The organism is Actinoplanes solisilvae (assembly GCF_003999975.1).
Classification (GTDB): Bacteria; Actinomycetota; Actinomycetes; order Mycobacteriales; family Micromonosporaceae; genus Actinoplanes; species Actinoplanes solisilvae.
Map to the genome: position 1 here is coordinate 56,960 of NZ_RJAC01000015.1, position 55,162 is coordinate 112,121.

The following is a 55,162-nucleotide window of genomic DNA, read 5'->3' on the forward strand; positions in this document are numbered from 1 at the left end:
ACCACCGCGATGTAGGCGCTGTTGAAGTACTGCTGGGCGAACGGCTGCATCTCGAAGACCTGGCGCCAGGGCTCGACGCTCCAGGAGGACGGCCACAGCGACGGGGAGAAGATCTCGGCGTTCGGCTTGAACGAGCTGGTGATCATCCACCAGGTCGGGAAGACAAACGGCACGCAGAGGACGAGCAGGGCCCCGTACAGGAAGAGCTTGACCTTAATGCTCATGGAAGACCCACCTCTTGCGCATTTGCCACTGCAGGACGGTCAGGGCCAGCACGATCAGGAAGAGCAGCACCGACAGGGTGGCGCCGTAGCCGAACGCGTGGAACTGGAACGCCTGCTGGTACAGGTAGTAGACGAGGACGGTGGTGGAGGTGCCGGGGCCGCCCTGGGTGAGGACGCTGATCTGGGCGAAGACCTGCAGCGAGCCGACCACCGTGATGATCGACGTGAGCAGGATGGTGGGGCTGATCAGCGGCAGCGTGATGCGGCGGAAGATGGTCCACGGGCCGGCGCCGTCGGTGCGGGCGGCCTCGTAGAGCTCCTGCGGTACGCCTTGGAGGGCGGCCAGGAAGAGCACCATGTTGAGGCCGACGTTCTTGAAGACCTGCACGACGACCACCGAGACGAGGGCGGTGCTGCCCGAGCGCAGCCAGTTCGGGCCGAAGCTGAGGATCCCGTTGTCGCGCAGCAGGAAGCCCCACACGATCGTCCAGGCCAGCAGTGACACCACGACCGGTGAGAAGAACAGCACGCGGAAGAACGTGGTGCCGCGCAGCTTCTGGTTGAGCAGGACGGCGAGCAGCAGGGCCAGCGCCAGGTTGAACACGACCAGGCCGACGGAGAAGAACGCGGTCGCCCGCAGCACCGACGGCATGTTCGGGTCGTCGAGCAGGCGCTGGTAGTTGTCGGCGCCGACGAAGTCGAACGTGTCGGCCAGGACGTTCCACTCGTGCAGGCTGTACCAGACGACCAGCACGAGCGGCAGGAAGACGAAGGCGGCCGCGCCGAGCAGGGCCGGGGTGATGAAGACGTACGCGGTGAGCTGGTCACGCCGGCGCAGGGTCCAGAACGAGCGGGCGGAACGAGCGGCCTCCGGGGCCGCCCGTTCCATCACGGCGGTCATTTCGCGAGCAGCGGGCTGATGGACGTGCACACGCCCTTCAGCACGGTCGCGACATCGGCGCCCGGCTTCCACAGGGGGTCGAGAGCGGAGCGTACGGCCTGGTTGATCTCGGCGCTGCCGGTGTGCGACGGCTTGACCACGCCGTTCTCGATCCCGTCGATCACGACGTCCTGCAGCTGGGCGGGCTTGAGCAGCGGGTTCGCCTTGGCCAGCGTCGCGGCGTTCAGCTGGGACCGGCGGGGCGGCGGGAAGAACTGGGCCAGCTTCTCCGAGTTGGCGGGGCTGGTGAAGAACTTGACGAAGTCCTGCGCCGCCGCGGCGTGCTTGCCCTTCTTGAGCACGCCGAGACCGCCCTGGCCGATGACGGAGTAGTCCCCGGCCGGCCCGGCCGGCAGCGGAACGAGGGCCCAGCCGAAACCGCCCTCCTTGAGCAGGGACGCGCGCGAGATCTGGGCGATCGTCATCGCCGACTCGCCGGCGAAGAAGTCGGCCGACACCCCGGGTGCGGGCAGCGCCTTCTTCGTGAAGGTCGCCTGGTGCAGGAAGGTCATCGCGTCGACCATCGGCTGCTGGTCGAAGCCGCAGGTCTTGCCGTCGGCCGTCCATGCCTCGGCGCTCCAGCCGCGGAAGACGGTGGCGAGGTTGGTCCACTCCTTGTAGTCGAAGTCGCGCACCACGAGGCCCTGCTTGCCGGTCTTGGCCGCGGTGGCCGACGCGACCGCGACGGCGTTGTCCCACGTCCATTCGGCGCCCGTGGGGAGCGTCTGCCCGGCCTTCTTCAGCAGGTCGGTGTTGACGAAGACACCGAAAGGCGAGGTCGAGAACGGGTACGCCATGAGCTTGCCGTCCTGCTTCCACAGGGCGGTCGCCGTGGTGGCCAGGTCAGCCGTGTTCTCGATGGTGTCGTCGAGTGGTGTGAGCGCGCCGGAGGTCACGAAATCGGGGGCGGCGCCCTCGAGGATCCACGCCATGTCGGGCGCTTTCCCGCCGGCGATCTGCGTGGTGACCGTGGTCGTGTAGTTCTCCAGCGGCAACGCCTCGAAGCTGACCGTGACGTCGGGGTGGGTCTGCTTGTAGCCGGCGGCGATCGAGTTGAACAGTTCCACGTGGGCCGGGTTGGCCGACCACGTGGTCATCCGCAGGGTGATCGGGCCGTCGGCCTCGGCCTCTCCCCCGCCGCACGCGGTGAGGGCGCCGAGCAGGGTGAGGGTGGCGGCTATGGATGCGGTCTTTCTCATGTCGGGGGTCCTCTCTCAGTAACCGCTGATGTCGGGCCAGCGCAGCTCGACGCCGTCGGCGCTCAGGTGGCTCTGGAACTCGCTGAGGAGCGTGGGGGTGTTGCGCACGGCCCGGGGCGTGACCGAGCGGTCGAGGCAGAACGCGGCGAGGGCGCCGGCCACCTCCCCGGCGTTCCACTCGACCGGGTGCAGCCGGTAGGAGCCGTTGGTGATGTGGGTGGTGCCGATGTTCTTGCCGGCCGGCAGCAGGTTCTCGACGCGCCGCGGGATCAACGCTCCGAGGGGGATCTCGAAGGGGCACGAGGCGACGTCGATGTAGTTGTCGCCGCCGGTCGACGGGTGCAGGTCGATGCGGTACATGCCGACCCCGATCGAGTCGTCGTAGGGGACAGCGCCCTTGTCGCCGCGTACCAGCAGCGACAGATCCTGCTCGACGACCGTGTATTCGGCCCGGATGCGACGGCTCTCCCGGACGTACGGGGCCATCGCGAGGCCGTCGGCGCTGCCGGTGACGTCGCCGCGCAGTCGCAGCCCCGGCCAGCCGGTGCCACCGTCCGGGCGCGGTGCCTCGGTCTGCAGCCAATAGAGCACCGAGTACGACAGTTCGCGCGCGGCGCGCTCGACCGCGGCCGGGTCGGGCACGTCGACGTACGGCTCCTCGAAGTAGTCGATCATCGGCCAGTTCACCAGGCAGATGTCGCTCGGGTAGAAGCCGTCGGCGAAGTTGCGGCGGGCCGCGATGCGCCGGAACGTCCACAGGTTGCCGTCGCCGGGGTTGACGCGCTGGTCGGCGTCGACGAGCCACGGGTCGTCGTCCGGGTTGGGCGTGAACGAGCGGGTGGAGATCTCCAGCGTCCGGGGGTTCGGGGTCTGCCACGACAGCATCGGCGCGCCCCAGAACGCGGGCTGGTAGGAGCGCCAGAAGCCGTACGCCGAAGGCCGGTCGATGGTGTGGTCGCCGTCGATGTGGTCGATCGCGAAGCACACCGACAGGGCCTGCATGTTCGCCGGGTCGCCGACCTCGGGGGCGCTCGGCTCGCCGGTCTCCGCGCTCGACTCGGCCCCGGTCACATGTTCCGTGCCGGTCATCGGCAGCAGCTCGCCGGTCTCGGTGGCGTCCAGGACGTAGGGCGCGGTGAGCACGACGTCGTCGCCGAGGTGTCGGACGGTGACCGAGGTGACCCGGTCACCGTCGGTCTCGGCGCCGACCGGCACGGCCGGCTGCAGCACGGTCAGCCGGCCCGACCCGCGGTAGGGGGCCAGCATCGACTCGATCACGGCGACGGCGACGCGGGGCTCGTGGCAGAGCCGGCTGACGTGCCCGGCGCCCGGGTTGAGGTCGCGGGTGCGGCGGGCCCGGTCGGTCAGCGGGAAGTTCGACCGGTAGTAGTCACGGATGCCGTCGCGCAACGCGCGGTAGCTGGCCGTAACGCCGAACCGTTCGACCCAGCTGTGCTCGTCGGGCGGGACGGCCTGGCTGGTCAGCTGACCGCCCAGCCAGGCGTACTCCTCGGTCAGCATCACTGTCCTGCCTGCTCGCAGCGCCGCGAGGGCGGCCGCCACCCCGCCCAGGCCGCCGCCGACCACCACGACATCGGCGTGCAGCTCACGCATGCGGCACCGCCAGCGTCGCCCCGGCCACCGGCTCGCACGGCAGCAGCCGCTGCAGGTCGCCGCCGCTGCCGTCGAGGATCGCCGAGAGCACCTCGACCGCCTGCCAGCCCATCTCCCGGCGCGGGATCCGATAGCCGGTGAAGTCGAGGTCGGTACTCGCGGGCCGGGTCGGGTCACCCAGGGCCACGAAAGACAGATCATCCGGTACGCGCAGACCCCGCCGGGCGGCCTCATCGGCCACCACCGCACCGTCCGCGAACTCTTCCACGAAAATTGCCGTACACCCCTGTTCTTGAATCTCGTCGAGAACCACGCCGGCCCGCCTGTCGGCGAAGCGCACGTGGATCCCGCTGATGCCGGTCTCGGCGACCGCCGTCGTGAAGCCGTGCAGGCGGTCGGCGTGCGACTCGGCGCCACCGCCCTCCCCCACGTACGCGATGCGGCGGTGACCCAATTCGGCGGCCCTGCGCACCTGGGCGGCGGTCGCCGCCGGATAGTCGGCGCCGACGTAGGGCACCGCCCCGCCGGCGTCGTCGCGGCGGCCGACGCTGACGAACGGCGATCCTTCGGCGAGCAGCCGTGCGAGCTCCCGCGGATCGAGCCAGCGGCCGAGCAGGATGCAGCCGTCGGCCAGGCGCAGCCGGTTGTCCTGGTGGAAGATGCGGCGGCGGCCGTCGACGACCGGTGCGCTGGTGAACAGCAGCAGGTCACAGCCGATGCTCTCGGCGCACTCCTCGATCCCGACCAGGAACGGGTGGTAGAAGTCGCCCTGCCCGGCCGGGAACACCGGCTCGTAGGTGAAGACGCCGAGGAACCGGTTGCGTTGCGCGGCCAGGCGACGGGCGATCGGGTCGGCCACGTAGCCGGTGCGACGGATCGCCTGCAGCACGCGTTCCCGGGTCTCGGGTGCGATGCGGACGGCGGCGTCGTCGCGCTCGTTGAGCACGATCGAGACGGTCGTCTGGCTGACGCCGGTCATCCGGGCGATGTCCTGCTGCGTCACCCGCCTGTTGCTGGACGGCACGTCGTAAGTCCCCTCTGTTACGCCGCTAATACGCATTAACAAACGTGAACCGATCGTGGGGCACCCTCGGCGCGGGCGTCAAGCAAAGTGCCTGTACTAATAGGTATTAGCACCTTGACCGCAGCGGTTAACCATGACGAAACTTCGGCTCATGAATCGACGAACGTTGCTTGGTGCGGCTCTGGCCGGCGCGACGGCCGGGCTCGGTGCTCAGGGGGTCGCACGTGCGGCCGGACCTGGGGGAATGCCCACCTACACCTATCTGCGCGACGCGCTCACGCTGCCGCTGCGCTACAACCCGACCGGCGAGTTCATCTTCCCGTGCATCCGCGGCGTCTACGACAAGATCAGCGGGGCGCGGGGGCGCTACTACCTCTACTACGCGCCTCATGAGAAGCCCGGCGGGATCTGCGTGGCCTGGGCCAACTCGCTGGCCGGGCCGTTCACCGAGGGGCCGGCCAACCCGGTGATCGACAATGTCCTGCCGGGCGGCGGCACCGTGTCGCACGTGTCGTCGCCGCACGTCACCTGGGACTACACAACCAGGCAGTTCTTCCTCTACTACCACGGGGAGAACACCACGACCCGGGTGGCGCGATCGAAGGACGGGCTGACCTTCACCGACGAAACGCCGATCCTGAGCACACGGCTCGTGCCGGGGCTGACCGAGACGTCGTACGCCCGGGTCTTCGAGCATGCTCTGCCGGGACGGGGCAATCGATTCACGATGGTCTACATGGGAGTGCTGGCGGGCCGACGGCGCATCTATCACGGCTGGTCGCCCAACGGGTGGGACCAGTGGCAGTTCAGCCAGACCCCGCTGGTCAACCCCGAGCCGGACGGACTGACCGACATCTCGGGGCCCTCACTGGTGTCGCGCGACGGGACGACGTACGTGGCCTATCACGGCAACGACGGGAAGATGCGGATCACCGAGGTGGGCAACGGGTTCGACCGGGAGAACCACCTGGGGGTCTTCCACTCCCCCGTGGCGAGCGACAACGGGCGGACAGCGGCGCCCTCGTTCGGCACCGACGGCGGGGTGCCGTACATGTTCTACGAGGCCGGGCCGCGGCTGAACGCGCGGATCTGCGTCGCCCGAGGCGCCTGACCTCGTTGCCCGCCGGCGTTACGGTCGAGGTATGGCTCCCTATGTGCGTGCCGTCGCTGTTGCCGCCCTGAACGCGACGCTCAGCGGCGTGTGGATCGCAGCCGGCGAGTTGACTCCGGCCCGGCGACGGCTCGTACGCGCCGGCGCGCTCGCGGTGTCGGGGGTGGTCGTTCTCGATGCCTACCGGCGAGCGGAGCAGACCCGCCCAGCGACGGTGGTGGGCGTCGGTGAGAATCCCCGGTTGGTGTCCGAGGGCATCCCGAGGCCGCCACTCGACAAGCGCCAGGCAGCCAAGGCCGCGGGCCTGGCGGGTTTCGCGCTTGCGGTGACCGTCGGCCGCAGCCGGCTTCGGAAACGGTGGCTGGCCCAGCTCACCCGCGACGGCCATCCGCACCCGACCCGGGTCCTCGCGATGCGGATGGCGGCGTTCGAGTTCGTGGTCCAGTTGCGCGGCCAGGTCGCCGGCGTGCGCCGGGACGCCCGCGCACGATGAGGACGCTGACCCGCAACGTCCTGGAGAACTGGGGTGAGCGCGGTGAGCGGTGGCTCGCGTCGCTGCCCTCGCTGGTCGAGGAGATCGCCGCCGCGTGGGGTCTGCGGGTTCTGACGACGTACCCGATGACGTTCCACTGGGTCGCCGAGGTGGAACGGGCCGACGGGTCGACGGCGGTGCTCAAGCTCGGGGTGGCCGACGGGCATCTCGACGCCGAGGTGGAAGCCCTGCGGGTCTTCGACGGGCGGGGAGCCGTACGGCTGCTGGCTTCTGACCCGGAGCAAGGGGCCTTCCTCGTCGAGCGGGCCGACCCGGGAACGCCGTTGACGGTCACCGATGAGGACGTCCTGGTGGATGTCGGTCGCCGTTTGCATCGCGCGGATCCCACCGCCGCACTTCCGCATTTGCGCAGCCTGCGCGGGGGTTTCGAGCGGTATCAGGGCGGGCCGATCCCCCGGCGGATGGTCGATCGGGCGGCCGAACTGTTCGACGACCTGTGCGACAGCGCGCCGCGGGAGACAGTCCTGCACGGCGACCTGCACCACGGAAATGTGCTGCGGGCGACCCGCTCCGAATGGCTCGCGATCGACCCCCACGGGCTGGTCGGCGATCCGGGATACGACGGCGGGGCGATGCTCTACAACCCCGATCCGGAGCGGCGGGATCCGTCGCTGCTCGCGCTCGTCCCCGGCCGGATCGAGCGGCTGGCCGAGCACGAGCCGATCGACCGCGTCGTGGCCTGGGGATTCGTGATGGGCGTGCTCTCCGAGCTGTGGACGGTCGAGGCGTCGGGCGAGGCACGCACGCGGGCGCTCGACGTGGCGCGCCTGCTCGAACCGAGACTTGGTTAGCGGCCCAGCACCGTCGCACCCAGCGTCATCATCACCATCAGTCCGATGATCACCGTGAACGACACCGTCAGCGACGACACATGCGCGATGCCGCCGACGATCCCCGGAGCGACAAGACCGCTTCCGTACGCGATGCCGGCCACTCCGGCAATGGCACGTCCCGGATGTTCGCTGCTGCGCCCGGCCGCCGCGAAGACCAGCGGGACGACCACCGCGACCCCGACACCGAGCAGGCCGAACCCGGCGATGACCAGCGCGATCGGCTCCAACAGCACGACCGTCAACGCGCCGAGAGTGGCCAGCGCCCCGCCGATGCGTACGGTGGTCACCGGACCGAGCTTCCCTACGACCCAGTCGCCGGCGAAGCGGGTCACGGCCAAGCAGACCGAGAAGATCGCGACGGTCGCGGCGGCCGTGGCGGCGGGATGACCGAGCAGGTCGCGCACATAGACGGCGGCCCAGTCGAGGCTGGCCCCCTCGGCGAAGACCGCGCACAGTCCGATCAGGCCGATCGGCAGTACCGCCTTCGAGGGCAGCGCGAACGCGGGCGGCTCCTCCAGCGTCGGTTCGGGCCGGTGCGGCACGATCCCGGCCGCCGCGCTGAGGACGACGGCGGCCAGCACGACGACCGTGATCGCGAAGTGGGCCGGCGCGCCCAGGCCCTGGTTCGCGGCGAACGCGGCCACGGCCGAGCCGCCCAGCCCGCCGACGCTCCACCATCCGTGGAAGCCGGACATGACCGAACGACCGTAGCGTTCCTCGACCAGCACCGCGTGCGCGTTCATGGCCACGTCGGCCAGCCCCGCCGTCGCGCCGTAGACGACGAGCGTCAGGCAGAGCAGCCACAGCGAGGTGGGCAGCGCGGGCAGCAGCAACGCCCCGACCCAGCCCAGCATCAGGACCCGTACGAGATGGCGCAGGTCGAACCGGTGCACGAGCCGCCCGGACACCGGCATCGCCAGCAACGCCCCCACGCCCGGCATGAGCAACGCCACCCCGAGCCCACCCGGCCCGACCCCGACATGATCGGCCACCCACGGCACCCGCGCGGCGAACGTCCCCGTCACCGCCCCGTGAGCCGCGAAGATCGCCGAGGTGGCGACCCGCGCCCGCCGCAGGTTGAACACATCGGTACTGATCACATTCATGACCGTGATCGACGACTCTCCGCTGTTTGCCGTGGGTGGGATTCGTCCATATAGTCGGGCCGGTGGCAGATGGACACGATGGTCCGAAAGAAGCCTGTGGCGTCTTCGGCGTTCGAGACCCGCGGCAGCCCGCGGCTCACCTGACCTATCTAGGCCTGTTCGCGTTGCAGCATCGCGGGCAGGAATCGGCCGGCATCGCGGCCGGCGACGGCACCAAAATCATGGTCGACAAGGACATGGGGCTGGTCTCCACGATCTTCGACGAGCATCGGTTGCGGGCGTTGCCGGGCGGGCTGGCGATCGGGCACACCCGCTATGCGACGACCGGGGCCAGCGCCTGGCACAACGCGCAGCCCGTCGCCCGGCACGCGGGTGATCTCTTCTTCGCCCTCGGGCACAACGGCAACCTGGTCAACACGACCGAGTTGGCCGGCGCATCCGACCTTGACGCCGATCTCGGCAGCGACAGTGACGTCATCGCCGCGCTGGTCGCCCGAGCGGTGACCGGCGGCGCCGACCTGATCGGCGCGATCACCGACGTGCTGCCGCGCCTGCGGGGTGCGTACTCGCTGGTCTTCATGGACGAGGACCGGCTGATCGGCGCGCGTGACCCGAACGGGTTCCGGCCTCTGTTCCTGGGCCGCACCGACACCGGCGGCTGGGTGCTCGCCTCCGAGACCCCGGCTCTCGACGTGGTCGGCGCCGAAGTCATCCGCGAGATCGACCCGGGCGAGCTGGTGGTGATCGACGACGAGGGCGTGCACAGCTCACAGTTCGCCCCGCCGCAGCGCAAGGCCCTCTGCTCCTTCGAGTTCGTCTACATCGCCCGGCCCGACGGCAAGCTCGGCGGCATCGGGGTGCACGCCGCCCGCCGCCGGATGGGTGCGGCCCTCGCCCGGCAGGCGCCCGTGGACGCCGACATGGTCATGCCGATCCCCGACTCGTCGGTGCCCGGCGCTCAGGGGTACGCGGCCGAGTCGGGCATCGAATACGGCGACGGGCTCATCAAGAACCGCTACATCGGCCGTACGTTCATCGCCCCGACGCAACAGCTGCGCGACAACGCCGTACGCATCAAATTCAACGCGATCGAGGACAACGTCGCCGGAAAGCGGCTCGTCGTCGTCGAAGACTCGATCGTGCGCGCGACCACGCTCCGCAGCACGATGAAGCTGCTGCGCAACGCCGGCGCGGCCGAGATCCACCTGCGTGTGCTGTCGGCGCCGTACCGCTGGTCCTGCTTCTACGGCCTGGACACCTCGGACCGCAGCAAGCTCGTCGCCGCCACCATGACGATCGAGCAGATCCGCGACCACCTCGGCGCCGACTCGCTGGCCTACCTCGACCTCGACAACATGCTGACCGCGATCACCCCCGAGCCGGGCGGTTTCTGCACAGCTTGCATGACCGGCGACTATCCCGTGCCGATTCCCGGCCTGGAGTGACCCGATGCCGCTGCGCAGGCACAAACGATGGTGGGGCGTCACGCTGGACGCGCCCGACGGTCCTGAGCTGGGGCGTTTCTATGCACGGCTGCTCGACTGGCAGTTCTTCCCCGCCGACAACGGCCTCGGCGGGGCGGTCGCGCCGTCCGAGGACGCGGGCTACAACCTCGGATTTCAGACCGAGCCCCAATACGTACGCCCCGTGTGGCCGGCCGAGCCTGGTCAGCCTCAGATGTCGATGCACCTGGAGATCGAGGTCGACGATCTCGACGAGGCGGTGGCCCACGCGGTGGGTGTCGGCGCGACGATCGCCGACTTTCAACCCCAGCCCACCGTACGGGTTCTGCTCGACCCCGCCGGGCATCCGTTCTGCCTATACGTCGACGAAGCGGAACAGCCGGACCCCTGAGGCGTACGGGTCGGGTTCGCGGCTCAGCCGGTGCACCCCGACCCGGAAGCGCGCGTCGGCCGGGGCCACGAAAGCGAGCTCGTCGAAACCGTTCAGGCCGAACAGCTCCCGTACGTCGGAGTCGCCGGCCCTCGTCCAGATCACCGTGCCGCCGGGGGCCAGCAGGCTCGGCAGCGACGCGATCGTCCGGCGCGTGTCCTCGTACGGGATGTTGCCGAAAACGCCGCAGGCGAGCAGAACCTCGGCGGGCGCCACCGCAGCGTAGGGGTCGGTTGTGCCCGCGTCGCCGGTCAGCACCGTGACGCCGTCGCCGGCCGCGTCCCGAGCGCGCTGGGCCAGCACCGGGTCGGCCTCGACCAGCACGGCCCGCGACCCGTCAGGCAGCAGCGGCAGCACGTCACGCCCGTCGCCCGCGCACATGCTGATCACCCGGCGGGGACGGTCGAGCAGCGGGCGCAGGTGACCTCGCACCACCTCCAGCCGTCGGGCCAGGGACGAGCCCGGCACCTCGTACTCGTCGTGCCATCGGAGCCAGTCACGAGTCACCGGGGCATCTAAGCAAAGACGCCGCGCCCTGGCGGGGGCGCGGCGCCTTTCCTGGACCCGGGAGCGGGTCAGGTCGAGGACGGACGGTCGGTCGCGACCGCCACGTCCTTGTCGATTCTCGGGTCACCCTCGTCGGCGAAGTAGTCGTCCTGGGTGGTGCCGTCGACGCCCTCCGGTGTCTTCAGCGCCCGCAGGATCAGGGTTACCACCGCCGCGACCAGCAGGTTCACGATCACGGTGATGAAGCCGACGTAGATCGTGCGGGACGTGTCGAAGCCGAACTCGGAGAGCGGGAACGCCGAACCACCGAAGTGGGCCTTGCCCGTAGCCGCGTTCGGGATCTGCCACAGCATCCACATCGACAGGCTCATCCCGACGACCCAGCCGACGATCAGCCCGTCGCGGTGCAGCCAGCGGGTGAACAGGCCGAGCGCCACCGCGGGCGCCGTCTGCAGGATGATGATGCCGCCGATGAGCTGCAGGTCGATCGAGAACTGCGGATCGAGGAAGACGATGCAGGCGACCGCGCCGACCTTCACGACCAGCGACGTCACCTTGGAGACCTTGGCCTCCTGGGCCGGCGACGCGTCCTTGCGCAGATACTCCTTGTAGATGTTGCGGGTGAACAGGTTGGCCGCGGCGATCGACATGATCGCGGCCGGGACGAGCGCCCCGATGCCGATCGCGGCGAAGGCGACGCCCGCGAACCACGCCGGGAACTGCATGTCGAAGAGCAGCGGTACGACCGTGTTGCTGTCGACGGTGCCCTCACGAGCACCCGGCAGCGGCTTCACGCCCGACGCGATGGCCGCGTACCCGAGCAGCGCCAGCAGACCGAGCAGGAAACTGTAGGCCGGCAGGGCCGACATGTTCCGCTTGATCACATTGCGGTTCTTGCTGGCCAGTACGCCGGTGATGCTGTGCGGGTAGAGGAACAGCGCGAGCGCCGAGCCCAGCGCGAGGGTGATGTATTGGATCTGGTTGTTGGCGTTGAGCGTGATGCCGTCGTTCGGGTTCGGTGACGCGTTGAACTTCGCCTCGGCCGCGTCGAAGATGCTGCCCCAGCCGCCCAGCTTGTAGGGCAGGTAGATGACGGCCACCAGGATCACGATGTAGATCAGCGTGTCCTTGACGAAGGCGATCAGCGCGGGCGCCCGCAGACCCGATTGATAGGTGTACGCGGCGAGGATCGCGAACGCGATGATGATCGGCGCGTGACGCGCGAGCACGCTCTCGCCGGTCACCCCCATCGTCTTGAGCACCGCTTCGATGCCGATGAGCTGCAGGGCGATGTACGGCATGGTCGCGACGATGCCGGTGATGGCGATCAGCAGCGCCAGCGTGGGCGAGTCGAACCGGGAACGGACGAAGTCGGCCGGTGTCACAAATCCGTGCCGGTGTGACACCGACCAGAGCCGGATCAGGATCAGGAAGAAGAGCGGATAGATGACGATCGTGTACGGCACGGCGAAGAACCCGGCCGCGCCGGCGCCGAAGATCAGCGCGGGTACGGCGACGAACGTGTACGCCGTGTAGAGGTCACCGCCGACGAGGAACCAGGTGATCCACCCGCCGAAGCTGCGGCCACCCAGGCCCCACTCGTCGAGGTGCTCCATGTCCTTGGGCGCCCGCCACCGCGCGGCGACGAATCCCATGCCGCTGACCAGCAGGAACAGCAGCGTGAAGACCACGATCTCGGTGATGTGTTCACTCATGCCGTCACCGCTTTCTCGTCATGCGAAAGACGATCGTGGTGGTCACCACGCCGACGAGAATGAACAGGAACTGCAGCCAGTAGAACGCGGGGAAACCCCACAACCGCGGCGAGTCGTGATTGAACAGGGGCGTCAGCACCGGCAGGACGATGGGGATCAGAAGCAGCCAGTTCCACGGGCTGCGATCGCTGCGGGCTACGGGCACTGCTTTCGGCGATTCGGGGTCCGCCATCAGCCGCACCTCCTGGTAACTGTGGAGACGGTCACAGTCACGCTAACGAGCGATCAGCCCTCCAAGCGATCATCGTGCGCCGAACGGGCGACACGCTGCGCCGAACGGCGCCCATCGATGGCTCCTCGCAAACAGCCAGGCAGGCCCTGGGTGGCGCGCCGCCGGCGGCGGTCCGGACGGCGCGTCGCCCTCGGCGATCAGGGTGTCCAGAGGCCGGTCGCGACGGCCTTGGTCAGGGAGGCGTTGGCGTCGTCGCCGTCGAGGGACCACATCATGGCTCCGCCGAGGCCCTTCGAGCGGATCCACAACGACTTCTGCAGAAGCACGGCCGGGTCGTCGTAGGTCCAGAACGTCGTGCCGTCGAAGAGCCACGCGTGGCCGGACTTCAGATCGCGGTGGACCTTGAAGCCGGGCAGGTTCTTCACCGTCTTGTAGTCCTCGGTGCCGGCGGCGAACTTGCCCGGCGCCGGGCCGGTGGCGGTGGCGAAGAGGCCGTTGCCGCCGCTGGTGATGCCGGTCCAGCCCTGGCTGTAGTAGGGCATGCCTAGCACCAGCTTCTGCCGCGGAGCCCCGACCGACAACCACTTGTTGATCGCGACCTCGGAGGAGAAGTCGGGGTTGTCGGGGGCGCCGGCCGGCACGCGCAGGGCCGACTGCTGGTTGGCCCGGTTCTCCCACGAGCCGTGGAAGTCGTAGCCCTGGACCGTGGCGAAGTCCAGGTAGCGGAAGATCTTGCCTTCGAAGCCGGCGTCGACCTTCGCGGGCGCGGCGGGCAGGAACGCCGTCAGGTCGTACCGCTTCTTGGTGGTGCGGGAGAGCTTGTCGAGCTGGGCCCGGAACTCGGCCGTCAGCAGCGTGAAGTTCCGCTTGTCCTCGGGCCGGATGATGTTGCCGACCTCGCCGGACGAGCCGGGCCACTCCCAGTCGAGGTCGATGCCGTCCAGCACGCCGGCGGCGACGCCCGCGGGCAGGCCGGGCAGGTTGCCCTTGATCCACAGGTCGACGCAGGACGCGACGAGCTTCTTGCGGGAGGCGTCGGTCAGGGCCGCGTCGGAGAAGTATTTCGAGCCGGTCCAGCCACCCAGCGAGATGAGCACGCGCAGACGAGGGTTCTTGGCTTTGAGCTCGGCGATCTGGTTGAGGTTGCCGCTGATCGGCTGGCCGGCCACGTCGGCGACGCCGTCGACGCTGAGCTCGGCCGAGAAGGGGGTCTGCCAGTCGGCCCACGGGTCGGCCGAGGCGCAGACGCCGTCGGCGGTGACCGGGCCGAACGCGTAGTTGATGTGGGTGAGCCGGGACGCGGCACCCGACTGCTGCACTTTGGCCAGCTGGAAGTCGCGGCCGTAGATGCCCCACTGCGTGAAATATCCGACCTTGACGTATTTCTTGGCACCGGCCTGAGCGGGCGAGGAAGGTATCGCGGTGACGGTCAGCGCGACCACGGCGGTAGCGGCCGCGGCGACGAGACGTCGGGTCCGAACGCGCATGAGCCCTCCAGGGGCGAAACGTTGAAGAAAGTTTCCTAATTGAGGAAGCTAAACGTCTCGCCCCGGCAAGGCAACCAGGAGAATGAGGATTATTCAGGCTAGCTCGTCGATAAGGTCAAGTCCTCGCTCCACCGAAGCCTGAATAACCCTCAATCGATGCGACTAGCGTAAATGGGCCGTTTCGTTCACCGAACGCACCGCCAGATTTCCGTCCGGCCACACGTCCATCGTGGAGATTCCCGCCGCGTCGAGGAACAGGCGGTGCAGGAACGCGTCGGAGGCGGCCAGCGCGTCACGCAGGATCAACTTGATCGGCGACACGTGCGAGACCACGACAACGACCCCACCCGCGTACGACTGGAGGATCGTCGCCATCGCGCCGCGTACCCGCTTCGAGGCCGCCTGGAACGACTCGCCCCCCGGAGGCGCGACGCTGGTCGAGTCGAGCCACGCCTGCATCTCGCGCGGCCAGCCCTCCTGCACCTCGGCGAAGGTCAGCCCCTCCCACACCCCGAAGTCGACCTCGATCAGGTCGTCGACGACCGTCACCGGCACGCCGCCCACCTCGGCCGAGATCAACTCAGCCGTACGCACGCAGCGGCTCAACGGTGAGCTGACGATGGCTGTCACGTCGCGCGCGATCCCGGCCACCCGGCCGCCCGCGGCCATCGCCTGCGCCTGGCCCTGGTCGGAGAGCGCGACGTCGCCGCGGCCCGAGTAACGGCCCTGCTGGGTGAAGATCGTCTCACCGTGGCGCACGAGGATGAGCCGGGTCGCGTCGTCGAGCGACGGCGGCGCCCACGAGCGCGGCGCCGAGGCGGCGGAGAAGGCCGACCCGGAAGAAGCCGGCGCCGCGGTGACCTCGGGCTCGATGCGATCGGCCACCGGTTTGCCCGCGGCCTCGTCCATCGCCCGGTTGGCCAGCGCGTCGGCCGCCTTGTTGCGCTCGCGCGGGATCCACTCGAAGGTCACCTTGCCGACCCGGGCGACCAGCTGGGCGGCCTCGGCGGCGAGCGGACGCAGCCCCGCGTTCTTGATCTGCCAGCGGCCCGACATCTGCTCGACCACGAGCTTGGAGTCCATGCGCACACCGACCTCGGTGGCGCCGAGCTCGATCGCGGCCTTGAGCCCCTCGATCAGCCCCGTGTATTCGGCGACGTTGTTGGTGGTCACGCCGAGGGAGCCGTACCGCTCAAGCAGGATCTCGCCGTCGGCGTCGCGCACCACCGAGCCGTACCCGGCCGGTCCGGGGTTGCCCCGGGACCCGCCGTCGGCCTCGACGAGAACTCTCACAGGCCCGATTCTTTCGTACGGACCATGATGCGGCGGCACTCCTCGCAGCGAACCACCTCGTCGGGGGCGGCCGACCGCACCCGGTTGAGGTCGGCGCCGTAGAGCTCGATGCGGCAGCCGCCGCAGCGCCCGGACTGGAACAGCGCGGCGCCCAGCCCCGAGTCGAGCCGGATCTTGTCGTAGAGGGTGACGAGATCGGCCGGCAGGTCGGCCGAGAGCGGACCCCGGGAGGAGGTCTTGAACTCCTGCTCCTTGGCGATGTCGGCCAGCGCCTCGTCGCGCCGCCGCTCGGCCGCCTCGCGCCGTTCGGTGGCCGCGGCCATCCGGCCCTGCACCTCGGTCAGGGCGGCCTCGGCCGACTCCTTCTGCTCCATCAGTTCGAGCTCGGCGTCCTCGAGCTCGGACTGCCGCCGGTTGAGGGTGGCCAGCTCGTGCTGCAGGCCTTCGATCTCGCGCAGGGCGCCGCCGGCGTCGAGCCTCTTCTGGTCACGGTCCTTGCGGACCCGTACCTGCTCGATGTCTTTCTCGAAACGGGTGATGTCGCGGTCGAGGTCGTCCACCGCGACCTGCGCCCGGACCCGCTCGTCCTCGAGCCCGGAGATCTCCCGCGCGACGGCGTCGATCTCGGCGAGCTCGGGCAGCGATTTACGCCGGTGCGCGAGCTGCGCCAGGGCGGTGTCGACGGCTTGCAGGTCGAGCAAGCGGCGCTGGGCTTCCGGCGAGGCCTTCACAGCAGGGGCTCCTTCTTTTCGGGTACGTCCCTGGCGTGCACGGTCCAGGGGTCGGTGTCCACATCAGACACGATGGTTTCGGCGCCGAACGTCTCGCGCAGCCAGGCGGCGACGTCGTCGAGCCACGGGCGCTCGGTCGCCCAGTGCGCGACGTCGACCAGCGCGGGTCCGTTCTCGGCGAGGTGCTCGCTCGCGGGGTGGTGGCGAAGATCGGCACAAAGGTACGCGTCGACACCCGCCCGGGTCGCGTCGGCGAGGAAGCTGTCGCCCGCGCCGCCGCAGACGGCGATCGTACGCAAGATCTTGGCGGGGTCGCCGGCCGCCCGCACCCCGGCCGAGGTGGTGGGCAGCAGGGTGGCCGCGTAGCCGGTGAACTCGGCCAGGTTCATCGGCTCGTCGAGCTCGCCGACGCGGCCCAGGCCTCGGCCCTCGCCCGCGGCGGCACCCACGGCCGGCACCAGGGGCCGCAGGTCGCGCAGGCGCAGGCGGGCGGCGAGCGCGTCGGACACGCCGGGGTTCGCCACGTCGGCATTTGTGTGCGCGACGTAGAGGGCGACGTCACTCCGGATCAACCGGTGCACGATGCGGCCCTTGAAGGTGTCGGGCGCGATCGACGAGACCGGCTTGAGCAGCAGCGGGTGGTGGGCCACGATCAGGTCGGCCCGCACCTCGAGCGCCTGGTCGACCGTCTCGGGCACGCAGTCGACGACGCAGAGGATGCGGCGGACCGAGTGCTCGAAGTCGCCGAGCACCAGCCCGACCCGGTCCCACGACTCCGCCCAGTCGCGCGGATAGCGCCGGTCGAGGGCGCTCACCACGTCGAGGACGGTCGGTGCTGCGGCAGAGTCGGTCACGGCCGCCAACTCTATCGGGCCGGAGCCCTCGAATCGCCAGGACAGGGGCCTACGCGGGTTCCACCCGGCTGCCGCTGCTCATCGTCACCGGGTTGGTGACGGCCTGCAGGGCACGCCGCCACGGGAACTGGCTGCGAAACCGGTCGGTCTGTCCCGGATTGCCGAGCCGGCAGACGTCCTCGCCGTAGAGAACGTGCACGCCCCAGTCCTTTAGCTTCGCGAGGCTGTCGTGCAGCGCGGGGTGCAGAGCCATGACCTTGTTCGTGTACGGCACGACGGCCGTGGGCACGCCGTAGCCGTAGCCCTCGACCAGCAGGCCGAGAACCAGGGTGTCGGTGATGCCAGCGGCCCACTTGTTGACGGTGTTGACCGTGGCCGGCGCGACGATCATCGCGTCGGCGCCGGGCAGCACGTCGGGGTCGCCCGGGCCCTTGTAATAGGTGCGAACCGGGTGGCCGGTCTGCTGCTGGAGGGCGGCCACGTCGACGAACTTGCGCCCGTCGGGCGTCGTGATCACGCAGACGTCCCAGCCCTCCTGCTGGGCGAGACCGACCAGGATGCCGACGTCGCGCGCCATGGGTGAACCGCAGACCAGGACGTACAGCACGCCGGGAGCGGAGTTACCGGTCGTCACGCGCTACCCTCCCGTCCGCACTCGAGACCGGTTCGAAAACCCGCTCATACACCGACTCCCATCTGCTCGGCCAGTTCCGCTATCGGAGCCGGCGGAGTGCCCCGCGTCCGGCGGAGCACGTCGGAAAGAACCTCGTGCGCGAGCGGGCGGCAACGGATCTCGCTCGGGGCGAGCCGGTCGCCCTCGAGCAGCATCTCGCTGGCCTTCTCGACGTTGCCGATCTGCGTGTAGCCGCGGGCGATGTCCAGGTAGTGGTGCGCCCGGCGCTCGGGCAGCATCGCGTTGAAGCCGACCACGTCGAGGTTCTCGTGCGTCTCGACCGCCATGCGGCCGTCGCCCAGCTCGACCGCGGTCGCGCAGCGGTGCAGCGCCACGTTGGTCGGGCCGAAGCTGGTCCAGTAGTGGTTGAAGTCGCCACCCAGCTCGAGGGACGCCTGTTCGGCGCCGCAGAGCAGGTCTCGTACGGTCGCACTGTCGCCGATGCGGGCCGCGGCCATCGCCCCGTTCAGCAGCAGCATCCCGTAGACCGAGAGGCGCTCCTCCTTGCGTTCGGGGTCGTCCGCGTAACCGGACGCGAGCCGGTTGGCGATGTTGACGTTGACCTCGAGCGAGGGCCGCACCCGGCCGAGTGCCCGCAGCGCGCTGCCCACCCGATAGCTGGCCAGCCCGGCCAGCAGACGGTCACCGGCCCGCTGGGAGACGGCGATCGAGCGGTCGGCCGCCAGCCACGACAGCTCGTGCTCGCCGACCTTACGCAGCGCGGACGACGCGATCTGGTAGACCTGGCCCAGCAGGTGGGCCGCCTCTTTACTCTCGGCGCCGGTGGCATAGGCACTGTCGGCCGCCTGGGCGTCGCGCAGCAGTTTGGGCAGCGTACGGGCGAGCACGCCGTACTTCGCATGCTGGAAGGTCAGCCACGCGTGACTGACCGCCTTGCGCATCTCGGCGATCGGCGGCGAATGCGGCACCGCCTGGAAGAACGCGCTCATCTGGTCGTATCGCTCCAGGGCGGCGCGGATCTCCTCCACCTCGACCTGGTCGATACAGTTCTGTGTCTCGGGCCGGCGCTCCACGTCCTTGCCCAGCAGAAGCTGGACGTCGACCTGCAGTACATCGGCGATCTCGTAGACGACGGAGAACTTGTCGAGCCGGCGGACTCCCCGCTCCACCTTGTCGACCCAGCTCTTGGACTTTCCCAGCCGGTCAGCGAAGACCTGCTGGGACATTTTGCGTCGACCGCGCCAATAGGCGACGCGGCGGCCGATCGGCAGCTCGTCCACGGTGCCTCCCCCAGCTCATCGACGACCCCCGCCGACGAGCTCTTGTGTCATCTGCAGTCTGAACCCAACACGACCGCGCACGTCGCACAGCGTGTGTGATCGCCTGCTCACCGATGCTCGTAGTTTTTCTGGCAACTTGCAAAGGGTGGATCTGCCGGAACCAACGAGGTGTGTCGCGCTTGGATACGGCGTACCGGGCTGATATAGCGCGGGGCCACCCAGATCGGGGGTTATCGAGCCATGCAGTGGACAGTCCATCGACCGTTCGTACCGCCCACGCTCCTCGATCGATCGCGGCTGCGCCGGGCCGCGCTGCGTTACGCCGCGCACGGATGGGCCGTCACGCCGGGTGCGCGCCTGGCCGGTCACCGCTTCGCGTGCGGCCGTCCGGGCTGCCCGATCATGGCGTGCCACCCGGCCCTGGAGGCCTGGGAGGAGACCGCGAGCGCCGACGCCGCCCAGGTGCAGGCGTGGTGGCGGCACACGCCGCACACCGTGCTGCTCGTGACCGGGCGGTGCTTCGACGTCCTCGAGGTGCCGGCCACGCTCGGCCTGCGGGCGCTCGGCACGGCCTGCTCCACACCGGAGTGCTCGGCGTCGAGCAGGCCGACGCCCGCGGCCCGGTCGCGGTGACCGCCACCGGGCGCTGGATGTTCCTGGTCCGGCCGGGCCGGCCGCTGCGGTCCGAGTTGGATCACCGGCTCGACGTGGTGCGGCACGGGCTCGGCTCGTGGATCCCGGCGGCACCCAGTCGTACGCTCGAAGGCCCCGTACGCTGGGCGGTCTCGCCGGAACGGGTGCGGTGGCGGCTGCCCGACGCCGAGGTCGTGCAGGGGTTGCTGACCGACGCGCTCGGCCCGGTTCGCGAGCCTCGGGTCATCGTGCCCCGGCAGTTGTCCACGGCGCGCCGCGGGGCGTGACGAGGGCCCGGCCGCCGAAGGACTGGACGGGTCACGGGCTCGGACCGGCGTACGCATGTCGTGGTCAACCTAGTGCCTATCCAGCGTGACGGTCGAGTCACTCATCGAAATGAACTTTGCGCGGCCGGGCTCGTACGTGGATGCGGGCACCCTGACTGTCGAAGATCGAGAGAAACTCGACGGCCCCGCCCTCGGCACCGCCGAACCAGTGCGGCACCCGGGTGTCGAACTCGGCCGCCTCGCCCGCCGGCAGCACCAGGTCGTGCTCGCCGAGCACCAGCCGCAGCCGGCCGCTCATCACGTAGAGCCACTCGTAGCCCTCGTGCGTCTTCGGGTCCGGCTGCTGCGCCGGCCCGGCCTCGATGATGTGCTTGAACGCCTGCGGGCCGCCGGGGTTGCGGGTCAGCGGCAGGATCGTCTGGCCGTAGCGGTGGATCGGGCGCGCGTAGACCCGGGGGTCCCCGGTCGGCGGCGCGCCCACCAGCTCGTCGAGCGGCACCCGGTAGGCCCGGGCCAGCGGCAGCAGCAGCTCGAGGGTGGCCTTGCGCTGCCCGGACTCGAGCCGCGACAGGGTGCTCACCGAGATGCCGGTCAGCTCGGCCAGCGCCGTCAGGGTGATGCCCGCGTCCCGGCGCAGCGCCCGCAGCCGTGGGCCGACCTGCCGCAATACGTCCTCGTTTGCCAACACAGCAAAGAAGCTACGCACTTTTGGCAGAGTCGCACCACCATGAGTTCATGAACTATGACGTGATGGTGATCGGGGGCGGACCGGCCGGGCTGAGCGGCGCGGTGGCCCTGGGACGGGCGTTGCGCTCGGTACTGGTGATCGACTCCGGCGAGGGCCGCAACGCCCCCGCCGAGGGCATCCACAACTTCCTGACCCGCGACGGGATGAGCCCCTCGGAGTTCCGGGCCGCGGGCCGGGCCGAGGTGGAACGGTACGGCGGGCGGGTGATCGAGGGCGAGGTCGTCTCGGCGGTCCCCGGCTTCGAGGTCACGCTGGCCTCGGGCGAGGTCCATCGGGGGCGGCGCCTGCTCGTCACCACCGGCCTGGCCGACCGGCTGCCCGACGTGCCCGGGCTGGCCGAGCGCTGGGGCCGCACCGTGCTGCACTGCCCCTACTGCCACGGCTACGAGGTGCGCGGCACGGCGATCGGCGTACTCGGCGATCTGGGCGACCCCGCAGCCGCCGACAAGGTGCGGCTCTGGAGCCAGTGGAGCCCCGACGTGCGCCTGCTGCCGCTCGACCAGGTCGCCGCGGTCGAGGCGGACGGCGTACGGATGACCGACGGCACGCTCGTCGCCCGCGACTATCTGGTGGTCACCACCCGGGTCGAGGCTCGCGCCGCGTTTCTCGGCACGCTGGGGCTCAAGGCCGTCGAGCACCCGATGGGGATCGGCACCCACGTGCCCGCGATCGACCCGACCGGGCGCACCGAGGTGCCCGGCGTCTGGGTGGCCGGCAACGTCGCCGACCCGATGGCCCAGGTGATCACCTCGGCGGCCGCCGGGACCATGGCCGGCGCGATGATCAACTTCGACCTGTTGCCGCCGGCTCCCGAAACCCCGTGATCAACTTCGACCTGTTGCCGCCGGCTCTCGGAACCCGGTGATCAACTTTGACCGGTTGCCGCCAGCTCCCGATACGCCGTGATCACCGCGGCCGTACGGTCGGCGAGCTCGGGGCCGGCCTCAACAGCGGGCTCCTCGGTGAGACCGGCCAGCACGATCGCGGCCTGCCGGGCGGTCTCGCCGATCTGGTTCTCGCGCAGGAACGCCTCGCCGGCCAGCGCGGTCCGGTCAAGGCTGCGCAGGATGCGGTTGGCCTGCTCCCCGGTCGCCCGCCACAGCTCGCCGGCGCGCTCGAGCTGGGCGGCCAGGGCCAGCACGGCCGGACTGTCGTCGGGGACGTCCTGACGGCGTACGCCCTCGATCTCGACCCGGAGACGGCGCAGCTCCTGACGCCGGGCCAACAGCGCACCCAGGTCGTCGAGGGCCCGGGTGAGCGAGCGGTCGGCCTCGGCGGGATCGATCATGCCGGGCAGTGCGGGCCAGGTGCGGCGGATGCGGCGCGAGACCCCGACGGCGCGCTTGAAGACGGCACGTTCCTCGGGCGTACGAAGGGTGCGGGCGCCTTCTCCGGTGGGCACCTCGAACGAGGCGGGTCGCGCGGCGCGGGCCTGACGGTGCCAGACGGTGGCCACGGTCGCGGCCGAGACGGCGAAGGGCAGCCACCAGGGCACACCGACGGCGTAGAGAACAGCCGTGGCGAAGATCAACACGAAGCTGAGGCGGGACGCGGTCGCGACGCGGGCCTCGTAGCTGAGTCCGCTCGGCTCGGCGGGGACGACCTCGGTCACGGAGCCGGAACGGTGCCGGGTGGCGCGGCCGGTGCGCAGCCTCAGGGCGTACGGGGCCAGGACGGTCTTCTCGGCGTCCATGCCGATGTGCAATTCCGCCGGCATGTGCGCTCCGACCCGTTTCAGGACGGCCGGCCGTGCGCCGTCGCCTTCGGCAGGGCGGGCCCGATCGCCGGGGGGAATCCGAACGGGGCCCGCCCGCCGGGGGGATCTCCCCGCCGGCACCACAAGGAATCGGTGATCGCGGGGCCGGGTTGAGGAACCTCTCGGTTGCGAACCGGGTGCTCGCATGCCCGGGGGGCGGTCCGCCGACCGGGATCGATGTAGCCTCGCCGCGTGGATGCGGTCGATCTGGTGTTACGCAAGTTCGACGGGCGGCCGCACCGCCAGGTGACGGCGCGCCTGCTCGGCGAGGACGCGTGGGGCACCTGGCTGGCCACCCCGCGCGGCACCCTGGTCACCTACCACTACGGCCGCCGCAACCGGGGCCGCACCAGAGCCGACGCCGTACGTCTCGTGCCCGCCGACAAGTGGTGGATGGCCATGTTCCTGGCCGAGCCCGACGTGCGCGCCGCCTACTGCGACGTCATCAGCCCGCCGCGGTGGACCGGTCCCGCCGAGATCACCGTGGTCGACCTCGACATCGACGTGATCCGCTACCGCGACGGCCGCGTCGAGGTGGACGACGAGGACGAGTTCGCCCAGCACCGCGACGAGTTCGGCTACCCGCCCGGGATCGTCGCCGGGGCGCTCGGCGCGGCCGGCGAACTGCGGACCGCTCTCACCCTCGGCGAGGAGCCGTTCGCCTCGCATTACCGCGACTGGCTCGCCCGGGTCTGACTTTCGTCCCTAGGGTGACCGCATGGACGTGATTCGCGGCGCGATCGCCGAGCAGCGGCGCCGCATCGCCGCCCTGATCGAGTCGCTGACCCCGGCCCAGCTCGCCACCCCGAGCCTCTGCGGCGCCTGGACCGTGCGCCAGGTCGCCGGGCACCTGCTGGCCGCCGTCGACACCCCGGTCGGTGCGACCTTCTCGGCACTGGTCCGCGGCGGGTTCCGCGTCCACCGGGCCAACGCGCTGCTGGCCGCCCGGGTCGCCGAGCGTCCCCCGGCCGAGCTGGCCGAGGGGCTGCGGCGGCACGCCACCGATCCGTTCCGGCCGCCGATCGTCGGCTATCCCGGCCGGCTCACCGACCTGCAGGTGCACGGGCAGGACATGCGCCGCCCGCTCGGGCTGCCGCACGGGCTCGCCCTGGACGACCTGCGGATCTCGCTGAACTTCCTGACCGGCGGGCGAGCGGTCGGCTTCACCCCGCGCCGCCGGGTGGCCGGGCTGCGCTTCGAGGCCACCGATCTCGACTGGGCCCACGGGGACGGCGCGCTGGTCAGCGGCCCGGCCGAGGCGCTGATGATGGCGCTGACCGGGCGGCCCGCCGTGCTCGGCGAGATCGACGGTCCGGGAGTCCGTGAGCTTTCCGCCCGCATCACGTGAGGCCCCGCCCGCCACCGCCGAAAACTGTCGGAGGGCAACCCTAAGGTCACCCCCATGAATGACACCGCCCTCCAGTCATCCCCCATCACCCTCGACCGGCGTCTCGTCCTCGGCGAGATCGACTACCAGGTGACCGCCTTCCCGACCGACGACAACCGCATCGACCTGTGCATCGTGAGCAGCGACGGCGACGGTCACGTGGTGAGCGAGATCAGCGGCGGCCTCTCCCCGGCCGACCTGCCCACGCTGACGAACGTGCTCACAACGACCCTGGCCGGGCTCATCGCGATGACCCAGCCGGCCCCGGCACCGGCGCCCGCCGGCCCGCCGCCCGACCGGCGCGACCGCCACCCCAACCAGGGCGCCCGCTGGACGGCGGGCGACGACGAACGCCTCGTCGAGCGCTACCGGGCCGGCGCTCGCCCGCGCGACCTGATGGCCGAGTTCGGCCGCAGCAACGGCGGCATCCGGGCCCGTCTCGAATACCTCGGCGAGCTTCCACCCGGCGGCCGGTGGCGTCCCGCGGGCGACCCGCCCGCCGGCCCTCCGCCCGCCGGCCCCGTTCCCGCTCCCCCGGCGGCCCCCGAGTCCACCGGCTGACCCCTCGGCCGGGCCGGGCGCGCCCTCGCGCCCGGCCCGCCGTTCTTCCTAGCCGTCCGCCGGCGTGGTGGCGGCGGCCGCGGTGAGCAGCCCCTGCCGCGGCCCGGCCAGGCACGCCTCGACCCGCAGCATCTGCCCATGGGTGAACATGAACATCGCCGAGTCGTCGGTGTAGTCCATGTAATTCATGAACATGTCGCCGTCGGGCCCGTTGTTGCAGGTCACCGACGGGAAGGCGGGCGTGCCGAAGTTCTGCCCGGCCTGGTTGGGCGTGTCCGCCACGAAGTCGGTGCCGCTGCAGCCGGTGCCGTCGTCCCCGCCGATGTGGAAGAGGTTGAGCCAATGCCCGATCTCGTGGGTGGTGGTCCGCCCGAGGTTGAAGGGCGCGGCCGCGGTGCCCGTCGTGCCGAAACCGGTGTCGGTGATGACGACGCCGTCGGTGGCCGCCGGCCCACCGGGAAATTGGGCATAGCCCAGCAGCCCGCCCCCGAGCCGGCAGACCCAGATGTTGAGGTAACGGTCGGCCGGCCACGCGTCGGCGCCGCCCCGGGCCGTGAACTTCACCGCGTCGTCGTCCGAGAAGGACCTGGCGGTCGTCCGCCGACGGGTGACGCCGGTGGTCGGGTTGCCGTCCGGGTCGACGGTCGCCCGGCGGAACTCGATGCGCGCGTCCGCGACCAGCCCCTGCCACACCGGCGGCACGTTCTTGACGTCGGCGTTCAGCGCCCGGAAGTCCTCGTTGAGCACGGCGATCTGGCCGTCGATCTGCTCCTCGGAGACGTCCTGCTCATCCGTGGCGTGCACGACGTGGACGACCACCGGGATGGTCAGCACCTCGGCCCGGCTGGGCTGTTCCTCGCCGGTGGCGAAGGCGAAGGCGAGGTTCTCGATGGCGGCCCGGTTGAGCCGGTAGTTCAGGCTTTCGTTCAACAGACGGCGGTGCACGTCCTCGCTGCCGCAGCCGCGCCGTACCGGCGGGTCAACCATGTCGGCGGTGTCCATCGGTCCTCATCTCCCTCGCCCTATTTGCGGATCCTCAACACCTGGTCGTCGTGCGCGACGATGTGCAGCACGCGCGTCCCCGCCCCGGCCCGCACGCGCACGGCGTCGTCCTCCTCGGCCTCCCAGCTCCCCCGGGTCGGCGTGGCCCGGTCGGCTGCCCCCGCGGCATATTCGACATAGCCGCCGCCCGGCCGGAACTCGAGGCTGGGACGCGATGCGCGGCTCGGCGGAAAGGGGAAGTCGGCAGGGCGGTAGACAGCCTGATCGTCGGTGTCCTCCTCGAAGGAGCGATACCAACGCCGGAAAAGATCCGGGGAGACCTCGGGCATGTCCGTGACCGCCAAAGCGTGGAAGGGCAGCTCCGACCGATCGCCGGAGTTGCTTCAAGACGCCACCCTGTCAGCGTCTGCCCTGGTGAGAGCCAATTCGGTCCGTGATCCGACACGGGAGGGGTCGACCTTTCCCACGAACGCCGGATGGCCCGGCCGCTCCGGCCTGGCCCACCCTGACCACATGAGCTGGAACCGGCGCACGACACACCGGCTCGCCGCGATCGACGCCTACCGCTTCCCCGCCACCGTGCGGCAGCGCTTCGCCACCGAGCACGACACCCTGACCGCCACCGACCTGGACGCGATCGAGTCCGCGGCCCGCCAGTGGTTCCGCCTGGCGGCCCGCCACCCCCGCGCCAGGACTGCGATGCCTTCGCAGGTCACCGACGCGCTCCGGCGCGCGCTGTCGCAGCAGACCGCCGACTATGCCGCGTTCTGCACCGAGGCCTTCGGCCGGCCCTACCTGCCCCCGCCGGTCACCGCGCATCCTTCGGCCGGCCTGGCTGAGACCTTGCGGCTCGCCCGGCAGGACGAGAACTGCGGCCCCGGCGCCCTCCCCCTGCTGTTCCGCGTCGACCAGCAGTTGGCGATCCCCGGCGGCCACCGCTATCTGGCCGACTGCGGCGGCCGGGGCGTCTGCCACGACCTCCCCGGGACTCTCTGCCTGATGCATCTCACCGGAACCGGGCGCCTGGTCCGCAACCGCGGCCGCAAGGAGACGCCCCCACCCACCTCCCCCGACGCGGCCGGCTTCGGAGGCGGGGGTGGTCCCTGAAATCCGCTTGAGGGCGGTGGGACGATCGGTTTCATGAAGAAGATCCCCACGCTGTTCCTGCGGGACCCCGCCGACCGGAAACGCATCCTCTCCGAGGTGCACCCCGACTGCCGGTGGGTCCTCGACGGCGAGGGAGTCGCGACCCGCAAGTACGACGGCACCTGCGTCCTGTTCGACGACGAGGGCGTGTGGTGGGCCCGGCGCGAGGTCCGCCCGAGCCGCACCCGCCCGCCCGGCTACCGCGCGGTGATGACCGACGAGGTCACCGGCAAAACGGTGGGTTGGGAGCCGATCGCCAACTCGGCTTACGCCGGCTACCACGACGAAGCCCTGGCCGCCGACCGTCGCACTTTCGTCCCCGGCACCTACGAACTGATCGGCGTCAAAATCAACGGCAACCCCGAGGCCGTACGGGGCCACGCGCTGGTCGCCCACGCCGAAGCCGAACGGTTCGACGTCCCCCTCGACTTCGCCGGCCTGCGCGACTGGCTGCTGGCCCACCCCCGCTACGAGGGAATCGTCTGGCACCACCCCGACGGCCGCCGCGCGAAACTGAAGCACCGCGACTTCGCGCTGGACCCGACACTGGTGGGGTGACCTTCTCCGCACGCCCACAGTGGTTCCGGACGGCAATCTGGGGCTACCTGGCCGCCACGTTAATGACCAACGGCGCCACCGACCTGACCGACAGCCGCCCGCTGGGCTGGTTCTGGTTCCTCTGCGGCGCCGGAGCCCTGTTCCTGCTGTTCCAGCACCTACGCGAACAGTCCCTACGCGGCCTGCACAAACCCCCCACCGCCTGGTCCCGCTCAGACACGATCAACACCGCGATCCTGGCCCTGCTGACCCTCTACCCCCTGGCAAACGTCCAGTTCAGCGCCCACCTGTCCCCACCCGAACAGGCAACCTCCTACACGCTGGCCGCCCTATACGCAGCCCTACTCCTGGACTTCGCCCTACAACGCCACCAAACGGTAAAATCCCCCACCCCTCACCAGCCAACCCCCACTTAGCCCCACAGCCCCACAAGACCGACCGAGCCCCACAAAGCCCCGTCAACAACCGGCAAGCATGAGCGAACAACGCAAAACACCGCAGCGTGGATCATCCAGTTCGCAGCGACGATTGCTCATGCTCCTCTCCAGGCCACCCTGTCATCGTGCTCCCACAGCAGTTCGACCGATCACGGCGACCGATCACGGCGGCCGGTTGGCTCACCGCCGCGGCTAAATCCAGGAACCAGGCGTTTCCCCAGCCAGATCGTTCCGCCGATCCTTGATGCAGGGGCCTCAATCGCATTCCAGAGGCCTAGTTCCAGAATCTCGGATTGATCATGGCTGAAAGAGTCCCGCCTGCCTGAAGCTGGGACTTGGCGCCCGACTCGACCATGTGCCAGCGCCACAGCCAGCACCGCGCCGCATAACGGCGGCCCACTTGGAAAGCCTCAGCAACCACCCCGACACCGCAACCGGCCACAACTAATTGCCCGACCCGCTCCACCCAACTAAAGACACCCTCGCAAGGCCTGCCAACTCCAAACCGCGCAGCGGCGACGCCGGTCCGCGCAACAACGACCGGACCAAGGCCCGCGCATCACCGACGTGAATCCGCGCAGCGGAGACGGGCCCGCGCAGCAGCACCGAGACGCACAGCACCGACGGGTAGGACCCGCACACCAGCACCGAGACGCACAGCACCGACGGGTAGGACCCGCACACCAGCACCGAGACGCACAGCACCGACGGGTAGGACCCGCACACCAGCACCGAGACGCACAGCACCGACGGGTTGGACCCGCACAGCGGCTCCGAGACGCAAAGCGCCGACGGGTTGGACCCGCACAGCGGCTCCGAGACGCGCAGCGTCGACGGGTTGAAGGCCGGGACGTGGGGAGCGCGAGTCACCGCAACGTGGGGTTTCCGGGGGCTCGGCCCCCGGAGCAGGCATGACGGGCGCCCCGGTCCGCGCACTCCGCGGACAGGGGGTGCCCAAGCCCGTGGGCGCGGTAGGTTTCGAACCTACGACCCCTCGCTTGTAAGGCGAGTGCTCTCCCACTGAGCTACGCGCCCGGCATTCACCGGAGTGGTCATCGTACCCGGCGTCAGGCGGCCAGGTCGGTGAGGGCGGCCCGCCAGGCGTTTTGGTCGCGGGTGACGCCGGGGCCGGCTTCTTCGGCGAAGCGGATGGTGCCGCCGCGGTCGATGAGGAAGGTGCCTCGGTTGGCTGTGCCGCCGCCGGCGTTGAAGACTTCGTAGGCTTGGGCGATTTCGCCGTGGGGCCAGAAGTCGGCCAGGAGCGGGAAGTCGAATTTCTGCTGGTTGGCCCAGACTTTGTGGCTGTAGACGGAGTCGACGCTGACGGCCAGGACCTGGACGTGCGAGTTCTGGAAGTCGGCTAGCCCGTCTTGGATGCCGCTCATTTCGCCCTGGCACGTGCCGGTGAACGTGAGGGGGTAGAAGACCAGCAGCACGGCTTTGCGACCGTGGAAGTCGGTCAGCCGTACGACTTGGTTGTTCTGGTCTTTGAGGGCGAAGCCGGGCGCTTGCGCGCCGATCGGGAGCGGCATGGGCACAACCCTAACCAGGTCGGCGTCCGCGGGGGACGCCGACCAGGCGACGGATGGCAGCGAGCTATTTCTTCTTGCTACCCCTGGGGGATACCAGCCGGGCCCCGGTCCAGTCCTTGCCCGCGTTGACCGTGGAGGTCTGCTGAAGGCCGGCTGTGGGGGCATTTTCGCTGATCTCGCTCGGCTCCACGTGGTTGTCGCGGCCGGCCTTGGGGGTCAGCAGCCACACCACGCCGTTGTCGGCGAGAGGGCCCAGGGCGTCGGTGAGGATCTCGAAGAGATCACCGTCACCGTCGCGGTACCACAAAAGCACCGCGTCGACGACTTCATCGGTGTCTTCGTCGACCAACTCGCCGACGCGTTCGGTCAGGGCGTCACGGAGGTCTTCGTCGACATCGTCGTCGTAGCCCATCTCCATGACCACCATGTTCGGCTCGAAGCCGAACCGGTCCGCCAGGCTGCGTACGCCGTCGGCCTGACCAGCGGTCGCGCTCACTGTCTAAGTCCTCCTAGCCGTCAAAATCAAGGTAAACCTGGGGGTAGTCCACACACTTGCGGGCCCCAGCGCAAGTGGCGCACCGGGTGTGTGGCAATTTACCGCGCCAGCAGGGCGTGGGCACCCTGTGTGATGGCATCCTCCCCTACGAGCACATGCTGTGCTGCCGGACCCAGCGGAATCAGCGCATCGGCCGAGGCGATTCGCCTGGCCGCGCCCACGAAACCGCCGTCTACCAGGGCCGCGAGCACGCCTTCGCCGACGCCGCCCGAGCGGCGGGTCTCGTCGACGATCAGGACCCGGCCTGTGGCGCCCGCCTCACGTACGAGGTCGTTCACGGGCAGGGGGTTCAGCCAGCGCAGGTCCACCACGCGGGATCCGTACCCCTGTTCGGCGAGCTGGGCCGCCACGCGCAGCGACATGCGCAGCCCGTTGCCGTACGTGATGATGGTCAGATCGGTGGCGTTGCCGATCGGGTAGGTGCGGGCGCGGCCGATCGGCACGTGTTCGGTGGTCCACGCGCCGGGGCCGGCGTAGGGGGCGAGCCATTCGTTGTCGCCCTGCCGGTAGAGGTCGCGGGTGTGGTAGAGCGCGATCGGCTCGAGGAAGACGCAGACGGTGCCGTCGGCGGCCGCCGAGGCCAGGCAGGAGCGCAGCATGGGGGCCGCGTCGGCGGGCCGGCTGGGCACGGCCAGCACCAGGCCGGGGATGTCGCGCAGCACGGCGATCGAGTTGTCGTTGTGGAAGTGACCGCCGAAGCTTTGCTGGTAGGCGAGCCCGGCGACCCGTACGACCATGGGGTTGCGGTAGGCCCCGGACGAGAAGAACGACATCGTGGCCGCCTCGCCGCGGAGCTGGTCTTCGGCGTTGTGCAGGTAGGCCAGGTATTGGATCTCGGGGATGGGCAGCCGGCCGTCGAGCCCGGCGCCCAGGGCGAGCCCGAGGATCGTCGTCTCGTCGAGCAGGGTGTCGAAGACCCGTTCGTCGCCGAAGCGCTCCTGCAGGTGCTTGGTGACGCCGTAGACGCCGCCTTTGCGCCCCACGTCCTCGCCGAAGACCAGCACGCCGGGGTGGTAGGCCAGTGCGTCGGTCAGCGTCGCGTTGATGGTCTGGGCCAGGGTGAGCGGCCCGGACTGCTCGGGCAGCTTGCCGCCGAACGCGCGGGACCGGGCTGCCGCGCCGGGGCCGAGCGCGCGGGAGGCCACGTCGGTGATCTCGTGGGAGGCGCGCAGTGGGCGGCGCGGGGCCAGCGGCGCGACGATCTCGGCGACGTTGGCCAGCTTGGGCTCGCCGAGCACTTCTTCGGCGACCTTGCGCACCTGCCAGCCGACCTCGTCGTAGCGGGTGATCACCTCGTCGGCGCTCAGCAGTCCGGCCTCGACGAGCAGGCGGGCGGTGCTGATCAGGGGGTCGCGGGCCAGGTCGGCGTTGATCTCGTCGGTGCCGCGGTAGGCGACCTCGGCGTCGGCGCCCGCGTGCCCCATCAGGCGCACCGTCGACAGGTGGAGCACGGCCGGCCGGCGTTCCCGGCGCACGTAGCCGACGGCCTCGATGGCCGCGTCGTAGGTGGCGGCGAGGTCGCAGCCGTCGGCGGCCGAGTAGCGCAGGCCGGGCCGCGAGCCGAGCATGGCCGCGAGCCACCCCTCGGGCGTGGGCACGCTGATGCCCAGCCCGTTGTCCTCACAGATCAGGAGCAACGGCAGCGGTACGCCGGAGTGTTCGAACCAGCCGGCCGAGTTGAGTGCGGCGGTGGCCGTGGCGTGGTTGGCCGAGGCGTCCCCGAAGGACGCGACGGCGATCGCGTCGGGCACCCAGCGGCTGTCGAGGCGCGGCTGGGCCAGGGTGCGGGCCAGGCCGACGGCCCGGGGCAGGTGGGACGCCACGGTGGAGGTGGTCGGGATGATGTTGAGGTCGGCGCTGCCGAAGACCTTGTGGCGGCCGCCGGCGATCGGTTCGCGGGCCGAGGCGACCACGCCGCGCAGCACGTCGCGGGCGGCGTCGGGCAGGCTCTTGGCGCGGGCGCAGAAGAACGCCGCCGACCGGTAGTGCAGCAGGGCGGGGTCGGTGGGCAGCAGCGCGGCGGCGACGGCCGCGTTGCCCTCGTGGCCGGACGATCCGATGGTGTAGAAGCCCTCGTTGAAGCTGCGCAGCCAGCGCGCGGCGAGGTCGAGGTGACGGCTGGCGAGCTGGGCGTCGAACAGCTCGAGGGCACGGGCGCCGGTGAGCGTGGTGCCCTCGCGGACGGCGTCCCCCGCGGCGCGACGGTCGTCTGGGGAGCCCAGTGCCGACACCGCATCGCGGAAGCGCTCATCGAGGTTCTGCGGGGTGGTCACCAGACCAGCATTGCCCACGCGGGCCACCCCCGCCATGCCGGAAAAGCGGCGGAGGCGGTGGGACCTGCAAAGGCGCAGGAAGGGGCCTGGCAGACTCTTTTCATGCGTACCGAGGTGATCACGGTTCGGACCGGGTCGCGTCCCGTGGTGCGGGACATCACCCGTGAGGCCGAGCGGTTCGTCGAGTCCGAAGGGGACGGGCTGCTGCACGTCTTCGTGCCGCACGCGACGGCCGGCCTGGCGATCATCGAGACCGGCGCCGGGTCGGACGACGACCTGCTCGCCGCGATCGATGAACTCCTGCCCGCCGAGGACCGCTGGCGGCACCGGCACGGCTCGGCCGGTCACGGCCGTGACCACGTACTCCCGGCCTGGATTCCGCCCTATGCGTCGCTCCCGGTGATCGGCGGCCGCATGGCGCTGGGCACCTGGCAGTCCATCTGCCTGGTGGACACCAACGGCGACAACCCGGAGCGCCAAGTAAGGTTCAGCTTCCTGCCCGGCTGAGTCACTATCTCGTTACTCAGCGGTAACCAATGTGTCAAGCATCGCCGTGCGCACGGTAGGCGTGACGATGCCCACGACAAAGGGGCAGGATGGAGTAACACCCGCACGACTCACACAATGGGCCGGGCGGTCCCGACACCCGACCAAGAGGAATGCCTGTGGCCACGGAGCGCAAGCGCCCGGTGATCAGTGACGGCCTGCCGAGCCAGCTTCCGGACATCGACCCCGAAGAAACCAATGAGTGGGTCGAGTCGCTCGACGGAGTCATCGACGAACGAGGCGCCAAGAGAGCCCGTTACGTTATGTTGCGCCTGCTCGAGCGGGCCCGGGAGCGACAGGTCGGCGTCCCGCCCCTGACCTCCACGGATTTCATCAACACGATTCCGCCGGAGCAGGAACCCTGGTTCCCCGGGGACGAGTTCGTCGAACGCCGCATCCGGGCCTACATCCGGTGGAACGCGGCCATGCTGGTGCACCGCGCCCAGCGTCCCGAGATCGGCGTGGGTGGCCACATCTCGACGTACGCGTCGAGCGCCAGCCTCTACGAGGTCGGCATGAACCACTTCTTCCGGGGCAAGGACCACCCCGGCGGCGGCGACCACATCTTCTACCAGGGCCACGCCTCCCCGGGCATGTACGCGCGGGCGTTCCTCGAGGGCCGGCTCAGCGAGAACGACCTCGACGGCTTCCGCCAGGAGCTCTCGCACCCGGGTGGCGGTCTGCCGTCCTACCCGCACCCGCGCCTGATGCCCAACTTCTGGGAATTCCCGACGGTCAGCATGGGCCTCGGCCCGCTGAACGCGATCTACCAGGCGCGCTACAACCGCTACCTGCAGAACCGCGGCATCAAGGACACCAGCCAGCAGCGCGTCTGGGCGTTCCTGGGCGACGGCGAGATGGACGAGGTCGAGTCGCTCGGCGCGATCGGCCTGGCCGCCCGCGAGGAGCTCGACAACCTCACCTTCGTCATCAACTGCAACCTGCAGCGGCTCGACGGCCCGGTGCGCGGCAACGGCAAGGTCATCCAGGAGCTCGAGTCGTTCTTCCGCGGTGCCGGCTGGAACGTGATCAAGGTCGTCTGGGGCCGCGAGTGGGACGACCTGCTGGCCAAGGACACCGACGGCGCCCTGGTCAACCTGATGAACGTCACCCCCGACGGTGACTTCCAGACCTACAAGGGCGAGTCCGGGGCGTACGTCCGCGAGAACTTCTTCGGCCGGGACCCGCGCACCCGCAAGCTGGTCGAGGGCATGTCGGACGACGAGGTCTGGAACCTCAAGCGCGGCGGCCACGACTACCGCAAGCTCTACGCGGCGTACAAGGCGGCCACCGAGCACACCGGCCAGCCGACCGTGATCCTCGCGCACACCATCAAGGGCTGGACGCTGGGCTCGCACTTCGAGGCGCGCAACGCGACCCACCAGATGAAGAAGCTGACGCTGGACGACCTCAAGGGCTTCCGCGACACGCTCTACCTCGACATCAGCGACAAGCAGCTCGAGGAGAACCCGTACCTCCCGCCGTACTTCCACCCCGGTGAGAAGTCCGACGAGATGCAGTACATGCTCGAGCGGCGGCGTGAGCTGGGCGGCGGCATCCCGTCGCGGCGCACGAAGGCCAAGGTGCTGCAGATCCCCGACTCCAAGGAGTTCGGGTACGTCAAAAAGGGCAGCGGGAAGCAGAAGATCGCCACCACGATGGCGTTCGTCCGGCTGCTCAAGGACCTCATGAAGGACAAGGACTTCGGTGCCCGATGGGTGCCGATCATCCCCGACGAGGCCCGCACCTTCGGCATGGACTCGCTCTTCCCGACCAAGAAGATCTACTCGCCGTTCGGCCAGACCTACACGTCGGTCGACCGCGATCTCTTCCTGTCGTACAAGGAGGCGACCAACGGCCAGATCCTGCACGAGGGGATCAACGAGGCCGGGTCGACCGCGAGCTTCATCGCCGCCGGCACGTCGTACGCCACGCACGACGAGCCGATGATCCCGCTCTACATCTTCTACTCGATGTTCGGGTTCCAGCGCACGGCCGACGAGCTGTGGGCGGCGGCCGACCAGATGACCCGCGGCTTCCTGCTCGGGGCCACCGCGGGGCGCACCACGCTCAACGGTGAGGGCCTGCAGCACGAGGACGGGCACTCGCTGCTGATCGCGGCGACGAACCCGGCCGTCGTGTCGTACGACCCGGCGTTCGCGTTCGAGATCGCGCACATCGTCGAGGACGGCCTGCACCGCATGTACGGCGAGAAGCAGGAGAACATCTTCTACTACCTCACCGTCTACAACGAGCCGGCCATCCAGCCCGCAGAGCCGGCCAACATCGACCGGGAGGGCCTGCTCAAGGGCATCTACCGGTACTCGCCGGCGCCTGAGACCACCGGCCCGAAGGCGCAGCTGCTGGCCTCCGGCACCGGCATGGCCTGGGCGCTCAAGGCGCAGACGCTGCTCGCCCAGGACTGGGGGGTCGGCGCCGACGTCTGGTCGGTCACGTCGTGGACCGAGCTGCGCCGCGACGCGGTCGAGACCGAGGAGCACAACCTGCTCAACCCGGGCGACCAGCCCCGCAAGCCGTACATCCAGACCAAGCTGGACGGCACCGAGGGCCCGGTCGTGGCGGTCAGCGACTTCATGCGGGCGGTGCCCGACCTGATCTCGCGCTGGGTGCCGAACGACTACACGTCGCTGGGCACCGACGGCTTCGGCATGAGCGACACCCGGCACGCGCTGCGGCGTCACTTCCACGTCGACGCCGAGTCGATCGTGGTGGCCACGCTGCGTCAGCTCGCGCTGCGCGGCAAGGTTCCGGCCCACGTGCCGGCCGAGGCGGCCAAGAAGTACGCCATCGACGACGTGAACGCGGCGCCGGTCGGCGAAACGGGCGGCGACAGCTAGCCCGAGAGGCACAAAAGAGCCGGATCCCCCCGTACGGGGTGGGTCCGGCTTCTTTTTATGCCGGGGGCTCGAGCAGCGTTCGCAGGTGGGCGTCGAGGCGGTCGAACCGGTGCTCCCAGAACACGCGGTATTGACCCATCCACTCACTGGCGGCCCGCAGCGGCTCGGCCTCGAGCGTGCAGGGCCGCCACTGCGCCTGCCGCCCTCGCGAGATGAGCCCGGCCCGCTCGAGCACCTTGAGGTGCTTGGAGATCGCGGGGAGCGTCATCTCGAAGGGCTCGGCGATCTCGTTGACCGTCGCCGGGCCCTCGGCCAGCCGGGCCAGGATGGCGCGGCGTGTCGGATCAGCGAGCGCCGCGAACACGACACTCAGCGGATCCGTGGCCACGGCGCTCATTCTGGCACCCCCGTAGCTCAGGCCGGGACGTACGTGACGACGTCCACCCCGGTCTTGGTCTGCCAGGTCCCGGTGAGCGTGAGCGCGATCTTCGTGCCCTCGTCCCACAGCTTGCGGCCCTCGCCCTGCACGACGGGGTAGACCATGACGCGGTACTCGTCGATCAGGTTGTGCCGGGTCAGATAGTTGACCAGGTCGGCGCTGCCGTTGATGAGCAGGCTCTGCGGGCCGGCCTTGAGCTCGCGCACCGCGTCGGCCACGTCGCCCTGGAGGAAGGTCGCGTTCCACTCCGGCTGGGTGAGCGTGGTGGTCGCGACGTGCTTGGGCATCGAGTTCATCTTCACGCCGAAGTGGCCGGTCGCCTCCTCCATGCCCGGCCAGACCGCCGCGAAGCCCTCGTACGTCTTCCGCCCCAGCAGCAGTGCGTCGGCCTCTCGAAGATTCGCGTCCTGCCAGCCGCTCAGTTCGTCGTTGAAGTAGGGCTGGCTGAAGGCCGGGTTCTCGAAGACGCCGTCGAGGGTCACGTACTCCACCGCCACGATCTTGCCCATCGGAAGTCCCCTGTCTGCGTGTTTTACCAACTGGTTAATTAGCTGATTGGTAAATTACGGATACCCCGTGCACCTGTCAAGTAACCCAACGGTCTCGATCGAAGGACGTCGAGGCCCTGGACCGCCCGACACCAGTTTTCGTAAGCTCCCGGAGAGGGGCCTTCCCGAGGGGTCAGTGATCCTCTAATCTCCGAGGAAATTTCACCTTTCGAGGGAGGCCGCATGGCCGTCGCTCACGGAGTACCGGTCCTCGCCATCCCCGTCGAGCCGGTCCGCCGGTCCTGGATCGGCCTGCTCTTCGCGGCGAACCTCGGCCTCTGGATGGCCTACTTCACGCCGATCCAGGTGCTGCTGCCCGAACAGGTCGCCGAGATCACCCCGCAGCACAAAGAGCTCTGGCTGGGCGTGGTCACCGGCATCGGCGCGATCGTCGCCATCATCGTCAACCCGCTGGCCGGGGCGCTCTCCGACCGCACCCGGCTCAAGCTCTTCGGCCGCCCCTACGGCCGACGGCACGTCTGGACGCTCGCCGGCTGCACCATCTCGGTGCTCTCGATCGCCGTGCTGGCCGACGCCCCCAACCTGCTCACGGTGACGCTGGCCTGGTGTTTCGTCACCGTCGGCATCAACATCATGCTCGCCTCGCTGACCGCGGCCGTCCCCGACCGCGTCCCGGTGGCGCAGCGCGGCCTGGTCTCCGGCTGGATCGGCATGCCGCAGGCGCTCGGCCTGGTGATCGGGGCCATCCTGGTCACCGCTGTCTTCACCGACATCGCCCCGGGCTACCTGGCGCTGGGTCTGGGCCTGGTCATCCTGACCATCCCGTTCGCCCTGCTCACCCAGGACGACCCACTGCCGTCCGGGCACAAGATCAAAGTCCGCTGGAAGATCGACCTGCGCGGCCACCCCGACTATCTCTGGGCCTGGGGCACCCGGTTCCTGGTGCAGCTCGGCAACGCGCTCGGCACGCTCTACCTGCTCTACTTCCTCACCGACGCGGTCAAGCTGGACGACCCGGACACCGGCCTGCTCTACATGATCCTGCTCTACACCGTAGGCATGATCAGCACGGCGATGATCGGCGGCTGGCTCTCCGACCGGCTCGGCCGCCGAAAGATCTTCGTGATCTGGTCGGGCGTGCTGATCACGATCGCCGCGACCCTGCTGGCCATCTGGCCCACCTGGGCGATCTCGCTCGTGGCGGCGGGCCTGTTCGGCGCCGGCTACGGGGTCTACCTGGCCGTCGACACCGCGTTGATCACCCAGGTGCTGCCCTCGGAGTCCGACCGCGCCCGCGACCTGGGCGTCGTGAACATCGCGAGCGCGGCCCCACAGGCGCTCGGCCCGCTGCTGGCCGCCCCGATCGTGACCCACCTGGGCGGTTATCCGGCCCTGTTCGGCCTCACCGGCGTGGTCACCCTGCTCGGTGCCGTGGCGGTGGTGAAAATCCGTTCAGTGCGCTAGGTAGTCTGGTCGTGTGACTGTTCGCGTACGCTTCGCCCCCTCACCGACCGGCATGTTCCACGTCGGCGGCGCCCGCACGGCGCTGCAGAACTGGATCTACGCCAAGCAGCACGACGGCGTCTTCGTGCTCCGCATCGAGGACACCGACGCCGCCCGCAACCGTCCCGAGTGGACCGAGGGCATCCTCTCGGCGCTCGACTGGATCGGCATCGAACGCGGGTCGTACGAGGGGCCGTACTTCCAGTCCTCCTACGCGCAGGACCAGATCGCCGCGGCCACCCGCCTCTACGGCGAGGGCAAGGCCTACTACTGCGACTGCAAGCGTGAGGACGTCATCGCCCGCACCGGCAACCAGCACACCGGCTACGACGGCTTCTGCCGCGACCGTGGGCTCAAGCCGGGCGAGGGCGCGCTGCGCTTCCGCACGCCCGACGACGGCGAGACCGTGGTGGTCGACCTGGTGCGGGGCAAGCCCACCTTCGAGAACAAGCTGATCGAAGACTTCGTCATCGCGCGCACCGACGGCTCGCCGGTCTTCCTGCTGGCCAACGTCGTCGACGACATGACCATGCAGATCAACCTGGTCATCCGGGCCGAGGAGCACCTGCCCAACACGCCCAAGCAGCAGCTGCTGTGGGAAGCGCTGGGCCACACCCCGCCGACCTGGGCGCACGTGCCGGTCATCGTGAACGAGAAGCGGCAGAAACTCTCCAAGCGCCGCGACAAGGTGGCTCTCGAGAGCTACCGCGACGAGGGCTACCTGGCCGCCGCCATGAAGAACTACCTGATGCTGCTCGGCTGGGCGCCCAGCGGCGACCGCGAGATCGTCCCCTGGCAGGTCATCGAGGACGAGTACCGCCTCGAGGACGTCAACCACGCCTCCGCCTTCTTCGACGTCAAGAAGCTGCGGGCGTTCAACGGCGACTACATCCGCGCCCTCTCGGTCGAGGAGTTCATCCAGCTCTGCACGCCGTGGCTGAGCGGCACCGACACGATCGTGGCCCCGCCGTGGCGTCCCGAGGCGTTCGACGTCGACGTGTTCACGGCCGTGGCGCCGCTGGCCCAGACCCGCATCGCGGTGCTGGCCGAGATCGTGGAATACGTCGACTTCTTCTTCCTCGACGAGCCCGCCTTCGACGAGGCGTCCTGGGCCAAGGCGATGAAGGAGGGGGCGGCCGACATCCTCGACGCCACCGCGACCGCCTTCGAGGCGCTCGAGGAATGGGCCGCCGAGCCGCTCAAGGGCGCGCTCGAGGCGGTCGGCGCGGCCCGCGACCTCAAGCTCGGCAAGACCCAGGCCCCGGTCCGGGTCGCCGTCACCGGCCGGTCGGTCGGTCTGCCCCTCTTCGAATCGATCGAGGTGCTCGGCCGGGAGCGCACGCTCGCCCGTCTGCGCGCCGCGCGGGCCCTTCTCGGCGCCTGACAGGTCGCCTTTATCGCGTCCGGGGTCCGGTTGGCCATAGGCCCACCGCCGTAACGGTGGTGTAATCCGCTGAGCGGGTGACCGGGCCCCCACGCGCTTGCGACGGCTGGGTACTATTCGCCCGCTGATCATCGGCCGCTGTCGTGTGTAAGTCATCCCCCAGATGGCAACAATTCGTCCGGCCTGAGATGCGCCCGGGCGTCCGCTCGGGAAGGCTGAAGGCCTCGGTCGTTCCACGGCGGACTGTCGCGGGGGCGGTCAAGGGTGCGCGAAGCCATGTCCACCACGGGGCGGGGAGGCCGGACGATGGTTCGAGGGGCGATCACACGGTTGGTGTCGACGGCCGGAGTGCTCGCGGTTACCGCGGCAATGGCGATCGGGCTCGCGCCCGCCGCCGCGCAGGCTGAGGAGGCGGCGCCGAAGCCGCCCGCGAAGCCGAACATCATCCACATCGCGGGCAAGAACATCGACAACAAGCTCGTCATCGCGCAGGCCGACAACTCGCGCCTGTTCGCGAGCCTGCTGAGCGAGGTCAGCTGGATGGCGGGGGCCCGGTCGCAGACCGTCCCGCTGACGGCCGCCAAGCTCGGCCCGAAATACATCGTCGTCGTTCTGGCGAACAAGTCGACCCTGCAGACCTACGAGCTGTTCCCGATGGCGGCCGGCGGCCCACGGGCACACCGCCCGGCCAAGTCGCTGGGCAACAAGAAGGTCACCGACGGCTGGTTCTACGGCCGGCTGTCGATGCCCGAGGCGCTGCGGGTCAGCGGCGTCCCGCTCGAGACCAAGCCGGACGTCGTCGCCGGCGGCATCGGTGGCGGCGTCGGCCAGGACATCGACGTGAACGCCAAGCCGGCGGCCGGCGTCGACCAGGTCCTCGGCGAGATGCGTCACCTGTTCCTGCTCAACGGCGCGGTCCTGGTCACGATCCTGCTCGGCCTGGCCGGAATCGCGTTCCTCATCCGCCGGAGGGTGTAGCAGGGAAAGCTTGGCCTTCAGTCCGTTTCAGGGCTGCGGGTGAGGCGGTCAGAGACGGGTGTCCCGAATTCGGGGCACCCGTCGTTGCAATTCTCGGGCTTGCGGAAGGCGTCGAAGATCCGCTCGTCGGTCGCGACCTGCTCGACTTGGGCACCGGTCAGCGCCGGCTTCCGCCGTGCCGTCCCCGAGGCCATGACGGCCACCACGCGGTTGTCGTCCAGGCGGCGGGCGATGGTCTGGCGCACCTGCCGGTCCGGGTCGCTCACGTCGTCGTAGCGGACGGACTCCACACCCTCCGTGCTGTCGGCGCGGGCGCACGCGTCCGGGTCGGCCGCCACGGGGAAACACCACTTCTTGCGTACGTCGAAAATACCGACCTCGATCGAGCCGCGTGCCCGCCCGTCCGAGCCGGCGATCCCGTACCGCCGCCAGCCGTCGCCCCGTTCCGCCGAGCCGGGTACGACCGTCAGCCCGCGCCCTTCGACCAGAGGCTCGATCACAGCGAGCACACTGTCGGCGCGCGACGGTGTGGGCAGCGGCCGCATGCTGGGCGTAGGCGGCGGCGTGACGGCGACGACCTCCGCGCCCGGGGCCGCGGTGGCGACCGGACCGGCCGGGGGCGAGGGCAGCAGCGTGGTGGTCAGCACGTAGCCGAGGCTGACGATCAGCCCCGCGGTCGCCACGCCCGCGGCCAGCACCAGATGACCGCGGCGGCGGCGCAGCCGGTCGGCCCGACGGAAGACCGCGTCCACCTCGTCGCCCAGCGGCGGCTCGCCCTCGAGCACGTGCTCGAGCAGCCGGTTCAGCGGCGTGCTCATCCGGCCAGCGCTTCCTCGGACTCGCCGAGCATCTTCTCCAGGGCCGTGAGCCCGGCGCGCTCGTAGGCGATCACCCGGTCGTCGTCCAGGTCGAGCATCGCGCCGGTGGCGTCCACCTCGAACCCGTCCCAGTAGCGCAGCACCAGCACGGCCCGGCAGCGCGGGGTGAGCTTGTGCAGCACGTCCAGCAGCAGGATCGACTCGGCCTCGACGCCGGCCGCACCGGGCGAGGCCACGAAGACGTGCTCGCGGCGGCGGTTGCGGCGCCGGCACGCCTCCATCAGGTCGGCGTAGACGTAGACGTCCGGGTCCGCGACCGCGTCGCGCCGCCTGTCGGCCACGAGCCGGGCCAGCGTCGCGCGGGTCAGCTCGGTGGCCATCCGCCAGTCGCCGCACATGAGGAACGCCGAACGGCGAAGCTGGGGCAGGCGGGTGGTCACGAACTCGCGCAGGGCCGTGTCGTTCTCACCGGACATAGGCCCTTTATAGGTGCCGAGCCACCCCGTCCGATGCCGAACGGCGATCACGCGACCCGAACGGCGACCTCCACGAGGCGTACGAGATCGGCCAGGTCGGCCTCGAACTCGGCGTGACCGTCCTCGGTGGTCGCCGGGGCCGGGAGACCGCCGGTGACCTCGCCGGTCGCGTAACCGAGCAGGAAAGCCAGGATCATGCGGGACAGTCGCGGGACGTGCTCGCCGGGAACGCCGGCGTCGTGCAGGATCGCGCGCAGAGCGGCGGTGAGCCACGAGGCCGCGGCGCCGGCCGCCGACCGGTTGAGCAGCAGCGGGAAGGCGCCCGGGTGGCGGGTGGCGAGCCCGCGCACGGCCCGGCCGAGGGCCCGCAGGCGGTGCGGCCACTCCGGCTCGACACCCCGCTCCCCGCCGACCTCGGCCCCCAGCTCCAGGTTGAGCAGGTCGACCAGGCCGTCGAGAAGAGCGTCCTTGCCACCGACGTACGGGTAGAGCGCCATCGACGTGAGTCCGACCCGCTCGGCCACGGCCCGCATCGACATCGCGCCGAGCCCGCGTTCGTCGACGAGCGCCAGCGCCTGGTCGAGGATCAGCCGTCTCTTGTCGTCCACCGGTTCACCGTTCCCGGCTCGGGACCACGACCACCGGGACGCGCCCGGCGGGAGCCGTCCGGCTCACCCAGTCGAGTGAGCCGGGACAAGCCTCAGCACCAGCGGCCGGGCGGGCGGCCGCGGCCCGCCGCGCGGCGGCGCGGGCGAACCGCGCCGTGCAGGTGGGCTCCGGCCCAGCCGTGCAGCTCGGTGCGGCAGCCGACCCGGCTCGGGCCCGTCTCGTCCTGGACGATCGGTGGAGCCGCAAGCTCCTCGGTGGCCGGCACGGCGACCGAGGGAAGGGCCGCCGAACCTCCCGCGGGCGTCTCCGCCTTCTCCGCGGAATCGTTCTCCCGTTCCGTCATCTCGCCTCCCCTCAAAGCTGTCGCGGTCTTTCATCGGCAACCACCGCCCGGTTCTTTACCCCGGGCGACAGCAAGTCTGCCGACGCTAGGACGACACCCTGCCAGGTCACCGACCGAAATCACGGCAGGGGCGCACCGCTACACCGGACTTAAAGTGCATTTCTTCACAAAACTCACCCTGGTCTCGCGCGTGGCACGCTATGAACGTGTCAGAGACCGCACGGGCCAGGCCGACCGCCAAGCCCGCTCCCGCCGCCACGCTGCGCCGGATCGAGCGGCACGCCGGCGCGCTCGCGACCTCGGCGGTCGCCCGCATGGACGAGACGCTGCCCTGGTTCCGGGCGCTCCCGGCCGACCAGCGGTCCTGGGTCATGCTCGTGGCCCAGGCGGGCGTGCGGTCACTGGTCGAGTGGCTGCGCTCGGGCGGTGTGGTGGCCGCCACCACCCAGGAGATCTCCGACGAGGTCTTCGCCGCGGCGCCGCGGGCCCTGGCCCGGTCGATCACGCTGACCCAGACCGTGCAGCTCATCAAGGTGACCATCGACGTCGCCGAGACCGAGGTCGCCGCCCTGGCCGCGCCGGGCGAGGAGGAGCCGCTGCTCCAGGCCATCCTGAAGTTCTCGCGCGAGATCGCGTTCTCGGCCGCCCGGGTCTATGCCCGCGCCGCCGAGTCGCGCGGCGCGTGGGACGCCCGCCTGCAGGCCCTGCTGGTCGACGCGCTGCTGCGCGGCGACTCCTCCGACGTGCTGGCCAGCCGGGCCGCCGCACTCGGCTGGGCCGACGCGCCGCCGGTGGCGGTGGTCGTCGGGCGCTCGCCCGGGGGTGACATCACCGCCGTGCTGCACGCCGTCTACCGGGCCGCCCGTCGCGCCCGCATCGAGGTGATCGGCGGCGTGCACGGCGACCGCCTGGTGGTGGTCATGGGCGGCGCCAACGACCCGATGGCCACGGCGGGCGCGCTCGCGGACAGTTTCGGCGAGGGCCCGATCGTGGTCGGCCCGGCCGTGCCGTCGCTCGACCAGGCCACCGAGTCGGCCCGCGCCGCCCTGGCCGGCTTCCGCGCGGCCCCCGCCTGGCCCGGGGCGCCCAACCCGGTGGCGGCCGACGACCTGCTGCCCGAGCGGGCTCTGGCCGGCGACATGGAGGCGCGGCGCACGCTGCGGCACGACGTCTACGGTTCGCTGGCCCGGGCGGGCAGCGGCCTGCTGGAGACGCTGGACGCCTTCTTCGCCGCCGGCGGGGTGCTCGAGAGCGCGGCCCGCGAGCTCTACGTGCACCCGAACACGATCCGCTACCGGCTCAAGCGGGTGACCGAGGTGACCGGCCTGTCCCCTCTGGACGGGCGCGACGCGTTCGCGCTGCGGATCGCGCTGACGGTCGGCCGGCTCGACCCTGCGACATAAGTCACGGTGCCGGATGAGGGCGCGTTCAGGTTTTCAAGGCCCCCTAAAACATGACCTAAGCGGACGAATAGCAGGGCTGTTTGTAGGGTTTCCACAACTGCTGTCGTAGGGTTTGGTGGCCGCCATCAACCCCGCAACCGCGACCGATCCGGAAGAGTCGACACCGTGCTCGCCGTACTCTCCCCCGGCCAGGGCTCCCAGAAGCCCGGCTTCCTGACCCCCTGGCTCGACCTCCCCGGAGCCGACACCAAGCTGCGCTGGTGGTCGGCGCTGGCCGGCGTCGACCTCGTGCACCTCGGCACCCAGGCCGACGCCGACGAGATCAAGGACACCGCCCGCACCCAGCCGCTGCTGGTCGCCGCGTCCCTGCTGGCCGCCGGTGAGCTGCCGATCGACCGCATCGACGTCGTCGCCGGTCACAGCGTCGGCGAGCTGGGCGCCTCGGCCATCGCCGGGGTGCTGCCCGCCGAGGCCGCGATCGCGCTGGCCGGTCTGCGGGGCCGCGAGATGGCCGCCGCCTGCGCGCTCGAGCCCACCGGCATGAGCGCCGTCCTCGGCGGCGACCCCACCGAGGTGCTCGCCGCGATCGAGAAGCACGGCCTGCACCCGGCCAACCGCAACGCCGCGGGCCAGGTCGTCGCGGCCGGCTCGCTCGACGGGCTGGCCAAGCTGGCCGCCGAGCCGCCGGTCAAGGCCCGCATCATCACGCTCCAGGTGGCCGGGGCGTTCCACACGCCGTTCATGGCGCCGGCTGAGGCAGCTCTGGGCACCGTCGCCGGCGGGGTCAGCGTGGCCGACCCGGCGCGCACCCTGCTGTCCAACCTCGACGGCACCGCGGTCACCGACGGCGCCGAGATGGTCGGCCGCCTGGTCCGGCAGGTCACCGCGCCCGTCCGGTGGGACCTCGTGATGCGTACGCTGGCTGGTCTCGGCGTCACCGGCGTGCTCGAACTGCCGCCGGCCGGCACCCTGGCGGGCCTGGTCAAGCGCGAGCTCAAGGGCGAAGGGGCCCCCGAGATCGTCACCCTGAACACGCCCGACGACCTGCCCGCGGCGCGTGACCTGATCGCCCGGCACGGCGGGCACCCGATCGAAGGAGCAACACGATGACCGCGGGTTCCCGCATCCTCGCGATGGGGCACTACCAGCCCTCGCGTGTCGTCACCAACGACGACCTCGCCGCGACGATCGAAACGAACGACGAATGGATCAAGAGCCGGGTCGGGATCGCCGAGCGGCGCGTCGCCGACGGTGAGTCGGTCGCCGACATGGCCGTCTTCGCGGCCGAGAAGGCGCTGGCCTCCTCGGGCCTGACGGCCGCCGACATCGACATGGTCACGGTCGCGACCTGCTCCTCGATCGACCGCTGCCCCAACGTGGCGACCCGGGTCGCGGCCCGCCTCGGCATCAACGCCCCGGCGGCGTTCGACCTGAACACGGCGTGCTCCGGCTTCTCCTACGCGCTCGGCACCGCCGACCACGCGATCCGGGCCGGCGCGACCCGCAACGCCCTGGTGATCGGGGCCGAGAAGCTCTCCGACCTCACCGACTGGACCGACCGTACGACCGCCGTGCTCTTCGGCGACGGCGCGGGTGCCGCGATCGTGACTGGCGTGCCCGACGGCGAGGAGGCCGGCATCGGCCCGGTGCTGTGGGGCTCGGCGCCCGAGAAGGGCGAGGCGCTGCGCATCGAGGGCTGGCAGCCCTACATCGTGCAGGACGGCCAGGCGGTGTTCCGCTGGGCGACCACCGCGCTCGCCCCGTTCGCGCTCGAGGCCTGCGAGAAGGCCGGCATCAAGCCGTCCGAGCTGGCCGCCTTCGTGCCGCACCAGGCCAACACCCGCATCATCGACGGCATCGTGAAGCGCCTGGGCCTGGGCCCCGACGTGATCGTCGCCAAGGACATCGTCCACTCCGGCAACACCTCGGCGGCCAGTGTGCCGCTGGCCCTGTCCAAGCTGATCGAGCGCCGCGAGGTGCCCTCGGGTGCCCCGGTCCTGCTCTTCGGCTTCGGCGGCGGCCTCACCTACGCCGGCCAGGTCGTTCGCTGCCCGTAAGCGTTCTTCCTGGCAGAGCATTTCTAAATCACTGAGAGGAAACACCAGCAATGGCTACTCGCGATGAGATCACCTCCGGCCTCGCCGACATTCTCGAGGAGGTCGCCGGAGTGAACCCGGACGACGTCGCCGAGGGCAAGTCCTTCACCGACGACCTGGACGTCGACTCGCTGTCCATGGTCGAGGTCGTCGTGGCGGCCGAGGAGAAGTTCGGCGTCAAGATCCCGGACAACGAGGTCCAGAACCTCAAGACCGTCGGCGACGCCGTCTCCTACATCGAGGCGAACCACTGACATGAGCAACGTCGACGTCGTCGTCACCGGGCTCGGCGCGACCACCCCGTTGGGCGGGGACGTCGCGTCCACCTGGGACGCTTTGCTCGCGGGCCGCTCCGGGGTGAGCCGACTCACCACGGAGTGGGCCGAGCGGCTCACTGTCAAGATCGCGGCGCAGCTCAAGGTGGACCCGTCCGAGGTCATCGACCGGGTCCGCATGCGCCGCCTCGACCGCTCCGAGGCGATCGCCCTGATCGCCGCCAAGCAGGCCTGGGCCGACTCGGGCCTGGAGGACGCGGGGCTCGACAAGGAACGCCTGGCCGTCAGCTTCGGCAGCGGCATAGGGGGTGCGACCACCCTGCTCAACCAGGACGACATCCTGGAGGAGTCCGGGCAGCGCAAGGTCAGCCCGCACACGGTGCCGATGCTCATGCCCAACGGCCCGGCCGCCTGGGTCGGCATCGACCTGCAGGCGCGGGCCGGCGTGCACGCCATGGCCAGCGCGTGCGCCACCGGCGCCGAGGCCATGTCGCTGGGCCTCGACATCATCCGCTCCGGCCGGGCCGACGTGGTCGTGGCCGGCGGCACCGAGGCGGTCATCCACCCGCTGCCGTTCGCCGGGTTCGCCAACATGCGGGCCATGTCGACGCGCAACGACGAGCCCGAGAAGGCCTCCCGCCCCTGGGACAAGGGCCGCGACGGGTTCGTCTTCGGCGAGGGCTCCGGCGCGATCGTGCTGGAGCGGGCCGACCACGCGAAGGCCCGCGGCGCGCGGATCTACGCGCGGCTGGCCGGCGCCGGCATCACCTCGGACGGTTTCGACATCGTCCAGCCCGACCCGGAGTGCAAGGGCGGCATCCGCGCGATGACCAAGGCGATCCGCGACGCCGGCCTGACCGGCGCCGACATCGCCCACGTCAACGCGCACGCCACCTCGACCCCGGCCGGCGACATGGGTGAGATCATCGGCATCAAGGCCGCGATCGGCACCCACCCGGTGATCACCTCGACCAAGTCGATGTCCGGTCACCTGCTGGGCGCGGCGGGGGCGCTCGAGTCGATCGCCACGATCCTGGCGATCCGCGACAACGTGGTTCCCCCCACGATCAACCTCGACGACCCCGACGACCGGCTCGACCTCGACGTGGCGGCGCACAAGGCCCGCCCGCTCGAGATCAACGCGGCCATGAACAACTCGTTCGGGTTCGGCGGTCACAACGTGGCGCTGGTCTTCACCCGCGTCTGAGTTCGAACGAGGAAGGGCCCGGCCACCACGGCCGGGCCCTTCTTCGCGTGGTCAGCAGGCGGTGCGGGGCAGGCCGGTCACGGCCACCGGCGACCGGCCCGGGGCCTTGGCCTTGCCGGCCAGCACGGCGGCCAGGGCCGCGAGCGACAGCTTGCTCGACGAGTACGTGGCCACGAGCACCGGCGACTTGGCCGAGGCGAGCAGGTGCGGGGTGTCCATCATGACGGTCACGCGCGCCGCGGGATCGAGATCGACGGGCTTGTCCCCGTACCCGACGAGGTGGATCTTGGCGCCGCCGGCCGCCTGCACCGGGAAGCCCTGGGCCTGCAACGCCCGCACCAGGTTGACCCGGGCCACCTCACGGCCGCCCGACGCGGAGACCGTGACGGGCCCGCCGAGCAGCGCGCCCGCGCACGGCCCACGCAGGACGGTGATCGAGGCGGCGTCGAGGGCCGCGACCGCCTGCTCGTGCTTCGGGGAGGCGACCACCGACAGGTCGGGCCGCGGCTTGGCGGCGGTGCGGAACTTCAGCGTGAGGATGCGGGTGACCGCTTCGACCAGCCGCTCCTTCTTGAGCGAGCCGCTCTTGAGCCCGGCCACGATGCCGTCGCGGGCGGCGCCGATGCTCGGCGGCATGAGCAGCATGTCGTTGCCCGCGTTGAGGGCCCGTACGGCGGCCTCCCCGGCCGGCCACTTCATCGCGGGCGGCATGTTCATCGCGTCGGTCACCGCGACGCCGGTGAACTTGAGCCGGCCCCGCAGCACATCCGTCATGATCTTCTTGGAGAACGTGGCCGGCACGCCCTTGTCCAGGGCCTGCAGGTCGAGGTGGCCGGACATCACCATGCCCGCCCCGGCGTCCACCCCGGACCGGAACGGCGGCAGGTCCTGCGTGGTCCAGGCGGCCTGGCTCTGCGCCACGACGGGCAATCCCTCGTGACTGTCGCCGCTGGTGTGGCCGTGGCCCGGGAAGTGCTTGAGGCCGGCCGCCACCCCGGCGCTCTGCAGCCCGCGCACCGCCGCGGCGACCTGAGCGGAGTTCGCCTTGGGGTCGGAGCCGAACGACCGCGACCCGATGACCTTGTTGGCCGGCGGACCGAGCGTGTCGGCGACCGGGGCGAAGTCGACGGTGAAACCCATCGCGGCCAGTTCCTCCCCGGCCGCGCGCCACGCCCCCTCGGTCAGCTTCGGCTGCCCCGCGGCGCCCGCGCCCATCGCCGAGGGCAGCATGGTCACGCCCTCGGTGACCCGCGTGACCACCCCGTACTCCTGGTCGGTGCCGATCATCAGCGGGGCGCCGCCGGGCAGCTTGAGCGCGGCCTCCTGCAGGCCGTCGGTGAGCGCGCGCACCTGCTTCGGGTTCTCGACGTTGGTGGTCGGGTTGGTGGCGCCGGTCGGGTCCTTCGCGGTGAAGCCGACCAGGATCAGGCCGCCGAGGCGGTATTTGGTGATCATCTCGGCCGGCGTGTTCACCCCGGCGAGGCCCTGGTTGCCGGCGGCCGAGCCCTTGTCGACGATCGTCGCGGAACTGCCGTAGGCGTACGGCATGAGCACCTGACCGGCCAGGTCGGTGTCGCTCATCGCGGCGACGGCGGCGGCCGCGCGCGCCGCCGGATCACCCGTCGGGCTCGCGCTCACCGCCGAGGGCACGGTCGCCGGCGGCGGCGGGGCGGAAGTGGCCGTACCGGGCCCGGGCTCGTCCTCGGCGCCGCACGCCCCCGCGGCGAGCAGCAGGGGCACGACCAGAGCGACGTACGCAGTCCTCTTCACGCCCGCCATCGAATCAGACGACGGGTGCGAGCCACCGACCGGCGTGGGGACCGCTCCCCCGCCGCCCCAACGTGGATCATGGACGTGACCTGGTCAGCCCACCCGGGTCAGCAGCGTGACCGGGGCGCCGTCGCCGGCGTACCGGTATGGCTCCAGTTCGGCGTCCCAGGCCGTGCCGAGCGCCTTGTCGAGGGCATGCGAAAGAGCCTCCGGCGCTCGCGCGGAGGCCATGATCGCGCGCAGCCTGTCCTCGCCGATCTGGATGTCGCCCGACGCGCCCATGATCCCGTGAAAGAGGCCGCGCCCGGGGACGTGCATGAAACGCTCGCCGTCGACACCCGGACTCGGTTCCTCGGTCACCTCGAAACGGATCATGGGCCACTGCCGGAGGGCAGCAGCCAGCTCGGCGCCGGTACCGGCCCGTCCGGTCCAACTGCACTCGGCACGCCGCACGCCGGGATCGACCGGCTGCGACGTCCAATGCAGGGTGACCGGCGCGGTCAGTACGCGCGCGATCGCCCACTCGACGTGCTGGCACACGGCGAGTGGAGTCGAGTGGACGTATACGACGCCACACGTTGGCACGGTGACCTCCCGGAGACCGAGGTGCGTCTTCCCCTACGACCTCGACCACGGTTGATCGTGTCCCATGATGCCGGTTGGTACGGATGGTGCGCCAGAGAATCGGCAACATCGACATCGGATCGGCCGTAGTGGCACACCCGGAACAACGCCTCAACCTGCTCGGACGGCACGGTCCCCGGAGCATCATGTAGAGTTGCCGAGGCCTTTTTTTCTGCTTTCTTCAAGGAGTGCCGCCGTGGCGAGCAACACCTCAAAGACCGCCCGCGCATCAGTCCGCGCCGGCCAGAGCACCGGTGGCGCCCTGAGCGTGCTCGGTGAGTACAAGTACCTCATCCCGCTCGCCAACGGCCGCTTCGCCTACGTGCGCAACCTGACCAACGGCAAGACGGCGCACCTCAAGACCGACTCCGACGCGTTCGTCGAGGAGATCCGCATCCTCGCCGCGGCCGGCCACGGCGCCAAGATCCGCGCCGAGCTGACCGCTCTCGACGAGGCGAGCCCGTCGGACGGCTGGGGCAGCACCGAGAAGCGCCTGGTCGACGCGGGCGTCTTCGAGGGCTGAGTCCCTTCCCGCGAGCGCTGAAAGGCGCCTGCCGGCCGATGGCCGACAGGCGCCTTTTTGCATGGTCCGGCGATCAGGCCACGGAGATTATCCGGGCATGATCGCGACGTATGGGAAGAATCAGGGCAGAAGGTCGACGAGGCCGGTGTCGAGGTCATAGACGGCACCGACGAGATTGACCCGGCCGCTGGCCACGGCGTCGGCCACCACGTCGACGGTGCTCAGGCGGCGCACGGTGCGGCCCACGTGGGCCCGCATCGCCTTCTCGGCGGCGTCGGTGTCCTCGACGCCGACGGCCCGCACGGCCGGGGCGATCTCGTCGACCAGGAAGCCGATGTCACCGGCCGGGACCTCACCGGCGCGCAGGGCGGCGACGGTCGCGCTGACCGCGCCGCAGCGCTTGTGGCCCAGCACCATGATCAGCGGGACGCCCAGCTCGGCCACCGCGAAACCCACGGAGCCCAGCACGGCCCGGTCGACCACGTGAGCGCCCGAGCGCACCACGCAGATCGACCCGAAGGTCTGGTCGAAGATCGCCTCGAGCGGCACTCGCGAGTCGATGCAGCCCAGAACAACCGCGTGCGGCTGCTGCCGGCCCGACGCCGCGGCCGCGGCCGAGACCTGGTGGCCGTGCTCGGGGCGGCCGCTCACGAACCGCTTGTTGCCGGCGACCAGCTCGGCCAGGGCTTCGTCGGCATTGGTGATCGGCACGGTGGGCCCCGCCGACGGGTCGGTCGTCATACGAGTGATTCTCGCCCAAATCGGCCGCCCGAACAGCGACTGCGAGCCAACTCACCTTCGGCCTGGGACTTTCGGCCCTATTCCCGTACCGGATTGGAAGTGGCAATTCGGCCGAGCGTGAGTGATCCTTGTTACCGAGGGGTAAGCCGGGGTTGCGCGGATCTCGGAGGTGCCGATGTCGGAGCTGGTTCTCCCCGACGGCGTGCGACTGAACGTCGAGGCCCACGGACCGAAGGACGCGCCGGTCACCGTGGTCCTGCTGCACGGCTGGTGCCAGGACCGCCGCACCTGGCAGCACCAGGTCGCCGCGCTGCGCCTGCTCGGCCCCCGCCGGCCCCGGGTGATCGTCTACGACACGCGCGGGCACGGCCGCTCCGGCGCCACCCGCCTCGGCTCGGCGACCCTCGCCCAGCTCGGCGACGACCTCGCCGAGGTGCTGCGCCGCTATGCCCCGACCGGCCCGATCGTGCTCGGCGGCCACTCGATGGGCGGCATGACGATCATGGAGTACGCCGCCACCCGCCCCGACGCCTTCGCCGAGCGCGTGTCCGGGCTGTTCCTCGTCTCGACCACCGCCGAGGGCCACGCCCACACCCGTTACGGCCTGCCGTCACGGCTCGCGGCGCTGCTGCGGGCCGGGGAGACCCTCGGCGCGGGTCTGCTGGCCCGCTCGGGGCCGTGGTGCCCGCACCGGGCGATGCTGCCGGCCCTGCGCCCGGCCGTGCGCTGGCTGCTGTTCGGCGACGAGTGCGACGACGACGCCCTCGAACTGGCCATGCGCTCGCTGGGCCGGGTGTCGCTGCGCTCGATCGGCGGCTTCCGCCCCTCGGTCGGCGCCCAGCAGCGGCTCGACACACTGACCGCCCTCGGCGACCTGCCGGCCGCTGTGCTGGTCGGCGGGCGCGACCGGCTCACCCCACCGGCCTGCTCCGAGTCGATCGCCGGCGCGCTGCCCTTCGCCGAGCTGAACGTCCTGGCCGGCGCCGGGCACATGCTGCCGCTGGAGCGCCCGCGCGAGGTCTCGGCCGCCCTCACCGCGATCGTCGAGCGGGCCGCCCCGGCCCGGCTCCGCCCGGACCGGCCCGGACCGTCCGCCACGGAGCTTTCCGAGGCCGCCTGAGGCCCCCGCGCGGGGACCGTACGGCGGTGGCCACGCCGATGTCCCGCCCGGGTGAGACGCGAGGGGCGTCGGCGGAGTAAGTTCGAGTGCTCCCTTTTGCGAGCACGCTGCCCGAACGCGTGCACCGGGGGCCGGAAAGTGAGATTCACCGTCTTGAGCGACGCCACCGTTCTTCAGCAGGAGATCGAGGTCGAGCAGGAGCACGTCGACCGCGTCTACGCTCGCCTCACCGTTTTGCGCCGCGACGCCTCCCGGGCCGAGAAGGAGGGCTACCAGCTCGCCGGGGTCGGCACCTTCGGCGCGCTGGTCGAGCGGGACGCGATGGTCTTTCACGCCGCCCGCCGCCGCCACGCGCTCGACACCGAGCACGAGGGGCTGGTCTTCGGCCGCCTCGACCTCAACACGGGCGCCACCCACTACGTCGGACGCATGGGCATCCGCGACGACAACTCGCGGCCCCTGGTCGTCGACTGGCGCGCCCCGGCCGCCGCCGCGTTCTATCGCGCCACCCCGGCCGACCCGCTCGGTGTCGTCCGCCGCCGCATGATCCAGTCGAGCGGCGAGCGGGTCACCGGCATCGAGGACGATCTGCTCGACCCCGAGGCCGCACCGGACGACATGCGCATCGTCGGCGACGGCGCGCTGCTGGCCAGCCTGTCCAAGGCCACCGGCCACGGCATGCGCGACATCGTCTCGACCATCCAGCGCGAGCAGGACGACGCGATCCGCTCCCCCGCCTCGGGGGTGACGGTCGTGACCGGCGGCCCGGGCACCGGCAAGACCGCGGTCGCCCTGCACCGCGCGGCCTACCTGCTCTATGCCGACCGTAACCGCTTCGCCGGCGGCGGCATCCTGGTGGTCGGCCCGTCCGGCGTCTTCGTCAACTACATCGCCACCGTGCTGCCCTCGCTGGGTGAGGACACGGCCACGCTGCGCTCGCTGGGCTCGCTGGTGCCCGGCTACGACGCCACCCGGGTCGACCCGACCGACGTGGCCGCGATCAAGGGCTCGCTGCGCATGCGGCGGGTGCTCGAACGGGCCTCGCACGACGCCGTTCCCGACGCCCCTTCCGAGCTGCGCCTGCTCTATCGGGGCACGCTGCTGCGCCTCACCCGGGGCGACCTCGACCGCATCCGCCGCGCGGCGCTGCCCCGCGGTGCCCGGCGCAACGAGGCGCGCGGGTCCGGCTTCGACCGCGTCTTCAACGAGCTCTGGTCGCAGGCCCGGCAGGCCAAGGTCAGCGGCCTGCCCGAGAAGCCCGACTTCGAGGCGGAACTGGCCGACCGCAACGACTTCCGCGAGTTCCTCAAGAGGTGGTGGCCGCGGTTCACGCCGATGCGCGTGCTGCGCTGGCTCGCCGACCCGGCGCGGCTCCGGGCGTACACCCAGGGTCTTCTCTCGAAGGACGAGATCGCGCGTCTGCAGGGGTCGTTCGACGCGCTGGCCGAGCACGGCCCGACGATCGCCGACGTGGCCCTGCTCGACGAGCTCGACGAGCTGATGGGCCGCCCCCGTCAGGCCTCGAAGAAGAGCAAGAACCCGTTCCATGTGCACGACGGGGTCCAGGAGGTCAGCACGTTCGCCGACCGGCAGGCCGCGGCCTACGCCCAGCGGGGTGTCCGCGAGGAGGACTACCGGGAGTACGCGCACGTCGTGGTCGACGAGTCGCAGGACGTGTCGCCGATGCAGTGGCGCATGGTCGGCCGCCGGGGGTCGTACGCCTCCTGGACGATCGTCGGTGACCCGGCGCAGACCGCGTGGTCGGGCGACCTGGAGGAGCTCGATCGGGCCCGGGAACGCGCGCTGGGCTCGCGCAAGCGCAACAGCTACGCGCTGACCACCAACTACCGCAACTCGTCGGAGATCTTCGCGGTGGCCGCCTCGGTGATCCGGGTGATCATGCCCGACCTGCCGCTGCCGACCGCTGTCCGCAGCACCGGGGTCGACCCGGTCGACGTGGTGACCGACGAGGTGCGGCTGCCCGCGCTGGTGCGTGAGCTCGCCGAGAAGCAGCTGGCCGACGTCGACGGGACCATCGGCGTGATCACCCCGGTGCCGCGCCGCGACGAGATGGCGGCCTGGGTGGACGGCCTGCCGGAACGGGTCCAGGTGGTCACCGCGCTGGAGGCCAAGGGCATGGAGTACGACGCGGTGGTGCTGGTCGAGCCGGGATCCCTCACCAAGGATCCGGCCGGCATTCGCACCCTCTACGTCGCGCTCTCCCGGGCCACCCAGCGTCTGACCACCATCGGAACCGATCCGGCGTGGCTGCCCTGAGGCCCTACGGGATGCGGACGGAAACCGCGTTGTAGGGCGTGGTCGGCGTCGGCGTGGTCGTGAAGCGGGCGTTCGGCAGGTAGAACCGCTTGCCGTACTCCGCGATCGTGGTCGGCACGTCGAACGACGAGCTGCCCGTACGCGACACGACCTTGCCCTTGCTCGCCCAGCGGTCCAGCTCGACCTTGGCGATCACGTTGTCGCGGTTCTGTACGACGTAGAGGTCGCGACCGCGCAGCCACAGGCCGTCGCCGTTGACGACGGTCTCACCACCGAGCTTGATCTCGCTGGTGCGGCCGTCGTAGCCGACGCGGAAGAGCTTGCCCGTGTTGGACTGCACGATGATCAGTCCGTGGCCGTCCGGGGTGCGGGCGATGCCGTTGGCGTTGTTGCCGGTCTCGTAGCGGATGTCCCCGGTGAGCGGGACGGCGACCGCGCGGCCGGGCAGGCTGCCCTGGTGGCCCAGCGGCAGCTTCCACAGCACCGCGTTGCGCGAGTCGGTGAACCAGGCGGCGCCGCGCGCGAGGACGACGTCGTTGATGAACCAGGTGGACGTG

58 protein-coding genes, 1 tRNA gene and 1 pseudogene (2 of these 60 cut by a window edge) are annotated in these 55,162 nt (G+C 70.5%); 26 read left to right on the plus strand and 34 right to left on the minus strand.

Annotation, left to right across the window (positions count from 1 at the left end):
* The 5 genes in view from EER30_RS30435 to EER30_RS30455 are tightly spaced (at most 15 nt apart) and all read right to left on the minus strand, a layout consistent with a single transcriptional unit that may run on beyond the window.
* Positions 1 to 224, minus strand: partial view of a carbohydrate ABC transporter permease gene (locus EER30_RS30435; protein ID WP_127504086.1) — the 5' portion only. The gene continues 601 nt to the left of window position 1, outside the view; the window shows 224 of its 825 coding nt (coding positions 1-224); its start codon is at positions 222 to 224; the stop codon falls past the left edge of the window.
* Positions 214 to 1,125, minus strand: a complete 912-nt coding sequence (locus EER30_RS30440; protein WP_127504087.1) for a carbohydrate ABC transporter permease — start codon at positions 1,123 to 1,125, stop codon at positions 214 to 216. The genes EER30_RS30435 and EER30_RS30440 overlap by 11 nt, the downstream gene beginning before the upstream one ends.
* A complete protein-coding gene (locus EER30_RS30445) occupies positions 1,122 to 2,363 on the minus strand; it encodes an ABC transporter substrate-binding protein (protein WP_127504088.1) in 1,242 nt (413 codons plus the stop codon). The genes EER30_RS30440 and EER30_RS30445 overlap by 4 nt, the downstream gene beginning before the upstream one ends.
* 15 nt (positions 2,364 to 2,378) lie before the next feature.
* The gene (locus EER30_RS30450; protein ID WP_205650498.1) at positions 2,379 to 3,977 is read right to left on the minus strand and encodes an FAD-dependent oxidoreductase; all 1,599 of its coding nucleotides are present in this window, start codon (positions 3,975 to 3,977) and stop codon (positions 2,379 to 2,381) included.
* Positions 3,970 to 4,980 (minus strand): LacI family DNA-binding transcriptional regulator, encoded by a 1,011-nt coding sequence (locus EER30_RS30455; protein ID WP_240670397.1) that lies wholly within the window; start codon positions 4,978 to 4,980, stop codon positions 3,970 to 3,972. Before EER30_RS30455 ends, EER30_RS30450 begins: the two co-directional genes overlap by 8 nt.
* A gap of 172 nt (positions 4,981 to 5,152) precedes the next feature.
* Here EER30_RS30455 and EER30_RS30460 point away from each other — a divergent pair, with 172 nt between their 5' ends.
* From EER30_RS30460 to EER30_RS30470, 3 genes are read left to right on the plus strand one after another with little or no spacing between them, the layout of a single operon-like run.
* Complete coding sequence (locus EER30_RS30460; RefSeq protein ID WP_240670398.1) at positions 5,153 to 6,112, plus strand: glycoside hydrolase family protein; 960 nt, start codon at positions 5,153 to 5,155, stop codon at positions 6,110 to 6,112.
* 31 nt (positions 6,113 to 6,143) lie between these two features.
* Entirely contained in the window at positions 6,144 to 6,605 is a 462-nt protein-coding gene (locus EER30_RS30465) for a hypothetical protein (RefSeq protein WP_127504090.1), read from the plus strand.
* Positions 6,602 to 7,456 carry an aminoglycoside phosphotransferase family protein gene (locus tag EER30_RS30470; protein ID WP_127504091.1) on the plus strand — a complete coding sequence of 285 codons (855 nt, stop codon included), beginning with the start codon at positions 6,602 to 6,604 and terminating at the stop codon, positions 7,454 to 7,456. The genes EER30_RS30465 and EER30_RS30470 overlap by 4 nt, the downstream gene beginning before the upstream one ends.
* Here EER30_RS30470 and EER30_RS30475 read toward each other — a convergent pair.
* Complete coding sequence (locus EER30_RS30475; RefSeq protein WP_240670399.1) at positions 7,453 to 8,598, minus strand: MFS transporter; 1,146 nt, start codon at positions 8,596 to 8,598, stop codon at positions 7,453 to 7,455. The two genes, EER30_RS30470 and EER30_RS30475, sit on opposite strands and share 4 nt — an antisense overlap.
* 68 nt (positions 8,599 to 8,666) lie before the next feature.
* Here EER30_RS30475 and purF point away from each other — a divergent pair, with 68 nt between their 5' ends.
* Entirely contained in the window at positions 8,667 to 10,049 is a 1,383-nt protein-coding gene (purF, locus tag EER30_RS30480; protein WP_127504093.1) for an amidophosphoribosyltransferase, read from the plus strand.
* Positions 10,050 to 10,053: 4 nt separating this feature from the next.
* Positions 10,054 to 10,458 (plus strand): VOC family protein, encoded by a 405-nt coding sequence (locus EER30_RS30485; RefSeq protein WP_127504094.1) that lies wholly within the window; start codon positions 10,054 to 10,056, stop codon positions 10,456 to 10,458.
* On the opposite strand, the gene EER30_RS30490 is transcribed toward EER30_RS30485, so the two are convergent.
* From EER30_RS30490 to EER30_RS30530, 9 genes are all read right to left on the minus strand, one after another.
* Positions 10,423 to 11,004: a class I SAM-dependent methyltransferase gene (locus tag EER30_RS30490; RefSeq protein WP_127504095.1), complete on the minus strand. Its 582-nt coding sequence runs from the start codon at positions 11,002 to 11,004 to the stop codon at positions 10,423 to 10,425. The genes EER30_RS30485 and EER30_RS30490 overlap by 36 nt on opposite strands.
* A 68-nt stretch (positions 11,005 to 11,072) precedes the next feature.
* The gene (gene mctP / locus EER30_RS30495; RefSeq protein ID WP_127504096.1) at positions 11,073 to 12,719 is read right to left on the minus strand and encodes a monocarboxylate uptake permease MctP; all 1,647 of its coding nucleotides are present in this window, start codon (positions 12,717 to 12,719) and stop codon (positions 11,073 to 11,075) included.
* Positions 12,720 to 12,723: 4 nt separating this feature from the next.
* The gene (locus tag EER30_RS30500; RefSeq protein ID WP_127504097.1) at positions 12,724 to 12,951 is read right to left on the minus strand and encodes a DUF3311 domain-containing protein; all 228 of its coding nucleotides are present in this window, start codon (positions 12,949 to 12,951) and stop codon (positions 12,724 to 12,726) included.
* Between the two features lie 197 nt (positions 12,952 to 13,148).
* Positions 13,149 to 14,438, minus strand: a complete 1,290-nt coding sequence (locus tag EER30_RS30505; protein ID WP_127504098.1) for a glycoside hydrolase family 18 protein — start codon at positions 14,436 to 14,438, stop codon at positions 13,149 to 13,151.
* Positions 14,439 to 14,600: 162 nt separating this feature from the next.
* A complete protein-coding gene (locus EER30_RS30510; protein WP_127504099.1) occupies positions 14,601 to 15,731 on the minus strand; it encodes a bifunctional RNase H/acid phosphatase in 1,131 nt (376 codons plus the stop codon).
* Entirely contained in the window at positions 15,728 to 16,462 is a 735-nt protein-coding gene (locus tag EER30_RS30515; RefSeq protein ID WP_127504100.1) for a zinc ribbon domain-containing protein, read from the minus strand. Before EER30_RS30515 ends, EER30_RS30510 begins: the two co-directional genes overlap by 4 nt.
* Positions 16,459 to 17,280, minus strand: a complete 822-nt coding sequence (locus EER30_RS30520; protein ID WP_205650510.1) for a Nif3-like dinuclear metal center hexameric protein — start codon at positions 17,278 to 17,280, stop codon at positions 16,459 to 16,461. Before EER30_RS30520 ends, EER30_RS30515 begins: the two co-directional genes overlap by 4 nt.
* An 85-nt stretch (positions 17,281 to 17,365) precedes the next feature.
* A complete protein-coding gene (locus EER30_RS30525; protein ID WP_240670409.1) occupies positions 17,366 to 17,893 on the minus strand; it encodes a flavoprotein in 528 nt (175 codons plus the stop codon).
* 101 nt (positions 17,894 to 17,994) lie between these two features.
* The gene (locus EER30_RS30530) at positions 17,995 to 19,230 is read right to left on the minus strand and encodes a helix-turn-helix domain-containing protein (RefSeq protein ID WP_127504103.1); all 1,236 of its coding nucleotides are present in this window, start codon (positions 19,228 to 19,230) and stop codon (positions 17,995 to 17,997) included.
* Positions 19,231 to 19,470: 240 nt separating this feature from the next.
* Between EER30_RS30530 and EER30_RS30535 the strand changes: the two are divergent.
* Positions 19,471 to 20,150 (plus strand): annotated as a pseudogene (locus EER30_RS30535) (bifunctional DNA primase/polymerase).
* 97 nt (positions 20,151 to 20,247) lie between these two features.
* On the opposite strand, the gene EER30_RS30540 reads toward EER30_RS30535, so the two are convergent.
* Positions 20,248 to 20,838, minus strand: coding sequence for a helix-turn-helix domain-containing protein (locus tag EER30_RS30540; protein WP_205650499.1), 591 nt, complete (start codon positions 20,836 to 20,838; stop codon positions 20,248 to 20,250).
* A gap of 47 nt (positions 20,839 to 20,885) precedes the next feature.
* Here EER30_RS30540 and EER30_RS30545 point away from each other — a divergent pair, with 47 nt between their 5' ends.
* Positions 20,886 to 21,722, plus strand: coding sequence for an NAD(P)/FAD-dependent oxidoreductase (locus EER30_RS30545; protein ID WP_127504104.1), 837 nt, complete (start codon positions 20,886 to 20,888; stop codon positions 21,720 to 21,722).
* A gap of 41 nt (positions 21,723 to 21,763) precedes the next feature.
* On the opposite strand, the gene EER30_RS30550 is transcribed toward EER30_RS30545, so the two are convergent.
* The gene (locus EER30_RS30550) at positions 21,764 to 22,615 is read right to left on the minus strand and encodes a hypothetical protein (RefSeq protein WP_127504105.1); all 852 of its coding nucleotides are present in this window, start codon (positions 22,613 to 22,615) and stop codon (positions 21,764 to 21,766) included.
* 231 nt (positions 22,616 to 22,846) lie between these two features.
* Here EER30_RS30550 and EER30_RS30555 point away from each other — a divergent pair, with 231 nt between their 5' ends.
* The 3 genes from EER30_RS30555 to EER30_RS30565 are packed head-to-tail and all read left to right on the plus strand — an operon-like array spanning position 22,847 to position 24,602.
* Positions 22,847 to 23,350, plus strand: a complete 504-nt coding sequence (locus EER30_RS30555) for a ribonuclease FAU-1 family protein (RefSeq protein WP_205650500.1) — start codon at positions 22,847 to 22,849, stop codon at positions 23,348 to 23,350.
* Positions 23,351 to 23,372: 22 nt separating this feature from the next.
* Complete coding sequence (locus tag EER30_RS30560; RefSeq protein WP_127504106.1) at positions 23,373 to 24,002, plus strand: maleylpyruvate isomerase family mycothiol-dependent enzyme; 630 nt, start codon at positions 23,373 to 23,375, stop codon at positions 24,000 to 24,002.
* A 54-nt stretch (positions 24,003 to 24,056) separates the two neighbouring features.
* Positions 24,057 to 24,602 carry a hypothetical protein gene (locus EER30_RS30565; RefSeq protein ID WP_127504107.1) on the plus strand — a complete coding sequence of 182 codons (546 nt, stop codon included), beginning with the start codon at positions 24,057 to 24,059 and terminating at the stop codon, positions 24,600 to 24,602.
* A gap of 48 nt (positions 24,603 to 24,650) precedes the next feature.
* On the opposite strand, the gene EER30_RS30570 is transcribed toward EER30_RS30565, so the two are convergent.
* Complete coding sequence (locus EER30_RS30570) at positions 24,651 to 25,604, minus strand: zinc metalloprotease (protein WP_127504108.1); 954 nt, start codon at positions 25,602 to 25,604, stop codon at positions 24,651 to 24,653.
* 20 nt (positions 25,605 to 25,624) lie between these two features.
* A complete protein-coding gene (locus EER30_RS30575; RefSeq protein WP_127504109.1) occupies positions 25,625 to 25,933 on the minus strand; it encodes a hypothetical protein in 309 nt (102 codons plus the stop codon).
* Positions 25,934 to 26,117: 184 nt separating this feature from the next.
* On the opposite strand from EER30_RS30575, the gene EER30_RS30580 reads away from it, so the two are divergent.
* From EER30_RS30580 to EER30_RS30590, 3 genes are read left to right on the plus strand one after another with little or no spacing between them, the layout of a single operon-like run.
* On the plus strand, positions 26,118 to 26,711 hold the full coding sequence (locus tag EER30_RS30580; RefSeq protein ID WP_127504110.1) for a glycine-rich domain-containing protein: 594 nt from the start codon (positions 26,118 to 26,120) through the stop codon (positions 26,709 to 26,711).
* A gap of 33 nt (positions 26,712 to 26,744) precedes the next feature.
* Entirely contained in the window at positions 26,745 to 27,308 is a 564-nt protein-coding gene (locus tag EER30_RS30585; RefSeq protein WP_127504111.1) for an RNA ligase 1 family protein, read from the plus strand.
* On the plus strand, positions 27,305 to 27,724 hold the full coding sequence (locus tag EER30_RS30590; protein ID WP_127504112.1) for a hypothetical protein: 420 nt from the start codon (positions 27,305 to 27,307) through the stop codon (positions 27,722 to 27,724). Before EER30_RS30585 ends, EER30_RS30590 begins: the two co-directional genes overlap by 4 nt.
* A gap of 465 nt (positions 27,725 to 28,189) precedes the next feature.
* Here EER30_RS30590 and EER30_RS30595 read toward each other — a convergent pair whose 3' ends face one another.
* The 5 genes from EER30_RS30595 to EER30_RS30615 form a co-directional block, all read right to left on the minus strand.
* Positions 28,190 to 28,615 (minus strand): hypothetical protein, encoded by a 426-nt coding sequence (locus EER30_RS30595; RefSeq protein ID WP_127504113.1) that lies wholly within the window; start codon positions 28,613 to 28,615, stop codon positions 28,190 to 28,192.
* A 93-nt stretch (positions 28,616 to 28,708) separates the two neighbouring features.
* A tRNA-Val gene (locus EER30_RS30600) sits at positions 28,709 to 28,780 on the minus strand.
* Between the two features lie 32 nt (positions 28,781 to 28,812).
* Complete coding sequence (locus EER30_RS30605; RefSeq protein WP_127504114.1) at positions 28,813 to 29,277, minus strand: peroxiredoxin; 465 nt, start codon at positions 29,275 to 29,277, stop codon at positions 28,813 to 28,815.
* A 64-nt stretch (positions 29,278 to 29,341) separates the two neighbouring features.
* Positions 29,342 to 29,773 carry a DUF3052 domain-containing protein gene (locus EER30_RS30610; protein WP_127504115.1) on the minus strand — a complete coding sequence of 144 codons (432 nt, stop codon included), beginning with the start codon at positions 29,771 to 29,773 and terminating at the stop codon, positions 29,342 to 29,344.
* A gap of 98 nt (positions 29,774 to 29,871) precedes the next feature.
* Positions 29,872 to 32,124, minus strand: coding sequence for a thiamine pyrophosphate-dependent enzyme (locus EER30_RS30615; protein ID WP_240670400.1), 2,253 nt, complete (start codon positions 32,122 to 32,124; stop codon positions 29,872 to 29,874).
* An 84-nt stretch (positions 32,125 to 32,208) separates the two neighbouring features.
* Between EER30_RS30615 and EER30_RS30620 the strand changes: the two genes are divergently transcribed.
* The gene (locus EER30_RS30620) at positions 32,209 to 32,613 is read left to right on the plus strand and encodes a YjbQ family protein (RefSeq protein ID WP_127504117.1); all 405 of its coding nucleotides are present in this window, start codon (positions 32,209 to 32,211) and stop codon (positions 32,611 to 32,613) included.
* Positions 32,614 to 32,771: 158 nt separating this feature from the next.
* The gene (gene aceE / locus EER30_RS30625; protein ID WP_127504118.1) at positions 32,772 to 35,510 is read left to right on the plus strand and encodes a pyruvate dehydrogenase (acetyl-transferring), homodimeric type; all 2,739 of its coding nucleotides are present in this window, start codon (positions 32,772 to 32,774) and stop codon (positions 35,508 to 35,510) included.
* 55 nt (positions 35,511 to 35,565) lie between these two features.
* Here aceE and EER30_RS30630 read toward each other — a convergent pair whose 3' ends face one another.
* Both EER30_RS30630 and EER30_RS30635 read right to left on the minus strand, forming a co-directional pair.
* A complete protein-coding gene (locus tag EER30_RS30630) occupies positions 35,566 to 35,898 on the minus strand; it encodes an ArsR/SmtB family transcription factor (RefSeq protein ID WP_127504119.1) in 333 nt (110 codons plus the stop codon).
* Between the two features lie 26 nt (positions 35,899 to 35,924).
* A complete protein-coding gene (locus EER30_RS30635) occupies positions 35,925 to 36,458 on the minus strand; it encodes a dihydrofolate reductase family protein (RefSeq protein ID WP_127504120.1) in 534 nt (177 codons plus the stop codon).
* A 222-nt stretch (positions 36,459 to 36,680) separates the two neighbouring features.
* On the opposite strand from EER30_RS30635, the gene EER30_RS30640 reads away from it, so the two are divergent.
* The 3 genes from EER30_RS30640 to EER30_RS30650 all read left to right on the plus strand — a co-directional run bounded on the left by EER30_RS30640 (position 36,681) and on the right by EER30_RS30650 (position 40,323).
* Complete coding sequence (locus tag EER30_RS30640; RefSeq protein WP_127504121.1) at positions 36,681 to 37,922, plus strand: MFS transporter; 1,242 nt, start codon at positions 36,681 to 36,683, stop codon at positions 37,920 to 37,922.
* A 13-nt stretch (positions 37,923 to 37,935) separates the two neighbouring features.
* A complete protein-coding gene (gene gltX, locus EER30_RS30645; RefSeq protein WP_127504122.1) occupies positions 37,936 to 39,345 on the plus strand; it encodes a glutamate--tRNA ligase in 1,410 nt (469 codons plus the stop codon).
* Positions 39,346 to 39,678: 333 nt separating this feature from the next.
* A complete protein-coding gene (locus EER30_RS30650) occupies positions 39,679 to 40,323 on the plus strand; it encodes a hypothetical protein (RefSeq protein WP_127504123.1) in 645 nt (214 codons plus the stop codon).
* 17 nt (positions 40,324 to 40,340) lie between these two features.
* On the opposite strand, the gene EER30_RS30655 is transcribed toward EER30_RS30650, so the two are convergent.
* The 4 genes from EER30_RS30655 to EER30_RS30670 all read right to left on the minus strand — a co-directional run bounded on the left by EER30_RS30655 (position 40,341) and on the right by EER30_RS30670 (position 42,569).
* Entirely contained in the window at positions 40,341 to 41,141 is an 801-nt protein-coding gene (locus EER30_RS30655; RefSeq protein ID WP_127504124.1) for a hypothetical protein, read from the minus strand.
* On the minus strand, positions 41,138 to 41,617 hold the full coding sequence (locus EER30_RS30660; RefSeq protein ID WP_127504125.1) for a sigma factor-like helix-turn-helix DNA-binding protein: 480 nt from the start codon (positions 41,615 to 41,617) through the stop codon (positions 41,138 to 41,140). Before EER30_RS30660 ends, EER30_RS30655 begins: the two co-directional genes overlap by 4 nt.
* A gap of 47 nt (positions 41,618 to 41,664) precedes the next feature.
* On the minus strand, positions 41,665 to 42,225 hold the full coding sequence (locus EER30_RS30665; protein ID WP_127504126.1) for a TetR/AcrR family transcriptional regulator: 561 nt from the start codon (positions 42,223 to 42,225) through the stop codon (positions 41,665 to 41,667).
* Between the two features lie 92 nt (positions 42,226 to 42,317).
* Positions 42,318 to 42,569: a hypothetical protein gene (locus tag EER30_RS30670; RefSeq protein WP_127504127.1), complete on the minus strand. Its 252-nt coding sequence runs from the start codon at positions 42,567 to 42,569 to the stop codon at positions 42,318 to 42,320.
* Positions 42,570 to 42,775: 206 nt separating this feature from the next.
* Here EER30_RS30670 and EER30_RS30675 point away from each other — a divergent pair, with 206 nt between their 5' ends.
* The 5 genes from EER30_RS30675 to fabF all read left to right on the plus strand — a co-directional run bounded on the left by EER30_RS30675 (position 42,776) and on the right by fabF (position 47,550).
* Positions 42,776 to 43,972: a PucR family transcriptional regulator gene (locus EER30_RS30675; RefSeq protein WP_240670401.1), complete on the plus strand. Its 1,197-nt coding sequence runs from the start codon at positions 42,776 to 42,778 to the stop codon at positions 43,970 to 43,972.
* Between the two features lie 165 nt (positions 43,973 to 44,137).
* Complete coding sequence (locus EER30_RS30680; RefSeq protein ID WP_127504129.1) at positions 44,138 to 45,082, plus strand: ACP S-malonyltransferase; 945 nt, start codon at positions 44,138 to 44,140, stop codon at positions 45,080 to 45,082.
* Positions 45,079 to 46,029 (plus strand): beta-ketoacyl-ACP synthase III, encoded by a 951-nt coding sequence (locus tag EER30_RS30685; protein ID WP_127504130.1) that lies wholly within the window; start codon positions 45,079 to 45,081, stop codon positions 46,027 to 46,029. The genes EER30_RS30680 and EER30_RS30685 overlap by 4 nt, the downstream gene beginning before the upstream one ends.
* Before the next feature lie 50 nt (positions 46,030 to 46,079).
* Entirely contained in the window at positions 46,080 to 46,322 is a 243-nt protein-coding gene (locus EER30_RS30690; RefSeq protein ID WP_127504131.1) for an acyl carrier protein, read from the plus strand.
* Position 46,323: 1 nt separating this feature from the next.
* Positions 46,324 to 47,550, plus strand: coding sequence for a beta-ketoacyl-ACP synthase II (fabF, locus tag EER30_RS30695; RefSeq protein WP_127504132.1), 1,227 nt, complete (start codon positions 46,324 to 46,326; stop codon positions 47,548 to 47,550).
* Between the two features lie 51 nt (positions 47,551 to 47,601).
* On the opposite strand, the gene EER30_RS30700 is transcribed toward fabF, so the two are convergent.
* Positions 47,602 to 49,329, minus strand: coding sequence for a glycoside hydrolase family 3 protein (locus tag EER30_RS30700; protein WP_127504133.1), 1,728 nt, complete (start codon positions 49,327 to 49,329; stop codon positions 47,602 to 47,604).
* An 84-nt stretch (positions 49,330 to 49,413) separates the two neighbouring features.
* Positions 49,414 to 49,905: a DUF3145 domain-containing protein gene (locus EER30_RS30705; RefSeq protein ID WP_127504134.1), complete on the minus strand. Its 492-nt coding sequence runs from the start codon at positions 49,903 to 49,905 to the stop codon at positions 49,414 to 49,416.
* Between the two features lie 235 nt (positions 49,906 to 50,140).
* Between EER30_RS30705 and EER30_RS30710 the strand changes: the two genes are divergently transcribed.
* Positions 50,141 to 50,467, plus strand: coding sequence for a hypothetical protein (locus tag EER30_RS30710; protein ID WP_127504135.1), 327 nt, complete (start codon positions 50,141 to 50,143; stop codon positions 50,465 to 50,467).
* A gap of 120 nt (positions 50,468 to 50,587) precedes the next feature.
* On the opposite strand, the gene EER30_RS30715 is transcribed toward EER30_RS30710, so the two are convergent.
* Entirely contained in the window at positions 50,588 to 51,208 is a 621-nt protein-coding gene (locus EER30_RS30715; protein WP_205650502.1) for a carbonic anhydrase, read from the minus strand.
* A gap of 175 nt (positions 51,209 to 51,383) precedes the next feature.
* On the opposite strand from EER30_RS30715, the gene EER30_RS30720 reads away from it, so the two are divergent.
* Positions 51,384 to 52,328, plus strand: coding sequence for an alpha/beta fold hydrolase (locus tag EER30_RS30720; RefSeq protein WP_205650503.1), 945 nt, complete (start codon positions 51,384 to 51,386; stop codon positions 52,326 to 52,328).
* A gap of 153 nt (positions 52,329 to 52,481) precedes the next feature.
* Positions 52,482 to 54,605 carry a HelD family protein gene (locus EER30_RS30725; RefSeq protein WP_127504137.1) on the plus strand — a complete coding sequence of 708 codons (2,124 nt, stop codon included), beginning with the start codon at positions 52,482 to 52,484 and terminating at the stop codon, positions 54,603 to 54,605.
* A 4-nt stretch (positions 54,606 to 54,609) separates the two neighbouring features.
* Here the strand turns inward: EER30_RS30725 and EER30_RS30730 are convergent, their stop codons facing one another.
* Positions 54,610 to 55,162, minus strand: the 3' portion of a protein-coding gene (locus EER30_RS30730; RefSeq protein WP_127504138.1) for an SMP-30/gluconolactonase/LRE family protein. Its footprint extends 383 nt past the window's final position; the window shows 553 of its 936 coding nt (coding positions 384-936); the start codon falls outside the window, past its right edge; the stop codon is at positions 54,610 to 54,612.

What these genes read in the sequence shown, in the direction of transcription:
- EER30_RS30660 (WP_127504125.1), bottom strand. Translation starts at nt 41,617, where the DNA reads ATGTCCGGTGAGAACGACACGGCCCTGCGCGAGTTCGTGACCACCCGC.
- EER30_RS30485 (WP_127504094.1), top strand. Translation starts at nt 10,054, where the DNA reads ATGCCGCTGCGCAGGCACAAACGATGGTGGGGCGTCACGCTGGACGCG.
- EER30_RS30585 (WP_127504111.1), top strand. Translation starts at nt 26,745, where the DNA reads ATGAAGAAGATCCCCACGCTGTTCCTGCGGGACCCCGCCGACCGGAAA.
- EER30_RS30545 (WP_127504104.1), top strand. Translation starts at nt 20,886, where the DNA reads ATGAACTATGACGTGATGGTGATCGGGGGCGGACCGGCCGGGCTGAGC.
- EER30_RS30700 (WP_127504133.1), bottom strand. Translation starts at nt 49,329, where the DNA reads ATGGCGGGCGTGAAGAGGACTGCGTACGTCGCTCTGGTCGTGCCCCTG.
- EER30_RS30470 (WP_127504091.1), top strand. Translation starts at nt 6,602, where the DNA reads ATGAGGACGCTGACCCGCAACGTCCTGGAGAACTGGGGTGAGCGCGGT.
- EER30_RS30640 (WP_127504121.1), top strand. Translation starts at nt 36,681, where the DNA reads ATGGCCGTCGCTCACGGAGTACCGGTCCTCGCCATCCCCGTCGAGCCG.
- EER30_RS30620 (WP_127504117.1), top strand. Translation starts at nt 32,209, where the DNA reads ATGCGTACCGAGGTGATCACGGTTCGGACCGGGTCGCGTCCCGTGGTG.
- EER30_RS30715 (WP_205650502.1), bottom strand. Translation starts at nt 51,208, where the DNA reads ATGACGACCGACCCGTCGGCGGGGCCCACCGTGCCGATCACCAATGCC.
- EER30_RS30720 (WP_205650503.1), top strand. Translation starts at nt 51,384, where the DNA reads ATGTCGGAGCTGGTTCTCCCCGACGGCGTGCGACTGAACGTCGAGGCC.
- EER30_RS30550 (WP_127504105.1), bottom strand. Translation starts at nt 22,615, where the DNA reads ATGCCGGCGGAATTGCACATCGGCATGGACGCCGAGAAGACCGTCCTG.
- EER30_RS30655 (WP_127504124.1), bottom strand. Translation starts at nt 41,141, where the DNA reads ATGAGCACGCCGCTGAACCGGCTGCTCGAGCACGTGCTCGAGGGCGAG.
- EER30_RS30460 (WP_240670398.1), top strand. Translation starts at nt 5,153, where the DNA reads ATGAATCGACGAACGTTGCTTGGTGCGGCTCTGGCCGGCGCGACGGCC.
- mctP (WP_127504096.1), bottom strand. Translation starts at nt 12,719, where the DNA reads ATGAGTGAACACATCACCGAGATCGTGGTCTTCACGCTGCTGTTCCTG.
- EER30_RS30690 (WP_127504131.1), top strand. Translation starts at nt 46,080, where the DNA reads ATGGCTACTCGCGATGAGATCACCTCCGGCCTCGCCGACATTCTCGAG.
- EER30_RS30505 (WP_127504098.1), bottom strand. Translation starts at nt 14,438, where the DNA reads ATGCGCGTTCGGACCCGACGTCTCGTCGCCGCGGCCGCTACCGCCGTG.
- EER30_RS30565 (WP_127504107.1), top strand. Translation starts at nt 24,057, where the DNA reads ATGAATGACACCGCCCTCCAGTCATCCCCCATCACCCTCGACCGGCGT.
- EER30_RS30570 (WP_127504108.1), bottom strand. Translation starts at nt 25,604, where the DNA reads ATGGACACCGCCGACATGGTTGACCCGCCGGTACGGCGCGGCTGCGGC.
- EER30_RS30500 (WP_127504097.1), bottom strand. Translation starts at nt 12,951, where the DNA reads ATGGCGGACCCCGAATCGCCGAAAGCAGTGCCCGTAGCCCGCAGCGAT.
- EER30_RS30605 (WP_127504114.1), bottom strand. Translation starts at nt 29,277, where the DNA reads ATGCCGCTCCCGATCGGCGCGCAAGCGCCCGGCTTCGCCCTCAAAGAC.
- EER30_RS30465 (WP_127504090.1), top strand. Translation starts at nt 6,144, where the DNA reads ATGGCTCCCTATGTGCGTGCCGTCGCTGTTGCCGCCCTGAACGCGACG.
- EER30_RS30575 (WP_127504109.1), bottom strand. Translation starts at nt 25,933, where the DNA reads ATGCCCGAGGTCTCCCCGGATCTTTTCCGGCGTTGGTATCGCTCCTTC.
- fabF (WP_127504132.1), top strand. Translation starts at nt 46,324, where the DNA reads ATGAGCAACGTCGACGTCGTCGTCACCGGGCTCGGCGCGACCACCCCG.
- EER30_RS30440 (WP_127504087.1), bottom strand. Translation starts at nt 1,125, where the DNA reads ATGACCGCCGTGATGGAACGGGCGGCCCCGGAGGCCGCTCGTTCCGCC.
- EER30_RS30670 (WP_127504127.1), bottom strand. Translation starts at nt 42,569, where the DNA reads ATGACGGAACGGGAGAACGATTCCGCGGAGAAGGCGGAGACGCCCGCG.
- EER30_RS30580 (WP_127504110.1), top strand. Translation starts at nt 26,118, where the DNA reads ATGAGCTGGAACCGGCGCACGACACACCGGCTCGCCGCGATCGACGCC.
- EER30_RS30525 (WP_240670409.1), bottom strand. Translation starts at nt 17,893, where the DNA reads ATGGCGCGCGACGTCGGCATCCTGGTCGGTCTCGCCCAGCAGGAGGGC.
- EER30_RS30450 (WP_205650498.1), bottom strand. Translation starts at nt 3,977, where the DNA reads ATGCGTGAGCTGCACGCCGATGTCGTGGTGGTCGGCGGCGGCCTGGGC.
- EER30_RS30635 (WP_127504120.1), bottom strand. Translation starts at nt 36,458, where the DNA reads ATGGGCAAGATCGTGGCGGTGGAGTACGTGACCCTCGACGGCGTCTTC.
- EER30_RS30445 (WP_127504088.1), bottom strand. Translation starts at nt 2,363, where the DNA reads ATGAGAAAGACCGCATCCATAGCCGCCACCCTCACCCTGCTCGGCGCC.
- EER30_RS30560 (WP_127504106.1), top strand. Translation starts at nt 23,373, where the DNA reads ATGGACGTGATTCGCGGCGCGATCGCCGAGCAGCGGCGCCGCATCGCC.
- EER30_RS30685 (WP_127504130.1), top strand. Translation starts at nt 45,079, where the DNA reads ATGACCGCGGGTTCCCGCATCCTCGCGATGGGGCACTACCAGCCCTCG.